At 63.7% G+C, this 55,607-nt stretch carries 59 protein-coding genes (1 of these 59 only partly in view); 17 read left to right on the forward strand and 42 right to left on the reverse strand.

What is annotated here, in order from left to right; all coding sequences use genetic code 11:
* Positions 1 to 276 precede the first annotated feature (276 nt).
* From F6X40_RS18525 to F6X40_RS18545, 5 genes are all read left to right on the forward strand, one after another.
* Positions 277 to 2,028 carry an ABC transporter ATP-binding protein/permease gene (locus F6X40_RS18525; protein ID WP_184070622.1) on the forward strand — a complete coding sequence of 584 codons (1,752 nt, stop codon included), beginning with the start codon at positions 277 to 279 and terminating at the stop codon, positions 2,026 to 2,028.
* A complete protein-coding gene (locus F6X40_RS18530; RefSeq protein ID WP_187628802.1) occupies positions 2,025 to 2,828 on the forward strand; it encodes an SDR family NAD(P)-dependent oxidoreductase in 804 nt (267 codons plus the stop codon). Before F6X40_RS18525 ends, F6X40_RS18530 begins: the two co-directional genes overlap by 4 nt.
* 205 nt (positions 2,829 to 3,033) lie before the next feature.
* The gene (locus F6X40_RS18535) at positions 3,034 to 3,507 is read left to right on the forward strand and encodes a hypothetical protein (RefSeq protein WP_187628803.1); all 474 of its coding nucleotides are present in this window, start codon (positions 3,034 to 3,036) and stop codon (positions 3,505 to 3,507) included.
* Positions 3,508 to 3,571: 64 nt separating this feature from the next.
* Positions 3,572 to 4,240, forward strand: coding sequence for a hypothetical protein (locus F6X40_RS18540; protein WP_187628804.1), 669 nt, complete (start codon positions 3,572 to 3,574; stop codon positions 4,238 to 4,240).
* Between the two features lie 101 nt (positions 4,241 to 4,341).
* A complete protein-coding gene (locus F6X40_RS18545) occupies positions 4,342 to 5,085 on the forward strand; it encodes a response regulator (protein WP_184070628.1) in 744 nt (247 codons plus the stop codon).
* A gap of 94 nt (positions 5,086 to 5,179) precedes the next feature.
* On the opposite strand, the gene F6X40_RS18550 is transcribed toward F6X40_RS18545, so the two are convergent.
* The 3 genes from F6X40_RS18550 to F6X40_RS18560 form a co-directional block, all read right to left on the reverse strand.
* Positions 5,180 to 5,851 carry a flagellar basal body L-ring protein FlgH gene (locus F6X40_RS18550; protein WP_184035706.1) on the reverse strand — a complete coding sequence of 224 codons (672 nt, stop codon included), beginning with the start codon at positions 5,849 to 5,851 and terminating at the stop codon, positions 5,180 to 5,182.
* A 121-nt stretch (positions 5,852 to 5,972) separates the two neighbouring features.
* Positions 5,973 to 6,686 (reverse strand): hypothetical protein, encoded by a 714-nt coding sequence (locus F6X40_RS18555; protein ID WP_187628805.1) that lies wholly within the window; start codon positions 6,684 to 6,686, stop codon positions 5,973 to 5,975.
* 3 nt (positions 6,687 to 6,689) lie between these two features.
* Complete coding sequence (locus F6X40_RS18560) at positions 6,690 to 6,848, reverse strand: DUF6726 family protein (RefSeq protein WP_041734448.1); 159 nt, start codon at positions 6,846 to 6,848, stop codon at positions 6,690 to 6,692.
* A gap of 82 nt (positions 6,849 to 6,930) precedes the next feature.
* Between F6X40_RS18560 and F6X40_RS18565 the strand changes: the two genes are divergently transcribed.
* The 3 genes from F6X40_RS18565 (at position 6,931) to F6X40_RS18575 (ending at position 9,532) form a co-directional block, all read left to right on the forward strand.
* A complete protein-coding gene (locus tag F6X40_RS18565; protein ID WP_187628806.1) occupies positions 6,931 to 7,368 on the forward strand; it encodes a hypothetical protein in 438 nt (145 codons plus the stop codon).
* 119 nt (positions 7,369 to 7,487) lie between these two features.
* On the forward strand, positions 7,488 to 8,228 hold the full coding sequence (locus tag F6X40_RS18570) for a response regulator (RefSeq protein WP_187628807.1): 741 nt from the start codon (positions 7,488 to 7,490) through the stop codon (positions 8,226 to 8,228).
* A complete protein-coding gene (locus F6X40_RS18575; protein ID WP_187628808.1) occupies positions 8,225 to 9,532 on the forward strand; it encodes an ATP-binding protein in 1,308 nt (435 codons plus the stop codon). Before F6X40_RS18570 ends, F6X40_RS18575 begins: the two co-directional genes overlap by 4 nt.
* Before the next feature lie 192 nt (positions 9,533 to 9,724).
* On the opposite strand, the gene F6X40_RS18580 is transcribed toward F6X40_RS18575, so the two are convergent.
* The gene (locus F6X40_RS18580) at positions 9,725 to 10,600 is read right to left on the reverse strand and encodes a tyrosine-protein phosphatase (protein WP_187628809.1); all 876 of its coding nucleotides are present in this window, start codon (positions 10,598 to 10,600) and stop codon (positions 9,725 to 9,727) included.
* A 354-nt stretch (positions 10,601 to 10,954) separates the two neighbouring features.
* Between F6X40_RS18580 and F6X40_RS18585 the strand changes: the two genes are divergently transcribed.
* Together F6X40_RS18585 and F6X40_RS18590 are read left to right on the forward strand one after the other, a co-directional pair.
* Positions 10,955 to 12,214 carry an MFS transporter gene (locus F6X40_RS18585; RefSeq protein WP_187628810.1) on the forward strand — a complete coding sequence of 420 codons (1,260 nt, stop codon included), beginning with the start codon at positions 10,955 to 10,957 and terminating at the stop codon, positions 12,212 to 12,214.
* Positions 12,215 to 12,241: 27 nt separating this feature from the next.
* Positions 12,242 to 13,507, forward strand: coding sequence for a D-amino acid dehydrogenase (locus F6X40_RS18590; protein WP_187628811.1), 1,266 nt, complete (start codon positions 12,242 to 12,244; stop codon positions 13,505 to 13,507).
* A 197-nt stretch (positions 13,508 to 13,704) separates the two neighbouring features.
* On the opposite strand, the gene F6X40_RS18595 is transcribed toward F6X40_RS18590, so the two are convergent.
* The 3 genes from F6X40_RS18595 to F6X40_RS18605 all read right to left on the reverse strand — a co-directional run bounded on the left by F6X40_RS18595 (position 13,705) and on the right by F6X40_RS18605 (position 21,041).
* Entirely contained in the window at positions 13,705 to 15,174 is a 1,470-nt protein-coding gene (locus F6X40_RS18595; RefSeq protein ID WP_184035664.1) for a glutamate synthase subunit beta, read from the reverse strand.
* A 104-nt stretch (positions 15,175 to 15,278) separates the two neighbouring features.
* The gene (locus F6X40_RS18600; protein ID WP_187628812.1) at positions 15,279 to 19,982 is read right to left on the reverse strand and encodes a glutamate synthase-related protein; all 4,704 of its coding nucleotides are present in this window, start codon (positions 19,980 to 19,982) and stop codon (positions 15,279 to 15,281) included.
* Between the two features lie 351 nt (positions 19,983 to 20,333).
* A complete protein-coding gene (locus F6X40_RS18605; RefSeq protein WP_013090727.1) occupies positions 20,334 to 21,041 on the reverse strand; it encodes a transposase in 708 nt (235 codons plus the stop codon).
* A 187-nt stretch (positions 21,042 to 21,228) separates the two neighbouring features.
* Here F6X40_RS18605 and F6X40_RS18610 point away from each other — a divergent pair, with 187 nt between their 5' ends.
* A complete protein-coding gene (locus F6X40_RS18610; protein WP_187628813.1) occupies positions 21,229 to 21,954 on the forward strand; it encodes an OmpW/AlkL family protein in 726 nt (241 codons plus the stop codon).
* 367 nt (positions 21,955 to 22,321) lie between these two features.
* On the forward strand, positions 22,322 to 22,702 hold the full coding sequence (locus tag F6X40_RS18615) for a YqjD family protein (protein ID WP_184070650.1): 381 nt from the start codon (positions 22,322 to 22,324) through the stop codon (positions 22,700 to 22,702).
* Between the two features lie 103 nt (positions 22,703 to 22,805).
* On the opposite strand, the gene F6X40_RS18620 is transcribed toward F6X40_RS18615, so the two are convergent.
* The 7 genes from F6X40_RS18620 to pilM form a co-directional block, all read right to left on the reverse strand.
* Positions 22,806 to 24,023, reverse strand: coding sequence for a deoxyguanosinetriphosphate triphosphohydrolase (locus tag F6X40_RS18620; RefSeq protein WP_187628830.1), 1,218 nt, complete (start codon positions 24,021 to 24,023; stop codon positions 22,806 to 22,808).
* Positions 24,024 to 24,167: 144 nt separating this feature from the next.
* Entirely contained in the window at positions 24,168 to 25,253 is a 1,086-nt protein-coding gene (gene aroB / locus F6X40_RS18625) for a 3-dehydroquinate synthase (RefSeq protein ID WP_187628814.1), read from the reverse strand.
* Entirely contained in the window at positions 25,253 to 25,804 is a 552-nt protein-coding gene (locus tag F6X40_RS18630; RefSeq protein ID WP_184070656.1) for a shikimate kinase, read from the reverse strand. The genes aroB and F6X40_RS18630 overlap by 1 nt, the downstream gene beginning before the upstream one ends.
* Positions 25,805 to 25,918: 114 nt before the next feature.
* Positions 25,919 to 27,637, reverse strand: coding sequence for a type IV pilus secretin PilQ (gene pilQ / locus F6X40_RS18635; protein WP_187628815.1), 1,719 nt, complete (start codon positions 27,635 to 27,637; stop codon positions 25,919 to 25,921).
* Positions 27,634 to 28,566 carry a hypothetical protein gene (locus tag F6X40_RS18640; protein ID WP_187628816.1) on the reverse strand — a complete coding sequence of 311 codons (933 nt, stop codon included), beginning with the start codon at positions 28,564 to 28,566 and terminating at the stop codon, positions 27,634 to 27,636. Before F6X40_RS18640 ends, pilQ begins: the two co-directional genes overlap by 4 nt.
* Positions 28,563 to 29,249, reverse strand: coding sequence for a fimbrial assembly protein (locus F6X40_RS18645; RefSeq protein WP_187628817.1), 687 nt, complete (start codon positions 29,247 to 29,249; stop codon positions 28,563 to 28,565). The genes F6X40_RS18640 and F6X40_RS18645 overlap by 4 nt, the downstream gene beginning before the upstream one ends.
* The gene (gene pilM / locus F6X40_RS18650) at positions 29,246 to 30,235 is read right to left on the reverse strand and encodes a pilus assembly protein PilM (RefSeq protein WP_184052245.1); all 990 of its coding nucleotides are present in this window, start codon (positions 30,233 to 30,235) and stop codon (positions 29,246 to 29,248) included. Before pilM ends, F6X40_RS18645 begins: the two co-directional genes overlap by 4 nt.
* Positions 30,236 to 30,505: 270 nt before the next feature.
* On the opposite strand from pilM, the gene F6X40_RS18655 reads away from it, so the two are divergent.
* The gene (locus F6X40_RS18655; RefSeq protein ID WP_187628818.1) at positions 30,506 to 32,902 is read left to right on the forward strand and encodes a penicillin-binding protein 1A; all 2,397 of its coding nucleotides are present in this window, start codon (positions 30,506 to 30,508) and stop codon (positions 32,900 to 32,902) included.
* A 94-nt stretch (positions 32,903 to 32,996) separates the two neighbouring features.
* Here F6X40_RS18655 and cyaY read toward each other — a convergent pair whose 3' ends face one another.
* Entirely contained in the window at positions 32,997 to 33,317 is a 321-nt protein-coding gene (gene cyaY / locus F6X40_RS18660; protein WP_090802140.1) for an iron donor protein CyaY, read from the reverse strand.
* A gap of 35 nt (positions 33,318 to 33,352) precedes the next feature.
* Between cyaY and lptM the strand changes: the two genes are divergently transcribed.
* Both lptM and lysA read left to right on the forward strand, forming a co-directional pair.
* Positions 33,353 to 33,697 (forward strand): LPS translocon maturation chaperone LptM, encoded by a 345-nt coding sequence (lptM, locus tag F6X40_RS18665; protein WP_090802141.1) that lies wholly within the window; start codon positions 33,353 to 33,355, stop codon positions 33,695 to 33,697.
* A gap of 9 nt (positions 33,698 to 33,706) precedes the next feature.
* The gene (gene lysA, locus F6X40_RS18670; protein ID WP_187628819.1) at positions 33,707 to 34,969 is read left to right on the forward strand and encodes a diaminopimelate decarboxylase; all 1,263 of its coding nucleotides are present in this window, start codon (positions 33,707 to 33,709) and stop codon (positions 34,967 to 34,969) included.
* Positions 34,970 to 35,080: 111 nt separating this feature from the next.
* On the opposite strand, the gene msrQ is transcribed toward lysA, so the two are convergent.
* The 5 genes from msrQ to F6X40_RS18695 all read right to left on the reverse strand — a co-directional run bounded on the left by msrQ (position 35,081) and on the right by F6X40_RS18695 (position 41,194).
* Entirely contained in the window at positions 35,081 to 35,782 is a 702-nt protein-coding gene (gene msrQ, locus F6X40_RS18675) for a protein-methionine-sulfoxide reductase heme-binding subunit MsrQ (RefSeq protein WP_184070673.1), read from the reverse strand.
* 10 nt (positions 35,783 to 35,792) lie between these two features.
* On the reverse strand, positions 35,793 to 36,788 hold the full coding sequence (msrP, locus tag F6X40_RS18680) for a protein-methionine-sulfoxide reductase catalytic subunit MsrP (protein ID WP_187628820.1): 996 nt from the start codon (positions 36,786 to 36,788) through the stop codon (positions 35,793 to 35,795).
* A 207-nt stretch (positions 36,789 to 36,995) separates the two neighbouring features.
* Positions 36,996 to 38,207 (reverse strand): c-type cytochrome biogenesis protein CcsB, encoded by a 1,212-nt coding sequence (gene ccsB, locus F6X40_RS18685; RefSeq protein ID WP_187628821.1) that lies wholly within the window; start codon positions 38,205 to 38,207, stop codon positions 36,996 to 36,998.
* A 4-nt stretch (positions 38,208 to 38,211) separates the two neighbouring features.
* Positions 38,212 to 40,422, reverse strand: a complete 2,211-nt coding sequence (locus F6X40_RS18690; protein WP_187628822.1) for a cytochrome c biogenesis protein ResB — start codon at positions 40,420 to 40,422, stop codon at positions 38,212 to 38,214.
* A gap of 118 nt (positions 40,423 to 40,540) precedes the next feature.
* Positions 40,541 to 41,194, reverse strand: a complete 654-nt coding sequence (locus F6X40_RS18695; protein WP_187628823.1) for a c-type cytochrome — start codon at positions 41,192 to 41,194, stop codon at positions 40,541 to 40,543.
* A gap of 220 nt (positions 41,195 to 41,414) precedes the next feature.
* Here F6X40_RS18695 and yihA point away from each other — a divergent pair, with 220 nt between their 5' ends.
* Together yihA and hemB are read left to right on the forward strand one after the other, a co-directional pair.
* Complete coding sequence (gene yihA, locus F6X40_RS18700; RefSeq protein WP_018420165.1) at positions 41,415 to 42,077, forward strand: ribosome biogenesis GTP-binding protein YihA/YsxC; 663 nt, start codon at positions 41,415 to 41,417, stop codon at positions 42,075 to 42,077.
* A gap of 278 nt (positions 42,078 to 42,355) precedes the next feature.
* On the forward strand, positions 42,356 to 43,354 hold the full coding sequence (hemB, locus tag F6X40_RS18705) for a porphobilinogen synthase (RefSeq protein ID WP_184065475.1): 999 nt from the start codon (positions 42,356 to 42,358) through the stop codon (positions 43,352 to 43,354).
* Between the two features lie 122 nt (positions 43,355 to 43,476).
* On the opposite strand, the gene dsbD is transcribed toward hemB, so the two are convergent.
* From dsbD to rpmC, 22 genes are all read right to left on the reverse strand, one after another.
* Entirely contained in the window at positions 43,477 to 45,357 is a 1,881-nt protein-coding gene (gene dsbD, locus F6X40_RS18710) for a protein-disulfide reductase DsbD (protein WP_187628824.1), read from the reverse strand.
* Positions 45,350 to 45,676, reverse strand: a complete 327-nt coding sequence (gene cutA, locus F6X40_RS18715; protein ID WP_187628825.1) for a divalent-cation tolerance protein CutA — start codon at positions 45,674 to 45,676, stop codon at positions 45,350 to 45,352. Before cutA ends, dsbD begins: the two co-directional genes overlap by 8 nt.
* A gap of 189 nt (positions 45,677 to 45,865) precedes the next feature.
* Positions 45,866 to 46,258 (reverse strand): 50S ribosomal protein L17, encoded by a 393-nt coding sequence (gene rplQ / locus F6X40_RS18720; protein ID WP_013090750.1) that lies wholly within the window; start codon positions 46,256 to 46,258, stop codon positions 45,866 to 45,868.
* Positions 46,259 to 46,453: 195 nt separating this feature from the next.
* A complete protein-coding gene (locus tag F6X40_RS18725) occupies positions 46,454 to 47,431 on the reverse strand; it encodes a DNA-directed RNA polymerase subunit alpha (RefSeq protein WP_007730697.1) in 978 nt (325 codons plus the stop codon).
* Between the two features lie 124 nt (positions 47,432 to 47,555).
* The gene (rpsD, locus tag F6X40_RS18730; protein ID WP_013090752.1) at positions 47,556 to 48,179 is read right to left on the reverse strand and encodes a 30S ribosomal protein S4; all 624 of its coding nucleotides are present in this window, start codon (positions 48,177 to 48,179) and stop codon (positions 47,556 to 47,558) included.
* Positions 48,180 to 48,326: 147 nt separating this feature from the next.
* Entirely contained in the window at positions 48,327 to 48,731 is a 405-nt protein-coding gene (gene rpsK, locus F6X40_RS18735; protein WP_006052224.1) for a 30S ribosomal protein S11, read from the reverse strand.
* 28 nt (positions 48,732 to 48,759) lie between these two features.
* The gene (rpsM, locus tag F6X40_RS18740) at positions 48,760 to 49,125 is read right to left on the reverse strand and encodes a 30S ribosomal protein S13 (RefSeq protein WP_013589830.1); all 366 of its coding nucleotides are present in this window, start codon (positions 49,123 to 49,125) and stop codon (positions 48,760 to 48,762) included.
* Positions 49,126 to 49,166: 41 nt separating this feature from the next.
* Positions 49,167 to 49,283 (reverse strand): 50S ribosomal protein L36, encoded by a 117-nt coding sequence (rpmJ, locus tag F6X40_RS18745; protein ID WP_004199844.1) that lies wholly within the window; start codon positions 49,281 to 49,283, stop codon positions 49,167 to 49,169.
* Between the two features lie 20 nt (positions 49,284 to 49,303).
* Positions 49,304 to 49,522: a translation initiation factor IF-1 gene (gene infA / locus F6X40_RS18750; protein WP_004521905.1), complete on the reverse strand. Its 219-nt coding sequence runs from the start codon at positions 49,520 to 49,522 to the stop codon at positions 49,304 to 49,306.
* Between the two features lie 8 nt (positions 49,523 to 49,530).
* Positions 49,531 to 50,877: a preprotein translocase subunit SecY gene (gene secY / locus F6X40_RS18755; RefSeq protein ID WP_013090753.1), complete on the reverse strand. Its 1,347-nt coding sequence runs from the start codon at positions 50,875 to 50,877 to the stop codon at positions 49,531 to 49,533.
* Positions 50,878 to 50,923: 46 nt separating this feature from the next.
* Positions 50,924 to 51,358 (reverse strand): 50S ribosomal protein L15, encoded by a 435-nt coding sequence (gene rplO, locus F6X40_RS18760; protein ID WP_018420156.1) that lies wholly within the window; start codon positions 51,356 to 51,358, stop codon positions 50,924 to 50,926.
* 29 nt (positions 51,359 to 51,387) lie between these two features.
* Positions 51,388 to 51,570: a 50S ribosomal protein L30 gene (gene rpmD / locus F6X40_RS18765; protein WP_008923335.1), complete on the reverse strand. Its 183-nt coding sequence runs from the start codon at positions 51,568 to 51,570 to the stop codon at positions 51,388 to 51,390.
* A gap of 11 nt (positions 51,571 to 51,581) precedes the next feature.
* Complete coding sequence (gene rpsE / locus F6X40_RS18770; protein ID WP_075303262.1) at positions 51,582 to 52,100, reverse strand: 30S ribosomal protein S5; 519 nt, start codon at positions 52,098 to 52,100, stop codon at positions 51,582 to 51,584.
* Positions 52,101 to 52,114: 14 nt separating this feature from the next.
* Positions 52,115 to 52,480, reverse strand: coding sequence for a 50S ribosomal protein L18 (gene rplR, locus F6X40_RS18775; protein WP_008923336.1), 366 nt, complete (start codon positions 52,478 to 52,480; stop codon positions 52,115 to 52,117).
* 12 nt (positions 52,481 to 52,492) lie between these two features.
* Positions 52,493 to 53,023: a 50S ribosomal protein L6 gene (gene rplF, locus F6X40_RS18780; protein ID WP_187628826.1), complete on the reverse strand. Its 531-nt coding sequence runs from the start codon at positions 53,021 to 53,023 to the stop codon at positions 52,493 to 52,495.
* A gap of 18 nt (positions 53,024 to 53,041) precedes the next feature.
* Positions 53,042 to 53,437, reverse strand: coding sequence for a 30S ribosomal protein S8 (rpsH, locus tag F6X40_RS18785; protein ID WP_006052216.1), 396 nt, complete (start codon positions 53,435 to 53,437; stop codon positions 53,042 to 53,044).
* Positions 53,438 to 53,451: 14 nt separating this feature from the next.
* Entirely contained in the window at positions 53,452 to 53,757 is a 306-nt protein-coding gene (rpsN, locus tag F6X40_RS18790) for a 30S ribosomal protein S14 (RefSeq protein ID WP_090802162.1), read from the reverse strand.
* Between the two features lie 7 nt (positions 53,758 to 53,764).
* On the reverse strand, positions 53,765 to 54,304 hold the full coding sequence (rplE, locus tag F6X40_RS18795; RefSeq protein WP_090802163.1) for a 50S ribosomal protein L5: 540 nt from the start codon (positions 54,302 to 54,304) through the stop codon (positions 53,765 to 53,767).
* Positions 54,305 to 54,320: 16 nt separating this feature from the next.
* Positions 54,321 to 54,629, reverse strand: a complete 309-nt coding sequence (rplX, locus tag F6X40_RS18800) for a 50S ribosomal protein L24 (RefSeq protein WP_184035555.1) — start codon at positions 54,627 to 54,629, stop codon at positions 54,321 to 54,323.
* A gap of 9 nt (positions 54,630 to 54,638) precedes the next feature.
* A complete protein-coding gene (rplN, locus tag F6X40_RS18805) occupies positions 54,639 to 55,007 on the reverse strand; it encodes a 50S ribosomal protein L14 (RefSeq protein ID WP_006998478.1) in 369 nt (122 codons plus the stop codon).
* 290 nt (positions 55,008 to 55,297) lie between these two features.
* A complete protein-coding gene (gene rpsQ, locus F6X40_RS18810) occupies positions 55,298 to 55,570 on the reverse strand; it encodes a 30S ribosomal protein S17 (RefSeq protein WP_184052225.1) in 273 nt (90 codons plus the stop codon).
* Positions 55,567 to 55,607 carry the 3' portion of a 50S ribosomal protein L29 gene (gene rpmC, locus F6X40_RS18815; RefSeq protein ID WP_007180130.1) on the reverse strand. It continues 154 nt past the right edge of the window, so the window shows 41 of its 195 coding nt (coding positions 155–195); its start codon lies off the right edge, out of view — the gene reads right to left on this strand; the stop codon is at positions 55,567 to 55,569. Before rpmC ends, rpsQ begins: the two co-directional genes overlap by 4 nt.

Below are 55,607 nucleotides of genomic sequence, written 5' to 3' on the forward strand. Positions count from 1 at the left end.
GCGGCGCTCGTGGCCGCATGCGTGGCGGCGGCACCCCAGCGGATGCCGGCCCCGAAAATTAATTTTCGCTTAAGGGCGTCACGCCAGAATCGGGCGCCAGTCCGGACTCGCGTTCATCGAGCGTGATGGCGCGATGCCCGGCCAGGTATCGCAGACCCGCGGCAGCCACGCCCTCGCAAAGGGGCCCGCAGTTCGCGGGATCGCCCGACATGGGTCAACCAGATTGGACCCGTACGCCGGAATGGCACTTCGGGTCAGCACTTCATCAGGACGCTCATGACACCACATACTTCCGCCAGCCCTGCGCTGCCGCCCGACGAAAAGGTCTCCGCGTGGACCCTGATCAAGCCCTACTGGGTTTCCGAGGAACGAGGCATCGCGTGGGGGCTGCTCGTCACGATCATCGTGATGAACCTGCTCGTCGTCTGGATCAACGTGCGCCTGAATAGCTGGAGCAGGGACTTCTACAACGCGCTGCAGGCGAAGAACGTCCACGACTTCCCGCACCTGCTGATGATCTTTACCGGACTCGCGTTCGGTTTCATCATCCTCGCCGTGTATGGACGCTATCTGCGCCAGATGCTCGGCTTCCGCTGGCGCCAGTGGCTGACCACCCGCTACCTGAACGAGTGGCTCGACGACAGCGCGTTCTACCGCATCGAGCGCGACCGCCTCGCCGACAACCCCGACCAGCGGATCAGCGACGACCTGCAGTCGTTCGCGACCACCACGCTGTCGCTGACGCTCGATCTGCTGTCGACCGTCGTCACGCTCGTGTCGTTCATCACGATCCTGTGGTCGCTCGCGGGCGCGTTGAGCATCTCGCTCGGCGGCATGCCGCTGCAGATCCCCGGCTACATGGTGTGGGCCGCCGCGCTGTATGCGGTGGTCGGCTCGCTCATCACGCAGAAGGTCGGCCATCCGCTCGTGTCGATCAACTATCAGGCGCAGAAAGTCGAGGCCGATTTCCGTTTCGGCTTGATCCGGCTGCGTGAGAATGCCGAGCAGATCGCGTTCTACAACGGCATGGAAACCGAGAAGACGAACGCGCGCACGCTGTTCGGCCGCATCCGCGACAACTGGTGGCAGGTGATGAAGTACACGAAGCGCCTGACCTTCGTGCTGAGCTTCTACGGTCAGATCGCGATCATTTTCCCGATCGTCGTCGCCTCGCCGCGCTACTTCGCGGGCGCGTTCACGTTCGGCGTGCTGATGCAGATTTCGAGCGCGTTCGGCACGGTCAGCGATTCGTTCTCGTGGTTCATCAACAGTTATACGAGCCTCGTCGAATGGCGCGCGACCGTGAACCGGTTGCGCGAATTCAAGCGCGTCGTGCATTCGCCGCGTCTGAAGGAATCGGTGTCGCCGGCCACGGAACATGGCGGCATCAATCTGCATTTCGTCGACAGCAACACGCTTACCACCGACAGCCTCCAGCTCGCGCTGCCCAATGGCAACCCACTGTCGCGCATCCGCGATATCGCGATCCGGCCGGGCTCGCGCTGGCTCGTGCGCGGTCCGTCGGGCGCCGGCAAGAGCACGCTGATGCGCGCGCTCGCGGGCCTGTGGCCGTTCGGCGACGGCTCGATCGACGCACCGGTCAACGCGCGCATGATGTTCATCCCGCAGGTCAGCTACATGCCGATCGGCACGCTGAAGGCGGCGCTCGCGTATCCGTCGGCGGCGGACACATATAGCGACGACGAATGTCGCGACGCGCTCATCACCTGCCATCTGTCGGAATACGCGGACCGTCTGCAGGAAGCGGCGCACTGGACTCGCGTGCTGTCGCCGGGTGAGCAGCAGCGCTTCGCCGCCGCGCGCGTGCTGCTGCACAAGCCGGACTACCTGTTCCTCGACGAAGCGACCAGCGCGCTCGACGCGGAAAACGAGTCGCGGCTCTATCGGCTGTTCACCGAGCGGTTGCCGAAGGCTGCGATCGTCAGCGTCGCGCATCGCGAATCGCTCGCAGCGTTCCATGACGAAACGCTCGACGTCGAGCGTTCTGTCGAAGCGGTAGCGGCGTGAGCGACGCGAGCGGCGCTCACGTCAGCGAAGCGCACGGCACCGCCGCTCGCATCGTGCTGATCACCGGCGCCGGTTCCGGCATCGGCGCGGCGCTCGCACGGCGCCTCGCGGCGCCGCATACGTCGTTGATGCTGCACGCGCGCGGCGCAGACGACGCCTCCCGTCGACGGCTCGTGCAGGTTGCCGCCGACTGCACGGCAAGCGGCGCACGCTGCGCGACCGTGTTCGGCGACCTCGCCGAGCGCGGCGCGGCGGAGCACGTGATCCATCAGACGCTCGCGAGCTTCGGCGCGCTCGATCAACTGGTCGCGAACGCCGGCCATGCGCAGCGCCAAACGCTGGCCGCGCTCGATCCCGACACCTTCGGCGCCGCCTTCGCCGCGATGCCAGCCGCCTTCGCCGCGCTCGTGCGGCGCGCGATGCCCGCGCTCGAAACATCGAAGCGCGGTCGCGTGGTCGCCTTGAGTTCGTTCGTCGCGCATCGCTATCGCGCGGATGCGCCATTCGCCGCGACGGCGGCCGCGAAAGCGGCACTCGAAGCGCTTGCGAAAACGGCGGCCGCGGAGCTCGCGCCGCTCGGCGTGACCGTCAATTGCGTGGCGCCGGGCTACACGCGCAAGGATCGCGGCCCAAGCGCGGACAACGCGGCCGTGTGGGCGCACGCCGCCGAAGCCACGCCGCTCGGTCACGTCGCCGAACCGGACGACGTCGCCGCGCTGATCGCATTCCTGCTGTCCGACGCGGCACGCCACATCACCGGCCAGGTGATTCACATCGATGGCGGCTTGACGCTCGGTTAAGCCTCGCCTGCGCGCCGGCACCTCCGGGCGCAACATCCGGAAAGACACGAGAAGAGTTCGGAAGCATTTGCGGAGCGCGCAAGCTGTTCCGCGCTTTGAAAATGCCTGCGAGCAGCGACGATAGTCGTACGGGCCGCGCCATGCGCCGGCCGTCGTTGATGTCAGTCACGTCTTTCATCGCAACCGCTCTTCGGACTCCTCGCCCATGTCATTCGCTCGCCGTGTTTCACCTTTGCTCCCGTCTTTGCTCCCGCGCATCGCGCTCGCCTGCGGCGCGGCGCTGCTGCTCACGAACGCCGTCGATGCTGCGCAAACGACCGGGCCGAACCAACCCGCCGATATCTGCGCGGCGCTCACGCACATCGTCGATGCGAGCGATTTCCGGCGACTGCCGGGCGAGGCCGCCGCGCAACTGCCGGGCGTCTCCCATCCCGACGATTGCCGCGCCAGCACGCACGCGTACGACTGCCACTGGCGCGCGCACTGGCAAGCCGACGGCGTCATCAACGATCCGCTCGAAGAACTCGGCGCCGACATCGCCGCCTGCTTTCCGCGCGTCGTGCACGACGTCAACACACCCGTGCGCCAGCATTTCGTCGTGACCACCGACGCCCGCCGCATGAACGTCACCGCGAGCGTGCAAGGTCAGAACGAACTGCGACTGCGCGTGACGCGCTGAGCGCGCGGCCGTCGCTGCTTTTGATGCTCCATCGCATTTCGTGACCGGAATCGGGCGCTGCCTCATGACCTCGTCGCCGACCGTGCGCGCGCCAGCGGCAACCAAGCATTCGCGCCTGTGTCTGGTCGCCTCGCTGATATGCCGGCGTCGTTGCGCCCTCGCCGCCTTCGCCGCGACGCTGACGCTCGCGCTCGACGGCTGCGCCTGGACGCTGATCCAGGCCGCCGACGCCACCGGCTCCGTCATCCAGGCCGGCTACGCGATCGCGTCGAACTACTCGTCGCCGACCTTCGTCAACGGCCGGCCCGCGGATTTGCAGCAGGTCTGCATCGAAGTGAACCCGACAGTGTCGGTCGGCGATTTCGTGCCGGCGCTGCAGCTCGCGCTCGAGCGGCGCGGTATTCGTTCGGACGTCTACAATCCGGGCACCTCGCCGGCCGGCTGCGAAGCGCGGCTCGTCTACAACGCCGCGATCGACTATGGCCGCCGCTCGTTCAGCGACGAATCGATCCAGTACCTGTCGATCATCGATCTGACGCTGATCCAGAGTGGCCGCATTCTGGTCACCGCGCGCTATCAGACCGGCGGCCTGAACGCCGACCGTTTTTCGTCGGCCTCGGTCAAGCTCGGCGGACTGATCGAGCGGATGGTGGTCGATCGGACCGATTTCCCGCGTCAAGCGCAGCAACAGCAGACCCTGCAAACCTCGCAGGCCTTCCCGCCGCCCCACTGAGTGCTCGCGGCCTTGCTTTCGCTTGCAGCGCCTTACACGGGAAAGGATTGGAAAGCGGTATACGCTTTGCGCGGCCCGTGCGCATCACTAAGATGACCTGAATGAACCAGACCATCCTGATCGTCGATGACGATCCCGTCGTACGCGAGCTCGTCAGCGAATATCTGCACGGCCGCGGCTTCAAGGTCGCCATGCTGGAAAATGGCTTGGCGTTGCAGCGCAGATTGCAACAGGAGCGTCCCGCGCTCGTCGTGCTCGACATCATGATGCCGGAGCTCGACGGCATCAGCGCGCTGCGCGCCTTGCGTGTCGCCGGCGACGACATTCCCGTGATCCTGCTGACCGCGCGCGCCGATCCGATCGATCGCGTGATCGGCCTCGAACTCGGCGCCGACGACTATCTCGGCAAGCCTTTCGAACCGAGCGAGCTCGTCGCGCGGATTCGCACCGTGCTGCGGCGTCGCGGCTCGATCGCGCCGGGCGCGCCCGAACAGCGCGCGCCCTATCATTTCGGCCGCTTCGAAGTGAACTTCCCCGCGCGCGAACTGCGCCGCGACGGCGAACGCATCACGCTGCGTTCGAGCGAATTCGCGATGCTGAAGGTGTTCGTCACGCATGCGATGACCGTGCTCACGCGCGCGCAACTGCTCGAAAAACTGCACGGCAATAGCGAAGCGCATCGCAACCGCAGTCTCGACGTTTCGATCTGGCGCTTGCGTCGATTGATCGAAGTGGACCCGTCGGAACCGCGCTACGTGCAGACGGTGTGGGGACGCGGCTACGTGTTCGTGCCGGACGGCGAGATCGGCGCGGCCGAACGCGGGCTTGCGCCGCCGCTCGGTTAGCGGCGCCTGATGGTCGAAGCCGGTTGATGCGGCCCACGCGTCGCACGTAACGCGCAGCGCGGTGTCGCGCGCACCGCGCTGACCCGGCTGACGGTCAAAACGTCAGCACACTCAGAAACATCCTCTGCAGCCAGCCCATCGTCGTCGCATCGTTGACCATGCCGAGGCCCGCCTGCTCGATGCGCGCGTTCGCGACCTTGCTCGACGCGACGTAATTGCCTGCTTCGATGTCCTTGGGATTGACGATGCCCGAGAGTCGAAGACGGTCGCGGGTCCCGCTCATCGCGATCACCTTCTCGCCTGACACGACGAGATTGCCGCCCGACACCGTGCCGATCACGGTCACGGCTAGCGTGCCCGTCATGTCGCTGATGTCGCTCAGATTGCCTTGCCCTTTGTAGTCGGTGCTGGCAGAGCCGATGTTGAACAGTTTGGCGAGTCGCGCGGCGGCATTCGTCGATTGATCCGCGGCAGTCGCGGTGATGCTGCTCGTGCGGTTCGCCGACGCGCTTGCGCTGTTGTTGCCGCTATATGATTCCGACAGCCGGATCGTCAGCACGTCGCCGACGTGCTGCGCGCGCGGCGTCTCATACAGCAGCAGCGGCGCGCCGGCCTGATAGATCGCGCCTTGCGTGTTGACGTTCAACGGCGCGGACGCGAGCGGCGGCGCCATCGGCGTTTCGACGATCGACCTGGTCTGCGCGCTCGAACAGGCCGCGAGACAGCTCGCGGCGCCGAGCACGAGGGTGAGACGTAGCGCGGTCATGCTGGCTCCGTGGCGGAAAGGATGAAAGGAGTCGAAGTGAGGCGGCCTATCCGGACACCGCCCGGTTTCGGCGTTGGGATCGCACCGGTAATCAGGGTTGCCTGGCAATCGTCAGCCCACGTCAGCCCGCATCGGCGCCGCTCGCCTGCCATTGCCGCACGAGCGCTTTCATCCACGCATCCGAGCCCTTCAGCAGATACGTGAGCGTGCCGTTGCGGCTGCCGGGCAGAAAGCACAGCGTGATCGAACTCACCGCGTTCTCCCATACGTACATCGGCATCGCCCCCGGCGCCGCCGCGTTGCGCGTCGCGAGACGCGGCGGCCCGTAACGATCCTCGAGCGCGTCGCGCAGATCCTCCGCGGTCAGCTCGTCGATCACGAACGACATCTCGTAGAGACGCAGCGCGCCCTGCCCGTCGATGCGCGCGAAGCGCATCACGTGTTCGAGCGCCGGCGCACCATCGACCACGGCCTGCGACACCGCCCAGCGTTCATCATCGCGATGCGCCCAGCGGCACGCGACGCTCAGGCTATCGTGCGACTTCAGCCGCATGCCGAGCGCTCCGGCCTGCACGTCCGTCTCGCAGATCGGCACGCTGCCGACCGGCGTCGCGCGCACGGTCGAGCCCGCGCGGAATTCGTCGATCGTGATGCCGAGCGCGACGCCGCGAAACGAAAACGGCGCGTCCGGCGAGCGCCGCCGCGTGTCGGTGACGACGCTATTCGATGCCGCGCTGGCCGCCTTCGCACTGCGCGCGACGAGCTGTGCATGCGCGGCGCACGACAGCACGCCGCCGAGCAGCATCAGTGCACCAACCACCCGGGTAAGCGTCATGATTCAATCGATCGCGGAAGCGCACATGTCGAACGGCGTCGCCGCCGCATGGCCGACCACCGGCAGCACTTTCAGGGTCGCCGCCGTGACCCGGCACGGCAGCGCCGCGGCGCCGCAGCCGCCGAGCGGCAACAGCAGCGCGCCGGCAACGAGCCACGCCACGGCGCGCCGCCGCTGCTCAGTAGTTCTGGATAACGGCACGCGGACCTCGCCGATTCACGCAGTCGTGTTGACCAGATGGCCGATGAGCCCCGTGCCCGGCGCAGGCAGTGCAGGCTGCCCGAGCCCGGCGCTCTGCTGCGATTTCGCCGCTGCGCCCGTGGAGCTTGAACTGGCGGACTTCTCCGTGGCCGGCTTATTTGCCAGCGAGGAGAAAGGCGTGGAACCGAGCGTATTTTGGATCGTCATGATGGACCTCGCGAAGGCGCGCATTGCGCACCGGTATCGGTTGAACGCCGCGCGCCGTCGTCCGAGGCAGCGGGCCTCGTTCGGCGTGCGGCGCGACTTGCTGCGGAACGAATCATCGCGCCGCGCGGGTGCCGACGATGGGCGAAGCAAAGCACGCTTTCGCGCTGTTGTTACGATCCGTTCCGTGGGCTTGCGAGAGCTTTCGAGTGCTTGCCAACTGTTGTCATCGCGTGCCTGTCGTCGCGCAGAGCCGGATCAGGCAGTGCTAAAGTAAGCGCTGCACCTTCGCTGATCCGCCCCCGGCGCGAGCCCGCCAGCACCGAGCGGCGCACAGTAAGCGTTGGTAAGGAAATGCCCGGTCGCGCGTCGGGCGGGCCAGTCTAGAATTTCGCCATGAATCCACAGGTCCTTATCGTCGACGACGATCCGGTCGTACGCGATCTGCTTTGCAAGTTTCTGCAGTCGAACGGCTTCGATGCGTCCGTGCTGCATGACGGCACCCATTTGCAGCGTCGTCTCGAGCGTGAGCGGCCGTCGGTCGTCGTGCTCGACATCATGATGCCGAACACCGACGGCCTGCGCGCGCTCACCGCGTTGCGCACCGCCGGCGACGACATCCCGGTGATCTTCGTGACCGCGCGCGGCACGGTGGCCGACCGCATCGTCGGCCTGTCGCTCGGCGCGGACGACTATCTGATCAAGCCGTTCGATCCGCGCGAACTGCTCGTGCGGATCCAGACCGTGTTGCGCCGGCGCGGGCCGTCCACCACGAGCGCGCCCGAAGCACGCAAGCGCTATCGCTTCGGTCCATTCGAACTGGACTTCGCCACGCGCTCGCTGACCCGCGACGACGCCAAGCTGCCGCTGCGCGACAGCGAATTCGCGCTGCTGAAGATCTTCGTCAACAATCCGTACAAGGTGCTGTCGCGCGTGCTGATTCACGATCTCGTGCATCGCGACAACCTCGCGTTCCGCGACCGTAGCCTCGACGTACCGATCTGGCGCCTGCGCCGCGTGATCGAGGACGACCCGTCGAACCCGTGCTACGTGCAAACGGTGCGCGGCAAGGGCTACGTGTTCGTGCCCGACGCCAACGGCACACCCTTCGAGGACGGGGCCGCCCCGAGCGCATGAGAAATCCGCTGAACACGCTGTTCGGCAGAATGGCGTTGCTGTCGGCGGCGGTGCTGTTCGCGATTCAGGCGAGCTGGTTCGTGCTGGTGACGATGCAGCCGCCGCGCCACGAAATCGACGGCTTCGCGCGCGGCATTCTGCTCGTGCTGCAGGCGATCAACGGCGAGCCGATCAAGGGCGCCGCGCTCGCGCCGGCGATGCGCGTGCATCTGGTGCCCACCTGGAACATGCCGACCAGCGTGCATCTGCGCGAGCCGCACGAGCATATGGTGGTCGAACTGAGCCGGCACCTGCGTGAGAACCTGCCGGCCGGCACGCAGATCGCCGTCGACGATCTGCGTCCGCCGCAACTGTGGGTGCTGGTCCCGGGCAAGTCGAACTGGGTCGTCGTGCCGGTCGACCTGCCGCCGCCGCCGCGCTTTCTGATCGAATCGGTGTCGATGCTGGTCGCCGGGCTGATCCTGTCGTTGTTCGCGGTGTGGCAGATGCAACGGCCGTTGTCGCGCGTGGCCGATGCGTCGCGCGCGTTCGGCTCGGGCGGCCGGCCCCAACCCGTGCCGGTGCAGGGACCGCGCGAGCTGCGTGAGCTGATCGGCTCATTCAACGACATGATGCGGCGCCTGAACGAAGCCGGCGACGACCAGGCGGTGATGCTCGCCGGCGTCGCGCACGATCTGAAGGCGCCGCTCACGCGCCTGAAGCTGCGCGCAAGCGTGCTGGTCGACGAAAACGAGCGCGCGGGCCTGATCCGCGACGTCGATTCCCTGACCAACATCGTCCAGCAGTTCCTCGAATTCGCGGGCCAATCGGCGGACGCCGGACCGCCCGTGGAAGTCGACGAGTTCTTGCGCGAGCAGTTTTCCTCGGGCGATTACGCGGAGGCCGCTGAAACCGCCGAAGCGGCGGACCCCGCCGAAACCCCGCTGTTCGCGCTCGATCTGCGCGCCGGCCCCTCGTTCACGCTGCCGCGCACGCTGCTCGACCGGCTCGTGACGAACCTCGTCGACAACGCGCTCGAACACGGCATGCCGCCGGTGGAAATCTCGACCGCGTACAGCGACCGTCATTGGACGATCAGCGTGCGCGACCACGGCGCCGGCATTCCCGACGACCGCATTGCCGCGGCGATGAAGCCGTTCGTGCGGCTCGACGCCGCGCGCGGCGGCGAAGGCCATTGCGGGCTCGGTCTCGCGATCGTCGCGCGGCTCGCGCACGATCGCGGTGGACGCTGCCTCGTGCGAAATCACGCGCAGGGTGGGCTCGAAGTACGGATCGAATTGCCGGTGGACCCGGCGCTGTCGTAAGGATGCTCGCAGGCAAACGCGGCGCGCACCGGACACTTACCTGCCCTTACCGCATCGACTGTCGCGCGGGGTGCGGCCTTATAGTCACCCCCGGCAACCTCGATGCAGCCCTTCCCGGTCCGCCCGCACCTCTGCGGCGGACTTTTTTTTTGCGCTGTAAGGAAGGCCACCAAAGCGCGCCAGCGAAGCGCGTCAATGCACGAGCCGATTGCGCAGCGCGTCGACCGTCGCCGTGGAAAGACCGAGGCCTTGCGTCAGGTAGCTCGCCATCGTGCCGTAGCTCGCCTGCACCTGGTCGAAGCCCGCCTGCAGATAATTCTCGTCGACGCCGAGCAATGGCGCTCTCGCCGTCGCGATGGCCGCGCCTTCCTGCGCGCGCAGCGTGGTGGTTTGCGCGGCGATCGATGGCGCGAGATAGACGTTGCTGAGCAGGTAGTCCTGCATGATCACGTCGAGCGGAACGTTGGCGATGCTGAGCAGCAGCGCCGCGACCCAGCCCGCGCGATCCTTGCCCGCGTTCGAGTGGAATAGCTGCGCGCCCGTGCCGTCGGCGAGCGCGCCGAGCAGCGCGCCATAGGCGGCTCGCTGCGGGCCGCCCGTCACATACGCGCGCGCCTGCGCCTGCATGAACGCGACGGCGTCGACGGGAGAATCGACCGGGGGCGCGACGAAGTCGTTCGTGCCGAGCACGTTCAGCGTCGAGGATGTCGCGCCGCTCGGCAGCACGTCGGCGGTGCGTGCGATTTCGGCGGGCGTGCGCAGGTCGTAGACCGACACGATACCGAGCTTGTCGACGGTCGCCGTGTCGGTGCCGCTCAGCGTCAGCGCGTTCGCGCGATAGAACACGCCGCGCCGCATCTGTTTACCGTCGACGGTCAGATAGCCGGCACCCGCGCCGCCGACATCGCGGAAGTTGCTGACCGACACGAGCCGCGGCGTAGCCGGCTGATCGGCTTCGAGACTACCGCCGCAGGCGGACAGCAGCGTGCTGCCGAAACCCGCGGCCAGCATCGCACCGGCCGAGCCCCTCAGAAAGCGTCGCCGCGCCGCCGACGCTTCGCCGGGCATGCCGCGCTCCACGGGCACGGTCGTGCTCGCAAGGGCGCGGAAAGGCGAACGGTTTTTCGCGGTAACGGACATCGGGGGCGACAGGTGTATAGGAGGATTGCGTGGGGCAGCCGGGGCTGCAGACGCAGTTTAACGTTGACCAGGAAGTTTTGCGTTACATCGTAGGGGTTAGTAAGAAAAAAGAGGGACGGTTGGCCCACTGATTTCCGTTCCCTTGCGGTGCCTTATCGGCCGTTACCGCGCGCACGCCCTTTTTGACCCCAACTGGCCTCACGACGCCGCATCCCCGTAGAATACGGACACCCTCCCATCCGGCCCCCGCAGGCACAAGAAACCTGGAGACCACAACAAAACATGTCTTCTCTCCAATGGTTCACCGAGCTGACCCCGCGCGAGCGTCGCACGCTATTCGCCGGTTTCGGCGGATACGCGATCGACGCGTTCGACTTCATGATCTACTCGTTCCTCATTCCGACGCTGATCGCGACGTGGGGCATGAGCAAAAGCGAAGCAGGCATGATCGCCACCAGCTCGCTGATTTCGTCGGCGATCGGCGGCTGGCTCGCCGGCATTCTTGCCGATCGCCACGGCCGCATCCGTGTATTGCAATGGACGATCGCCACCTTCGCGATCTTCACGTTCCTGTCCGGCTTCACGCAGTCGTTCTGGCAGTTGCTCGCCACGCGTACGCTGCAGGGCATCGGCTTCGGCGGTGAGTGGTCGGTCGTGACGATCATGATGGCCGAGACGATCCGCTCGCCACAGCATCGCGCAAAGGCGGTCGGCACCGTGCAGAGCAGCTGGTCGTTCGGCTGGGCGGCCGCGGCGATCGTCTACTGGGCGGCGTTCGCGCTGCTGCCGGAACAGTACGCGTGGCGCGCGTGCTTCTGGGTTGGCCTGCTGCCCGCCGCATGGATCATCTATATCCGCCGCAACGTCAGCGACCCCGACATCTTTCTCGCGACGCGTCGCGCGCGCGAAAGCGGCATCAACACGTCGCACTTCATGCAGATCTTCTCAGCCGCGCATCTGAAGACAACTGTGCTCGGCAGCGCGCTGTGCACCGGCATGCTCGGCGGCTACTACGCGATCACGACGTGGCTGCCCACCTATCTGAAGACGGAGCGCCATCTGTCGGTGTTCAATACAAGCGGCTATCTGATCGTGCTGATCGTCGGTTCGTTCGCCGGCTATATCGTCGGCGCGATTCTGTGCGACAGGATCGGCCGGCGCGCGTCGTTCGTGCTGTTCGCGGTCGGCTCGTTCGTGCTCGGCATGGTCTACACGATGCTGCCGATCACCGACACGATGATGCTCGCGCTCGGCTTCCCGCTCGGCATCGTCGTGCAGGGGATTTTCGCGGGCATCGGCGCGTATCTGTCGGAGCTGTATCCGAACGAAATCCGCGGCTCGGGGCAAGGCTTCTGCTACAACCTCGGGCGCGGGCTCGGCTCGTTCTTTCCGATACTCGTCGGCACCTTCGCGCAGACGCTGACGCTCGTGAAGGCGATGGGCATCGTCGCGGGCTCGGGGTATCTGCTCGTGATCGTCGCCGCGTTGTGCCTGCCGGAAACGAAGGGCAAGGTGCTGGGGGCGGCCGGCTCCGCCGCTTGAGATCGTCTGACACCGCAGTTCCCAATCATGAAAACGATCGTACTCGGCGGCGGCGTCATCGGCGTCGCCACTGCTTTTTATCTGTGCCAGCAAGGCTGCGACGTGACGGTGATCGAGCGCGAACCCGACGTCGCCCTGTCCACGAGTTTCGGCAACGCCGGCGTGATCGCGCCGGGCTACGTGACGCCATGGGCCGCGCCCGGCATGCCGGCGAAAATCCTCAAGTACCTGTTCAAGCCGGCCTCGCCGCTGATCTTCCGGCCGACGCTCGATCCGGCCCAATGGCGCTGGATCGCGCGCTGGCTGCGCGAGTGCGACCTCGACCGCTTTCGCGTGAACAAGCAGCGTATGCAGCGCATCGCGTACTACAGCCGCGCTTGCCTGCACGAATTCCGCGGCCGTCATCCGTTCGACTACGGCCGCAGCCAGGGCTATCTGCAACTGTTTCGCAGCGAGTACGACGTCGAACTCGCGCAGCCGGCGCTCGCGGTGCTGCGCGATGCGGGCATCGTGCATCGGGAGGTCAGCGCCGCGCAGTGCGCGGAGATCGAGCCGGGTCTGCACTGGGCGCGTCAGGCGCCGTTCTCGGGCCTCTATCTGCCCGACGACGAAGCCGGCGACTGCGCGCGCTTCACCCGCGAACTGCGCGCGATCTGCGAACGCAATGGCGTGAGCTTTCGCTTCGACACGCGCGTCACGTCGCTCGATGTCGAGGGAGCGACGGTGCGCGGCGTGCGTATTCAAAGCGAGCAGGGCGCGCAGACGCTGCCGGCCGACGCGGTGGTCGTCGCGCTCGGCGTTGATAGCGCGGCGCTGCTCGCGCCGCTCGGCGTGAAGGTGCCGCTCTATCCGGTGAAGGGCTATTCGGCCACGCTGCCTGTGACCGACGAGGAAAAAGCGCCACGGGCGGCACTGATGGACGAATCGCTGAAGACGGCGATCACGCGCTTCGGCAACAACTTGCGCATCGCGGGTACGGCGGAGCTCGGCAATCGCCAGACGACGTTGCGCGAGCAGGCGCTGCAAACGCTGCTCACGGTGCTGCGCGACTGGTTTCCGCACGCGGCCAATCCGACTTCCGCTCACTTCTGGGTCGGCCGCCGGCCGATGACGCCCGATGGCGCGCCGCTGCTCGGCCCGTGCAACATCGACAACTTATGGCTGAACCTCGGGCACGGCTCGACGGGCTGGGCGATGTCGATGGGCTCGGCGCGCGTGGTCGCGGATCTGATCGCGCAGCGCAAACCGGAGATCGATCTCGACGGTCTGACGCTCGCGCGCTATCGCCAATGAGGCGGACATAACGCACCGCGACGAGGCAAAAGAAAACCGGGCTCCCCCTTTCAGGCGAGCCCGGTTTCTTTTTTACTGCATTGCTTTCCCGCTACAGGTGCCCTTCATGGGGCGCCTTGTCGTCTCCACGTCTTCCTGCAAATCGTGGCCGGCGCGCGCGGCCTGGAACGCCAGGCACGTACACCGGCTGAAGACGCTTAACGCGGCAGTTCCGAATGCCCCATCAGGAACGCATCGACCGAACGTGCGCACTGACGGCCTTCGCGAATCGCCCACACCACGAGCGACTGGCCACGGCGCATGTCGCCTGCCGTGAACACCTTGTTCACCGACGTGTAGTACGCCTTGTCGCCCTCGGTCGTGGCGCGCACGTTGCCGCGCGCATCCTTGTCGACGCCGAACGCTTCGAGCACCGGCGACACCGGCTGCGTGAAGCCCATCGCGAGCAGCACGAGGTCGGCCTTCATTTCGAATTCGGAGTTCGGCACTTCGACCATTTTGCCGTCCTTCCATTCGACGCGCGCGGCGATCAGCTTCTCGACCTTGCCGTTCTTGCCTTCGAGACGCTTGGTCGCGACCGCCCAGTCGCGCTCGCAGCCTTCCTCATGCGACGACGACGTGCGCAGCTTGATCGGCCAGTACGGCCATACGAGCGGCTTGTTCTCTTCTTCCGGCGGCTGCGGCAGCAGTTCGAACTGCGTGACGCTCTTCGCGCCGTGACGGTTCGACGTGCCCACGCAGTCGGAACCGGTATCGCCGCCGCCGATCACGACGACGTGCTTGCCCTTCGCGACGAGCTGGTTCGGCACTTTGTCGCCGGCGTTGACCTTGTTCTGCTGCGGCAGGAATTCCATCGCGTAATACACGCCTTCGAGCTCGCGGCCCGGCACCGGCAGATCGCGCGGCGTTTCGGAACCACCGGCGATCACGACCGCGTCGAACTGTTCGTTCAGTTCGGCCGGCGTGATGGTTTCCTTCGCCGTGTTGCCGATGTGCGCCGGCAGCGAGTCCGGCTTGCCGATGAACACGTTGGTGCGGAACGTCACGCCTTCGCCTTCCATCTGGCGCATGCGGCGGTCGATCTGCCACTTCTCCAGTTTGAAGTCGGGGATGCCATAACGCAGCAGGCCGCCGATCCGGTCGTTCTTCTCGAACACGGTCACGTCATGACCGGCGCGCGCGAGCTGCTGCGCGGCCGCGAGACCCGCGGGGCCCGAGCCGACCACGGCGACCTTCTTGCCGGTCTTGTGCTTCGGCGTTTGCGGCGCGACCCAGCCTTCGGTCCAGGCTTTGTCGATGATCGCGTGCTCGATCGACTTGATGCCGACCGGGTCGTCGTTGATGCCGAGCGTGCACGCAGCTTCGCACGGTGCCGGGCAGATGCGGCCCGTGAACTCGGGGAAGTTGTTGGTCGAATGCAGCACTTCGATCGCGTTCTTCCAGTCCTGACGGAACACCAGGTCGTTGAAGTCCGGGATGATGTTGTTGACCGGGCAGCCGCTGTTGCAGAACGGAATGCCGCAGTCCATGCAACGCGCGCCTTGAATCTTCGCTTCGTCGTCGGTCAGTGCCGCGACGAATTCCTTGTAGTGCTTCACACGCGTGAGCGGAGCCTCGTACGTCTCGTGGCGACGTTCGAACTCGAGAAAACCGGTTGCCTTGCCCATGTGGTTCTCTTCTCTATCTGTATCTAGGGGTAATCTGGACCCGCCGCGCGTCGATTGGTCGGAACGCGGCGGGTACGTCTAAAGTTGACTTCCGTGAAGGCAGCTCAGGCGGCGAGCACTTCGCTGTTCGCCTTCTTCGCGGCGAGTTCGCCGAGCGCGCGCTTGTATTCGGTCGGGAACACCTTCACGAACTGACGGCGTGCCGCGTCCCAGTTTTCGAGCAGCGCCTTCGCGCGCGGAGAGCCCGTGAACTGGAAGTGACGCTCGATGAGCCCCTTGAGCAGCGCTTCGTCGGTCGTGCCGCGATGCCACACGCCCTGATCGACCGTGCGCTCCTGTTCGGCCTGTTGCAGCACCGGTTCGAGCGCGACCATCGACTTGTTGCACTTGCTCGCGAACATGCCGTCCGGATCGAACACGTACGCGATGCCGCCCGACATACCGGCCGCGAAGTTACGGCCCGTCTCGCCGAGCACGACGACCGTGCCGCCCGTCATGTATTCGCAACCGTGGTCGCCCGTGCCTTCGACGACCGCCGTCGCGCCCGAGTTACGCACGCAGAATCGCTCGCCGGCCACGCCGCGGAAGAAGGCTTCGCCTTCGATCGCGCCGTACATCACCGTGTTGCCGCAGATGATGTTCTCTTCCGACTTGCCGCGGAAATCGTTGGTCGGACGGATGATGATGCGGCCGCCCGACAGGCCCTTGCCCACGTAGTCGTTGCCGTCGCCGACCAGATCCAGCGTGATGCCCTTCGCGAGGAACGCGCCGAAGCTCTGACCCGCGGTGCCCTTCAACTGGATGTGGATCGCGTCGTCCGCGAGTCCTTCGTGGCCGTACTTCTTCGCGATCGTGCCCGACAGCATCGCGCCGACCGTGCGGTTCACGTTGCGCACCGGCTGGATGAACGACACGTGCTCGCCTTTCTCGATCGCGGCCTTCGCCTTCTCGATCAGCGTGTGGTCGAGCGCGCGGTCGAGGCCGTGATCCTGCACGTCGACGTGCTTGCGCGCGACTTCCGCAGGCACTTGCGGCTGGTAGAACACACGCGAGAAGTCGAGGCCTTTCGCCTTCCAGTGCTCGATACCCTTCTTCGTGTCGAGCAGTTCCGCGCGACCGATCAGGTCGTCGAACTTGCGGATACCGAGTTGCGCCATGATTTCGCGCGCCTCTTCCGCAATGAAGAAGAAGAAGTTCACGACGTGTTCCGGCTGGCCCTGGAACTTCGCGCGCAGCACCGGATCTTGCGTCGCGACGCCGACCGGGCACGTGTTCAGATGGCACTTGCGCATCATGATGCAGCCTTCGACGACGAGCGGCGCCGTCGCGAAGCCGAACTCGTCAGCGCCGAGCAGCGCGCCGATCACGACGTCGCGGCCGGTCTTCATCTGACCGTCGGCCTGCACGCGGATACGGCCGCGCAGCCGGTTCAGCACCAGCGTCTGCTGCGTTTCGGCGAGACCCAGTTCCCACGGCGTGCCCGCATGCTTGATCGACGACAGCGGCGATGCCCCCGTGCCGCCGTCATGACCGGCGATCACGACGTGGTCGGCCTTCGCCTTCGCGACACCCGCGGCAACCGTACCGACGCCCGACTCCGACACGAGCTTCACCGAGATGCTCGACGACGCGTTCACGTTCTTCAGATCGTGAATCAGCTGCGCCAGATCTTCGATCGAGTAGATGTCGTGGTGCGGCGGCGGCGAAATCAGGCCGACGCCCGGCACCGAGTACCGCAGCTTGCCGATGTAGTCCGACACCTTGTGACCCGGCAGCTGACCGCCTTCGCCCGGCTTCGCGCCCTGCGCCATCTTGATCTGGATCTGGTCGGCCGACGCGAGGTACTCCGCCGTCACGCCGAAGCGGCCCGACGCGACCTGCTTGATGCGCGAGCGCAGCGAATCGCCTTCCTTCAACGGAATGTCGACGACCACTTCGTCGCCGATCACGGACTTCATCGTGTCGCCGTTCTTGATCGGAATGCCGCGCAGTTCGTTGCGATAACGGTTCGCGTCTTCACCGCCTTCACCGGTGTTCGACTTGCCGCCGATGCGGTTCATCGCGACGGCGAGCGTGGCGTGCGCTTCGGTGCTGATCGAGCCCATCGACATTGCGCCGGTCGCGAAACGCTTGACGATTTCCTTCGCCGGTTCGACTTCGTCGAGCGGGATCGCCTTGGTCGGATCGAGCTTGAATTCGAACAGGCCGCGGAAGGTCATGTGGCGCTTGGTCTGATCGTTGATCAGATGCGCGTATTCCTTGTACGTCTGGTACGAGTTGCTGCGCGCCGAGTGCTGCAGCTTGGCGATCGCATCCGGCGTCCACATGTGTTCTTCGCCGCGCACGCGGTACGCGTACTCGCCGCCCGCGTCGAGCATGTTCGCGAGGACCGGGTTGTCGCCGAATGCTTCGCGATGCAGTCGGATCGCTTCTTCCGCGACGTCGAACAGACCAATGCCGCCGACTTTCGACGACGTGCCGTGGAAGTACTTCGACACCAGATCTGCGGCGAGACCGACCGCTTCGAAAATCTGCGCGCCGGTGTACGACATGTAGGTCGAAATACCCATCTTCGACATGACCTTCTGCAGGCCCTTGCCGACTGCCTTCGTGAAGTTGTAGACCGCCTTCTCCGCCGACAGGTCGCCCTTCAGGCCGGCCGCGAGCTGGCTCAGCGTTTCCATCGCGAGGTACGGGTGCACGGCTTCCGCGCCATAGCCCGCGAGCAGCGCGAAGTGGTGCGTTTCACGCGCCGAACCGGTTTCGACGACGAGACCCGTACTCGTGCGCAGACCCTGCTGCACGAGGTGCGTGTGGATCGCGGCCGTAGCGAGCAGCGCCGGAATCGCGACGTTGTCGCGGTCGGTCTTGCGGTCCGACACGATCAGCATGTTGTAGCCGGACTTGACCGCATCGACGGCTTCCGCGCACAGCGACGCAAGGCGTGCCTCGATGCCTTCCTTGCCCCAGGCGACCGGATAGCAGATGTTCAGTTCGTACGAGCTGAACTTGCCGCCCGTGTACTGATCGATCGCGCGGATCTTCGCGATGTCCTTGAAGTCGAGCACCGGCTGCGACACTTCGAGACGCATCGGCGGGTTGATATTGTTCGTGTCGAGCAGGTTCGGCTTCGGGCCGATGAACGACACGAGCGACATCACCATGTTTTCACGGATCGGGTCGATCGGCGGGTTCGTGACCTGCGCGAACAGCTGCTTGAAGTAGTGATAGAGCGTCTTGTTCTTGTTGGACATGACCGCGAGCGGCGAGTCGTTGCCCATCGAGCCGACGGCTTCCTCGCCCGCTTGCGCCATCGGCGCCATCAGGAACTTCAGGTCTTCCTGGGTGTAGCCGAACGCCTGCTGGCGATCCAGCAGCGCAGCAGCTTCGCGGCGTTCCGTCACGACGTCTTCGGCCTTCGCCTCGATCTCGTCGAGCTTGATGCGCACGGCGTCGATCCAGCTCTTGTACGGCTTGGCGTTCGCGAGGTTGTCCTTCAGTTCCTTGTCGTCGATGATGCGGCCGTGCTCCATGTCGATCAGGAACATCTTGCCCGGCTGCAGACGCCACTTCTTGACGATTTTCGACTCGGAAATAGGCAACGTGCCGGCTTCCGACGCCATGATGACGAGGTCGTCGTCGGTGACGATGTAGCGCGCCGGGCGCAGACCGTTACGGTCGAGCGTCGCGCCGATCTGGCGGCCGTCGGTGAACGCGATGGCGGCGGGGCCGTCCCACGGCTCCATCATGGCGGCGTGGTATTCGTAGAACGCGCGGCGATTTTCGTCCATCAGCGTGTGCTGTTCCCAGGCTTCCGGAATCATCATCATCATCGCGTGGACGAGCGGGTAGCCGGCCATCACCAGCAGTTCGAGACAGTTGTCGAACGATGCCGTATCCGATTGGCCCGGATAGATCAGCGGCCACAGCTTCGGCAGATCGTCGCCGAGTACGTGCGAGGCGATCGCGCCGGTACGCGCGTTCAGCCAGTTGACGTTGCCCTTCACCGTGTTGATTTCGCCGTTGTGGGCGATCATGCGGTACGGGTGAGCCAGTTCCCACGCCGGGAACGTGTTGGTCGAGAAGCGCTGGTGCACGAGTGCGAGCGCCGAGATGGTGCGGTCGTCCTGCAGGTCGCGGTAGTACACGCCGACCTGGCCCGCCAGCAGCAGACCCTTGTAGACGACCGTGCGCGCCGACATCGACGGCACGAAGTATTCCTTGCCGTGCTTGAGCTTCAGCGCCTGGATGCGATGGCTCGCGGTCTTGCGGATGATGTACAGCTTCCGCTCGAGCGCGTCGGTCACCATGATGTCCTTGCCGCGGCCGATAAAGATCTGGCGGATCAGCGGCTCGCTCGCCTTCACGGTCGGCGAGATCGGCATGGCGTGGTCGACCGGCACGTCGCGCCAGCCGAGCACGACCTGACCCTCGGCCTTCACCGTGCGCTCGAGCTCCTGTTCGCAGGCGATGCGCGACGCGTGCTCCTTCGGCAGGAAAATCATGCCGACGCCGTATTCGCCAGCCGGCGGCAGCGTCACGCCCTGCCGGGCCATCTCTTCGCGATAGAAGCCGTCCGGAATCTGGATCAGGATGCCCGCGCCGTCGCCCATCAGCGGATCGGCGCCGACGGCGCCCCGGTGATCGAGGTTCTCGAGAATCTTCAGGCCCTGCTGGATGATTTCGTGACTCTTGTGGCCCTTGATATGGGCGACGAAGCCGACGCCGCAGGCATCATGCTCGTTTTGCGGGTCGTACAGACCTTGGGCGGCGGGAACCGGGTGAATCGGTTGCTGGTGATCGTTCATGGGGACACCGTCTGTGAGGAGGCCGGACAGGCCGTTAAACCATTGTGCTTTTGCCGCAGTGCGCTTCGCGACCACGACGGCGCTCTTCTCGCAGCAAGACTGCGCGGGACGAAAAGCGTCGGAAATCGGAATATACGCGACGAATCAAGGAAATAGCAAATAAAACCTACTGATCAGCCCCCGATTATCAAATTGGTGCAGTGCAGTTATTTTTTATTGGTGCCACATCTATTTGAGGCAAAAGAAAACGGCATACGACATGCCGTCTTCATGCAGTCCCTTGATGCAAAACACTTTAATCAGATTTAAAGCGGCTCTATCGGCGCCCCCGGGGTATCGCCTGCCGCCGCCTCACTGCGTATGCGGCGTCTCGCGCACCTTGCGTGGCCGGCCACGCGGTAGGGGTGACACACGTCGGTTGGCGGCGCGCGCCGCCCATTCGCGGTACGTGTCGCTGCCGAGCACCCAGCCCTTCAACGTGGCTTGCTGGAGCTGGCTTGCCTCGCGCTCGTCGAGCGGCTGCTCGCACAGTTCGCGATAAGCACGCTGTCGCTCGAACGGCGTATTGCCGAGCGACCAGTAAAGGGGGTGATCCGTGATCAGACTGTCGAGGGTGAGGCCGATGTGATGACGGTAGCTCGACCAGCGATAATCCTCGGCCGCGTTGACCAGCTGCAAGCGCACCGGACACATTTCCACGACCCGGCTCGCAAGCAGGAAGTAGCGCTCACCCTCGATCACGGTGGCCCGGTAACGGCCTTCCCACAAGGTGCCGCGACGCGCATAACGCCGGTTGAAGTGCGCGACATAGCGCCGCCCGACGGCCTGCATCGCCTTGGGCAGGCTCGACTCCTCGGTGGGCGTGACGAGCAGTTGCACGGCGCCCGGCATCAAGGCGTAAGCGTGGATCGAAAGGTGATGGTCCCGGGAGGCCGCCTTCAGACAGTCGATGAAAAGCTCGTAGTCCTGGTCGTCGACGAAGGCGGGCTGCTGGTCGAGCCCGCGGAGGATGACGTGCTGCGGCTGGTCGGGGACATAAAGACGTGCAAGCCGTGCCATGCTGGAGTGTCCAATAGTCGCGTTGGTATATACCCGAAGGTCCGAAGAGCCGCATGGGCGCAAGGTTCGGCGTCATGCGGCCAAGCCAGAAACCACGTGGTGCTTAGGGAGAAAACTCTAACCGCCGCGTATGGTTTGTTTCAAACGTTGTAGTCATAATGAGCGGGCCTTTTTTGGAGGAGCACATATGAAATTAAAACAGGCCGTAACGGGGATGGCAGTGCTAGCCGGCATGAGCACGGCAGCGCACGCACAATCGGCCGGCACCATTTACTTCTCGACGGGCTGGTTCCATCTTGCGCCCCAATCGAGCAGCGACCCACTGACCGTGACCAGCATTGGCGGTAGCCCAACCAACATCACCGAAGCCAACACCGGCGCCTCGCTGAGTTCGGCCGATACCATCGGTTTCACCGCCGGCTACTTCGTCACCGACCATATCGCAACCGAATTCGTCATTGGCGTCCCCCCTACTTTCGATCTGTTCGGCACGGGCAGCTTCGCGCAGTTCGGCAAGCTCGGGCAGGCCAAACAGTGGAGCCCGACGCTGCTGTTCAAGTACTACTTCAACGCGCCGACTGCTTCGTTCCGCCCGTATCTCGGTCTCGGTGTGAGCCGCATCTGGTTCACCGACGAACACATTTCCAACAGCGCATTCGAAGCCAACGTTCTGCATGGTCCGACCAGTGTGTCGACGGATAGTTCGTGGGAACCTGTGTTTAATGCGGGCTTCACGTACGCCTTCAATCAGCATTGGTTCGCCGGCGTGTCGATCTCGTACCTGCCGCTCAGCACGACCGCAAAGCTCACTTCGGCATCGGCCACGCCGGTCGGCACGCTGACCGTGCAATCGCAAACCAAGATCAAGCTGAACCCGATCGTCACTTACGTCAACGTCGGTTACCGTTTCTAACGCTTCGCTAGAGCGGGTAGCTTGAATTAGGGTAGTCGAATTTTCGCGACCTGGGGAACGCCGTCATCGAACCGATCACGGCGTTTGCATTTGGCGTCTCTGTTGCATCGGGATGGCAGCGTCATCCGGCATCAGCGTTTGTAAATTTGACGCGAATTCGGCGCGTCCATGTGCAAAATCCGGCGACGATACGGGCACGCCCCATCCTGTCGCGAGCCGCACGCGTGCAGCGGTGCCGGCAATGCAGCGCTTGGCATCGAAGTTGCGTTTAGATGGCGTTTCCTATGCGACGACGTGATACTGCGTCTGCGCATTGCGTGTCCGCGCGACGATGCGCGGGGCCTTTCAACTCATCGACGGAGCGACCATGACAGCACTTCCAAATACGCGAGACGCCCTCGGCGAATCCTGGACCAGCGCGAGTCGCCGCGCGCGGCGCATCGCTCGCCACAGCCGCCACGCGGCCGAAGATATCGCGGTCGAGTTGCGCACCCTGCTGTCGGAACTCGAATCGACCTTGGCCGACGGCACGCAGGCCGACGCCGTGGCCTTGCGCGGCAGGCTGCGCAAACAGTTGGACGCCGCGCGCGAGCGGCTGAACGACACGCGCGACGCGATGCGCGATCGTGCGGGCGTGGCGATCTCGGACGCCGATCACTACGTGCGTGAAAATCCGTGGCAGACGATTGCGATCGTCGGCGGGCTTGCGCTGGTGGCGGGGGCGCTGTTCGCGTCCCGTTCGCGATGAAGCTGGCTTGCGCGGTTTGACGGTGCTGGCAAGGGGGCGCGACGGCCGCTTCGATGCGGCAACGCTGAACGTTACGCCCCTTGCCGCGTCCAGCCGCCAGCGGCTAGTTATCGTCGATCACGAACAGCCGCCGATACTCCTTCAGCGCGTAACGATCGGTCATCCCCGCGATGTAATGCGCGATCAAACGCGGCTGACGCGTCGCATCGGCCGACTGATAGTCCGGCGGCAGCAGCCGCGGGTCGTCGGTGAACGCGTCGAACAGGCCGACCACGACGCGGCGTGCCTTGTTGGCCATGCGCATCACGCGATAGTGACGGTACATGTTTCTGAACAGGAAGCGCTTGAGCGCCGCGGCCTGCGCGGCAATCGCATCACTGTGCGCGACGAGCGGGGGCGCCGCGCGCACGTCGTCGAGTGACGCCGGCGCGTAGCGCGCGAGATTGGCCCGCGTCGTTTCGATCAGATCGACGATCAGCGTATTGATCACGCGCCGCACCGTCTCGTGAATCAGCCGACGCCCCTCGATCTGCGGATAGTCGCCGCGCGCCGCCTCGCAGTGCGTCTGCCAGAGTTCCACTTCGGCGAGCTGCTCGAGCGACAGCAGACCGGAGCGCAGCCCGTCGTCGACGTCGTGATTGTTGTACGCGATTTCGTCGGCGAGGTTGGCGATCTGCGCTTCGAGCGACGGTTGCCGCCCTTCGAGAAAGCGCTCGCCCAATGTCCCGAGCCGGCGCGCGTTGTCGCGTGAGCAGTGCTTGAGAATGCCCTCGCGCGTCTCGAAGCACAGGTTCAACCCATTGAACGCTCCGTAGTGCTCTTCAAGTTCGTCGACGACCGTGAGGCTCTGCAGGTTGTGCTCGAAGCCGCCATGCTCGCGCATGCATTCGTTCAACGCATCCTGGCCGGCATGGCCGAACGGCGTATGGCCGAGATCGTGCGCCAGCGAAATCGCTTCGACGAGATCTTCATTGACGCGCAGATTGCGCGCAACCGAGCGCGCGATCTGCGCAACTTCGAGGCTATGGGTGAGGCGCGTGCGAAACAGGTCGCCCTCGTGGTTGACGAATACCTGAGTCTTGTATTCGAGCCGCCGGAATGCGGTCGAGTGGACGATGCGGTCGCGGTCGCGCTGAAACTCGGTACGCGCGCTCGGCGCGGTTTCCGCATAGCGACGCCCACGCGACTGGCTCGAATGCGCCGCGTACGGCGCGAGATGCGCTTCGAGCGCCTGCTGGGTCGGCGCGGGGACGGCGGGTGTGGCAACGGCGGGTGTGGCAACCGCGGCAGCGGCATCCGCGGTGCTGACCGTGGCGGCGATGACGCCGTTCCCGGCGCCTGGGCGCGCGCTCGTCGTGTCATGCTGGATATCGTCGCTGCGCCTGTCAGTCACCGGGTCCTCCGAAACATGGGCGGCGCCTCGTGACGCGGGTGCGTGAAGCGTGGCTGCAGGGCCGTGTTGAATCTAGACGGCGGCGGCCAGCGTCGCATGCACGTCGGCGTCGGGCGCGCGGGTGATCAGTGTCTCACCGAAACGCTTCAGCAGAATGAACTTGATCGCGCCGGCTTCCGCCTTCTTGTCGATCTGCATTAGCTCGACGTAACGATCCGCGCCGAGCGCGGGAGCACGCGTGGGCAGATGCGCGGCAAGCACGACGTCGACGAGCCGCTTGCGCGACGCTTCATCGAGATGGCCGAGCCTCACCGACAGATCCGCCGCCATCACCATTCCGCAGCCGACCGCCTCGCCGTGCAGCCACTCGCCATAGCCGAGTCCGGCTTCGATCGCGTGGCCGAACGTGTGACCGAAGTTGAGGATCGCGCGCAGACCAGTTTCGCGCTCGTCCTGCGCCACCACCGACGCCTTGATCTCGCACGAGCGTTTGACTGCCTCGGTCAACGCCTCCGGTTCGCAGCGGTTCAAAGCCTCGATATTGGCCTCGATCCAGCTGAAGAATCCGGCGTCGGCGATTGCGCCGGTCTTGATGACCTCGGCGATGCCCGCCGCGAGTTCGCGTTCGGGCAACGTACGCAATGCGCCGATGTCAGCGATCACCGCCCGAGGCTGGTAGAACGCGCCGATCATATTCTTGCCCAGCGGATGATTGATACCGGTCTTGCCGCCGACCGACGAATCCACCTGCGACAGCAACGTGGTCGGCACCTGGATGAAAGGCACGCCGCGCATGTAGCAGGCGGCGGCAAACCCGGTCATGTCGCCGATCACACCGCCACCGAGCGCGATCAGCGTGGTCTTGCGGTCGGCGCGCGAGCCGAGCAGCGCGTCGAAGATCAGGTTCAGCGTCTGCAGATTCTTGTGTGCTTCGCCGTCCGGCAAAACCACCGTGGACACCTGCTTGTTCAGCGGCGCAAGCGCTGCGCGCAGCTTGTCGCCGTAGAGCGGATCGACGGTGCTATTGGTGACGATCGTGACCGAGTTGCCGGCGATATGCGGCGCGAACAGCGCGGTCTGGCCGATCAGGCCGGCACCGATATGGATGGGGTAGGCGCGCTCGCCCAGTTCGACGTTGACGGTAATCATACGGTCCATTATGACGCAGGATGTTTGGCGACGCCGGCCATCTCGAGCTGCATCAGAACCATGTTGACGAGTCCGTTGACCGAGGGCCGGCCGGTTTCGATCACGAAGTGCGCGCATTCGCGGTACAGCGGGTCGCGCACTTCATAGAGCGCTTCGAGTCGCGCCTTGGGGTCTTCCGTTTGCAGCAGCGGGCGATTCTTGTCGCGCCGCGTGCGCAGCCACAGGTCATGCGGATTGGCGCGCAGATAGATCACGAGGCCACGGCTTTTCAACGCTTCGCGGTTTTCCGGCCGCAGGACTGCACCGCCGCCGGTCGCGAGCACGATATTGTCGCGCCCGGTCAGCTCGGAGATCACGTTCGCTTCGCGATCGCGAAAGCCCGCTTCGCCCTCGAGCTCGAAGATCACGGGAATGCGCGCGCCCGTGCGCGCCTCGATTTCATGGTCGGAATCGAAGAACGGGCGCTCGAGACGGCGCGCAACCGCCCGACCCACAGTGGTTTTTCCTGCCCCCATGAGCCCTACGAAAAAAACATTGGCGTGTGCGTCCCGCGCTTGCAACGGTGTCCTCTGGCTAATCCGGTGTAGTTCGTGCCGCAGCTTACTGGCAAAGCGGCTGCCTTGTCGAGCCTGCGCGCCGCCGGCGGATGGCGGTGCATGCGTGCCCTATATGCCCTAATTTTCCCGCACCACGCGCGGCGTGATGAAAACCGCCAGTTCGCTACGCGTGTCGCGATGAGTCCGATGGCGGAACAATGCGCCCAGAACCGGTATTTTGCCGAGGAGGGGCACCCGCTCGACGTCGTCACGGTCGTCGGTCTCGTAAATTCCGCCGATCGACACCGTACCACCATCCTCGACCTCGACGCGCGTTTGCACGTGCTTGGTGTTGATCGCGGGCCCGGCGTCGGTCTGCTCGCCGACGCTGTCCTTCGCGACGTCGAGATCGAGCACCACGCGGCCATCCGGCATGATCTGCGGCTCGACCTCCAGTTTGAGCGTCGCCCGGCGAAACTGCACGCCCGATACGCCCTGGCCGACCTTCGCCTGATACGGCAGCTCGGTGCCCTGCTCGACGATCGCCTTCATCCGGTCCGCGGTGACGACCCGTGGGCTCGACACGATTTTCCCATGCCCTTCGGACTCGAGCGCCGAGAGTTCGATATTCAGCAGCCGGGTCGCGTGAGCCGCGAACAGCGTGAGGCCGGCGGTCGCGGCATCGAATCCGGAGATCGGTCGGGCCGACAGATCGTACACGGAGCCGTCCGTTCCACCCGTCAGCCCTCTCGACGTACCGTCCGCGCTGGTGCCGGCGAGCGACAGCCGCACCCCGAGATTGCGCGAAAAGCCCTGGTCGCCTTCGACGATCTGAGCCTCGATCAGCACCTGGCGAGTCGGCCGGTCGACGGAAGCGATCAGCGCCGCGATCTGCTCGAGCCGCCCCGCGAGATCGGTGACGAACAGCAGGTTGGTGCGCGGATCAGCGGTGACGGCGCCACGTTTGGACAGCACGCGCTGGGTGCCGGAACCGGTCAGCAGGCGACGCACGTCCTCGGCGTGCGCGTAGTGCAGCTCGAAGGTGCGGCTCGCGAGCGGCTCGAGGTCCGCGGCGCGCGCGTGGGCTTCGAAGCGCTGACGTTCGCGCGCGGCGAGCTCGGCGGCAGGCGCGACCCAGATTACGTTGCCGTGGCGCTCCATCGCCAGATTGTTGACGTCGAGCAAGGTGTCGAACGCGGTGCGCCACGGCACCTTGTCGAGACGTATCGACACGGCGCCGCGCACTTTGTCGCTGGCGACGATGTTCAGGCCGGTGAACTCGGCGAACGCTTTCAGAACCGCGCCAAGTTGCGCACGCTGAAAGTTCAGCGAGATCGGCTCGTTGCCCGCGGGAAGGCCCGAGTCCGCACTCGCCGATGCGTCGGCGAGGCGCGGCCGCGGCGGCAGCGGGACCGGCGGGCCTTCGAGACCAGGCGTGCCGGCACTGTCGTCGCGAGCCGGGGTGGTGGGTTGTCCTGGCGAAGGCGGCGGCATCGGGCCGTTGGCGACGTCGTCCGGGGAGGCGTCGGGCGCTATCGCGGAGCGCCCGGCCGGCTGGAGCGTGTCCGGCTCCTGGGCCGCGCCTGGCGTGGAAACGTCGCCGAACGGATTCGCCGCCTGGCCGATGCCGCCGCTCGGCAGCGGCGCCGTCTCGTAGGCGGTGTTGGCCGATACGGCCGGATCGTCGAGCGCCGCGTAAGTCGGCAACGGCGGCAGCAGCAGTGGCGTCGCTGCCTGTGCGACGCCGGCACCCAGCGTCGCGGCGACGTAGAGCCCGAAACACCGTCCAGAGACGACGCGGACCTCGCGTCCGACACCCAGCGTCGCGACGCTCCATCGCTTGAGCGTGCGCATCATGACGCCTCCGTCAGCGTCAGCGTGCGCGTCGCGCCGCCGTTCGCGAGCGTAATGCCAAGCGCGTCGAGCTGTGTGACCCGCTCGACGCCCAGTCGTTGCCCGGCCGCGACCGTCGTCGTGCCGTCTGGCGTGTCGAGCAGCGCGAGCCCGCGGGTACGATCGCGCAGCAAACCGACAAGGCGCAACTCAGAAGCATCACCCAGCTCGCCGCTCGCGGAGATCTGCGACTTCGCAAACGGATCGAAGAACACGAGGCCTTCGTCGTCATCGTCGGCAGCCTCGTCGGCGTCAGGGCTCGCCTCGGCGCTCGCAGCCGGGGTGTCGGGCACCGGTCGCAGCGCGGCGTACACCTGCAGCGTCGCGGCCACCGCGAGCCCTTTGCCGTCCTGCTTGACGGTCACGTCGACGGGAACGATCAGCACCGGCAGTTGCGCGAGCCCGTGGAAAAACGCCATCAGGTGAACGAAGTCGGTGCGCGCGGTGAGCTGCAGCACGCGCATCCGCTCGACGCCCTCGCCGCTCGCCGCGCCCGGTTCCACCGCAAGCAGCGCGACGCCGCTTTGCGTGGCCAGCTCGGAGACGATGCGCACGTCGTCGGCGGAGTTCCACGACACGGCGCTCGACGCCGTGGCCGGCATCGCCGCGGCTGCACGGCGCAGCGACGGCAGCTGTGCGAGCGTGTGCCGCGCGTCCGCGAGACGCTGCGTGCTGAGCGCGAGCGCCGCGCGGCTCGCTTCCAGTCCGGCGAGATCAGCCGCGTTCCAGCCGTACGCGCCGACACCGAACACGAGCGCGGCAAGCGTCGCCGCGACGAGCCAGCGACGGCGCCGGCTCCACGCCTCGAGCGGCATACGCGCCCGCTTGACCCAGCGCGAAAAACCCGCGGACCCATGCGCCGCACCACGCGCCTCGAAAAAGGTCGTGCTCATCGCGCACCTCCCGTTGGTGCGGCCTTCAGGGCGCGCGTCGCTTTGTGCGGCGGATCGCCCCAGCGCAGGCGCGCATCGAACTCCACGGGTCCGCCTATCGCCTGTTCCGTCGACGCGCCGCCCTTCCCCGTCGGCCGATGCAGATCGCGCATCTCCGCGCCCTGCACGCCGTGGATCGCGCCGAGCCGCTTGAGCCACTCAGCCGACGCGATATGGCCACTCGAAGTCGCCAGCAATTCAGTCTCGTACTCGCGCTGGCGCAACTGCCGCAACACGACGCGATCGCCGGGTTCGAAGCTCAGCGCGTCGAGCAGGTCGCGCAGATGTGCGAGCGGCCTTGCGAGACTCGCGGCGCGCGCCGCGGCTTCGCGCTCGTCCTGTTCGGCCCGTGACAGCGTCGCGTGCTCCGCGAGCGACACGGCGAGCGGAGTCAGCGCCTGCCCGGCCGCCGCGCGCCGCGCATCGAGCCGCGCTGCGGCGAAGCTCTGCCAACCGGCGACGAGCAACACACCCGCGGCACCGACACAAGCGGCCACAGCCCAGTCGCGCATACAGCGGCGCCGCGCGAGTCGCGCGTTGCGTTGGCGATACGGCAGCAGATTGAAGCCGCCCAGCCACGGTACAGCGGCGCGCTGATCGGCATTCGCGGCGACGCCAGACGAAAACGACAGAACGGCCTTCATTCCAGCACCCCGCGCAACGCGAGCCCAAACGCGACCGCGCCAGCCGGCTCGTGCAGCAAGGCGTCGTCGAGCGGCCGCGCGTGGCTGCCGAGCAGCGCGCATTCGAACGGCAGCGCCGAGCAGCCGAGCACGTCGCCAATATCGGCGAGTGAAAAGCCGACGCCGTCGAGCAGATCGATTTCGCCGCCAATCAGCGCGCAGTCGAACTCCGGCCCGTGCGTGAGATCGCGCAACGCGTCGGCGAGATCGGCATGCTCGGGCGCCGGGTAGCGCATCTCGCCGACGCTCGCGCCATCGACGACGCTCCAGCCGTACACGCCGTCCGTACCGACCCACACCGCCGCGTACGGCTCGTTCGGGTCGAGCTCGCGACTGGCCGCGTGGCGCAGCGCGCGCAATGCCGCGTGCGGTTCGCCATCGATCGCGGACAGCGAAATCCCTGCGGTCGCGGCGCATTCGATCCGCGCTTCGAGATGCTGACGCGCGGTCGCGGCGATCTTCACCGAGCGCACCGGCGACGGCGTCTCGTCGACGTACCAGTCGACCGCGAGCGCATGACGCTCGAGGCCGGCGATGCGCTCCGCCTCTCCCATCACCGCGGGCGCAAGTCCGGCGAGCGCAACGCCGCCGTCCTCCGCCTCGCAGTCGCTCTGAGCGGCGAGCCGCGCGAGCGGCACTGTCGTCGTCAGCGTGGCCGACGAAGGCACGGCCATCGCGCAGCGCAGCGCGTGCGTCGCGCATACGCGCGGCAAACCGGCGAACGCATCGCGCAACGCCCGCGCGACGGCCTGCCGATCGACGATCTCGGCGCCCGCCATGGTGCCGGCCGCGAGCGGCACCGTGCTCATATGTTCGAGATGCAGCGCGCCCCGGGCGCGTTGACTCACCACGACGAGACGCACGTTTTGCGAACCGACATCGATGCCGGCGGCGAAACGCTGCCGGCCCTCCCGCACCGCCTGAAGCCACGAATTTTTATAGGCCATACCGCCCTCCCTCTGACTCACGCGACGAACCATTCGAACGCGAGTAACGAGGGATCATTGTCGGCAGACGCACGTCCTAACGACATTCAGCCGAATGGCTAACGCGGATGCGAAGCCGCCCCGAGCGACATCAAAGCGACTACAGTTGGGACTACGGCGAAGTCATTCCCGCGCCGCCTGGCGTGTGCCGATTGCGCGTTATTCGTAAGCTTGTCGAAAGCAGAAAAACCCTGGCGGCTATAATCGCGGGACTGTTTTTCCGGTACTCCTATGCAAGCCACGTCTCCTGCGTCCCCACCGCCCGCGCCGAAAAAGCGCAAACGTCCGTTATGGCTGAAGCTGATCCTTGGCTTTGTCGGGTTGATCGTGGCGGGCATCGTCTGCGTGGCGCTGGTGCTCGGCTATGCGCTCGTCGTCGCGACGCCGAACCTGCCGTCACTCGATGCATTGACCGACTATCAGCCCAAAGTGCCGCTGCGAATCTATACGGCCGATCACGTGCTGATCGGCGAATTCGGCGCGGAGCGGCGCGACATCGTGCACATCCAGGACGTGCCCGACAGCCTGAAGAAAGCGATCCTCGCGATCGAGGACGCGCGCTTCTATGAGCACGGTGGCGTCGACCTCACCGGCATCGCGCGAGCCGGCTTCGTCGCGCTGACCAACGGTCATGCGACCCAAGGCGCGAGCACGATCACGATGCAGGTCGCGCGCAACTTCTTTCTGTCCAGCGAGAAGACGTACACGCGCAAGATCTACGAGATGCTGCTCGCGTACAAGATCGAGTCGAAGCTGAGCAAGGATCAGATTCTCGAGGTGTACATGAATCAGATCTATCTCGGTCAGCGCGCGTATGGTTTCGCGAGTGCCGCGCGCGTGTACTTCGGCAAGGATCTGAAGGACCTGACGCTCGCCGAATCGGCGATGCTCGCCGGTCTGCCGAAGGCGCCCTCCGCGTATAACCCGGTCGTCAATCCGAAGCGTGCGAAGGTGCGCCAGGAGTACATCCTGCAGCGCATGTACGAATTGCACTACATCACTCAGGAACAGTACGACGAGGCGAGCCGGCAGCGGCTCGTCGTGAAGGGCATGGGCAAGGAGTACAGCGTACACGCGGAATACGTCGCGGAAATGGTGCGGCAGATGATGTACGCGCAGTATCGCGAGGAAGCCTACACGCGCGGCCTGAACGTCGTGACCACGATCGACTCGGCCGATCAGGACGTCGCCTACCACGCGGTGCGCAAAGGCTTGATGGACTACGAGCGCCGTCACGGCTATCGCGGCCCGGAGGCGTTCATCGATCTGCCGGCCGACGCCGACGAGCGCGAGCAGGCCATCGACGACGCGCTGCTCGAACATCCCGACAATGGCGAAATCATCGCGGCCGTCGTCACGGCGGCGAGCCCGAAGCAGGTCCAGGCGGCGTTCATCGACGGCAATGTCGCGACCATTCAGGGCGACGGCCTGCGCTATGCGCAGTTCGCGCTCGGCCCGCGCGCGCAGCCGAATCAGCGCATCCGGCCCGGCGCGATCGTGCGGCTCGTGAAGAACGACGAGGGCGACTGGTCGATCACGCAATTGCCCCAGGTGGAAGGCGCGTTCATCTCGCTGGTGCCGCAGGACGGTGCGATCCGCTCGCTGGTCGGCGGCTTCGACTTCAACAAGAACAAGTTCAATCACGTGACGCAGGCGTGGCGTCAGCCGGGCTCCAGCTTCAAGCCGTTCATCTATTCGGCGTCGCTCGAAAAGGGCCTCGGGCCCGCCACGATCATCAACGACGCGCCGCTCTTCTTCAGCGCCGCCGAAACCGGCGGCCAGGCGTGGGAGCCGAAAAACTACGGCGGCGGCTTCGACGGTCCGATGACGATGCGCACCGCGCTGCAGAAATCGAAGAACCTCGTGTCGATCCGCATCCTGAACCAGATCGGCCCGAAGTACGCGCAGCAATACATCACACGGTTTGGCTTCGACGCGGACCGCCATCCCGCCTATCTGCCGATGGCGCTCGGCGCGGGTCTCGTGACGCCGCTGCAAATGGCCGGCGCGTTCTCGGTGTTCGCCAACGGCGGCTACCGGATCAATCCGTATCTGATCGCGGAGGTCACCGATCAGCGCGGCGTCGTCGTCGCGCACGCGCAGCCGCTCGTGGCCGGGCAAAGCGCGCCGTTCGCGATCCAACCGCGCAACGCCTACGTGATGAACAGCCTGCTGCAAAGCGTCGCGCAGCACGGCACCGGGGCGAAGAGCAACGTGCTCAAGCGCACCGATCTCGCCGGCAAGACCGGCACGACCAACGATTCCCGTGACGCGTGGTTCGCCGGCTATCAGCACACGCTCACCGCGATCGCGTGGATCGGCTACGACAACCCGCGCAGCCTCGGCGACAAGGAAACCGGCGGCGGCCTGGCGCTGCCGGTGTGGATCGAGTACATGGGACGCGCGATGAAGGGGGTGCCCGAGTACAAGATGCCACGCCCCGACGACGTCAGCGAAATCGGCTCGGAGCTTTATTTCGACGAGTTCACGCCGGGCCACGGTTTCATCGCGACGGTCGGCGTCAGTCAGGCGACGCTCGATGCGGAGGCGAGCGCGGCAGCCGCCGCTCCGGAACAGGTTGGCGAACAGGAAAAGCAGGACATCATGAATCTGTTCCGCGGGCACTGAGGCTGCGTCGATGTCCCGCTAGAAATGAAAAAACCGCCGCGTTCGTTACGCGGCGGTTTTGTTTTGAGAGCGTCTCGCGCTTATTACACCGCGCTCATAGCGCGGCGATCCGCACCGGCTCGCCAGCCTGCTGCGTCGCATACTGCGACAGCGCCGCGAAAAACTCCGCGCCGCTGCGCGTGTCGCGCCATTCACCGTCGACGAAACGGAAGTGGAAACCGCCGGCCTTCGCCGCGATCCAGATCTCGCTCATCGGCGGCTGAAGGTTGACGATGATCTTCGTGCGGTTCTCGAATTCGAGCGTCAAAACGTTGCCGCTGCGCTCGAGCTCGATGTCGGCGTCGATGTCGTCGAGCGCGCTCTCGATGGCGGCCAGCACGGCTTCCGCACGGGTCAGGTAATCACTATCGGACATGCTAAACTCCATCGATTATTCATTCAGGGACAGTCATGCGAGTCGTAACTCGGATGCGCGCGGCAGCGCCCGGCCGCGCGATTGTAGCGGTTTTAGTCATTCTCGCAGGTTGTGCGCTTACCGGCTGCGGCCAACGCGGCTCACTCTATCTGCCGACCGTACCGCCGATGCCTGCCCCGCCGGCTCACCGCACGCAAACGCCATCGACCGATCGAACGCAACCGGCTAGCGGCAGCGCGGCCGACACGGGTTCGATCCCGGACACCTCGGGCACGCCGCTCACGCTCGCCCCCGAAGACCAGCTCGCGGCGCCGCCCGCTTCGGCGGCATCGGCTCCCGCAGTGCCGCTGCCCGCCTCTGCCGTCCCTTCCGTTCAATAAGACTTTCGCATGACTCGATCCGCATTTGACTACGTCGACGGCGTATTGCACGCCGAAGGCGTGTCCGCCGTTTCCCTCGCCGAGCAGTTCGGCACGCCGCTCTACGTCTATTCACGCGCCGCGCTCACCGCTGCCTGGAACGCCTATGCGGGCGCCTGCGCGGGGCGTCGCGCGAGCGTGCACGTGGCCGTCAAGGCCAACAGCAATCTCGCGGTGCTGAACGTGTTCGCGCGCCTCGGCGCGGGCTTCGACATCGTGTCGGGCGGCGAGCTCGCGCGCGTGCTCGCGGCCGGCGGAAAAGCGGAAAACACCGTGTTTTCGGGCGTTGGCAAGCAGGCAAGCGAAATGCGCGACGCGCTCGCGGCGGGCGTCAAATGCTTCAACGTCGAATCGATTCCCGAACTCGCCCGCCTCAACGCGGTGGCGGGCGAGATGGGCAAGAAAGCGCCGGTGTCGCTGCGCGTGAATCCCGATGTCGATGCGAAAACGCATCCGTACATTTCCACCGGACTCAAGACCAACAAGTTCGGCGTCGCGTTCGAAGATGCGCGTGCCACCTACCAGGCGGCCGCGGCGATGTCGAATCTCGAGGTGATCGGCATCGACTGCCATATTGGCTCGCAGATCACCGAAGTCGCGCCCTATCTCGACGCGATCGACAAGGTGCTGGAACTCGTCGAGCAGATCGAGGAGGACGGCGTGTCGATTCGCCATATCGACGTCGGCGGCGGTCTGGGCATCACCTACGACGACGAAACGCCGCCGGAAATCGGTGAGTTCGTGCGCACGGTGCTCGATCGCATCGAAGCGCGCGGCCACGGTCACCGCGAAGTCTATTTCGAGCCGGGCCGCTCGCTGGTCGGCAATGCGGGCGTGCTGCTCACACGTCTCGAGTTTCTGAAGCCGGGCGAGGACAAGAACTTCGCGATCGTCGACGCGGCGATGACCGATCTCGCGCGCCCCGCGATGTACGACGCCTATCATGCCATCGAGCCGGTCGTGAAGCGCGACGTCCCCGCGCATGTGTACGACGTGGTCGGCCCGGTCTGCGAAAGCGGCGACTGGCTCGGCCGCGAGCGGCTGCTCGCGGTCGAACCCGGCGATCTGCTCGCGATCCGCTCGGCCGGCGCGTACGGCTTCGTGATGAGCTCGAACTACAACACCCGTGCGCGCGCCGCCGAGGTGATGGTGGATGGTACACAGGCGCATGTGGTTCGCGCGCGCGAAGAGGTCAAGCAGCTGTTTGCGGATGAAACGATACTGCCGGCGTAAACGTCAGTACCTGCGACAGAGCGCGAAGGTCGAGCGCAGCAACGAAAATGGCGATGCCACGGTGGCATCGCCATTTTTATTTGAAACAGCGTGACGCCAATAAACTCGCCATCATCGTCGGCGCGTTCCCATCCTCCGCTCACGTATCCACACCACCAGCCGCCATCCCAGCAACGCGATCATCACCGCGCCGTAGATCTTCGGCAGCAGCAGGTCGTGCTTGCCCGCCTTCATCCACCAGAAATGCAGGATCGCGAGCACGCCGATCGCATAGATCGCGCGATGCAGCGTCTGCCAGCGACGTCCGAGCTTGCGCACCATCGCGCGCGGCGACGTGACCGCAAGCGCGATCAGCAGCACGAACGCGGTGAAGCCCACCGTGATGAACGGCCGCTTGCCGATGTCCTTCAGAATCTCCGCAACATCGAACCACTTATCGAACCACAGGTACGTGGTGAAATGCAGCGTCGCGTAGAAGAACGTGTAGAGCCCGAGCATGCGGCGGAAACGCACGAACGCGGCGACGCCGGTCAGACGGCGTAGCGGCGTCACCGCGAGCGTGATGCACAGGAACACGAGCGTCCACAGGCCGGTCGAGCGCGTGATGAATTCAATCGGATTCGCGCCGAGCCGGTCGGTCAGGCCGAACAGCACGAGGCGCGCGAGAGGATAGAGCGCCGCGATGAAGACTGCGACTTTGGTGGGCACGACCCAGCGCGCGCCGCCGGTGGAACGCGGCTTCACCGCCGACGCCGACGACGTCCGCCGCGTCGCAGGCTCGGTGCGGGTGACAGTTTGCGTATCGGAAACCATCGCGCTCGCCCTAGAAGTTCTTCTTCAGGTCCATGCCCTGATAGAGCGACGCGACCTGATCGCCGTAACCGTTGAACATCAGCGTCTTGCGTTTCGGCGTGAAAAAGCCGTCTTCGCCGATGCGCCGTTCAGTGGCTTGACTCCAGCGCGGATGATCGACATTCGGATTCACGTTCGAATAAAACCCATATTCGTTCGACGCGTACGTGTTCCAGCTCGTCGGCGGCTGCTTCTCGACGAAGCGGATTTTCACGAGCGACTTCGCGCTCTTGAAGCCGTACTTCCACGGCACCACGACGCGCACCGGCGCGCCGTTCTGATTCGGCAGTACCTGGCCATAGAGGCCCATCGTCAGTAGCGTCAGCGGATGCATCGCCTCGTCCATCCGCAGGCCTTCGGAGTACGGCCAATCGAGTATGGGTGCCGACAACCCTGGCATCTGCGACGGATCGGCGAGCGTGATGAACTGCACGTACTTTGCATTGCCGCTCGGTTCGACGCGTTTGATCAGCTCCGACAGCGAGACGCCGATCCACGGCACCACGATCGACCAACCTTCGACGCAGCGATGCCGGTACACACGCTCCTCGAGCGGCGCGAGCTTCAGCAGATCGTCGATGTCGTACACCTTCGGATTCTTGATCTCGCCCTCGACGCTCACCTTCCACGGATGCGGCCGCAACGTGCCCGCGCGCTGCGAGGGGTCGGATTTATCGGTGCCGAACTCGTAGAAATTGTTGTAGGTTGTGATGTCCTTGTACGGCGTGATCTTGTCGAGCGCGACGAACCTAGTGTTGGTTTTCGCCGCGAGCTTCTGCGCCTTCGGATCGGGCGACGAGTAGGTCGCGAGCGCCTCGCCGCTCACGCCGATCAGGCCACCGAGCGCCATCGCGCCCGCCGCCTGCAGGATGCGTCGCCGGTTTTCGAACACGTGCCGCGGCGCGATTTCGCTGCGCGCGATGTCATCGCCGGTCAGTTGAATTCTGTCGCTTCGCTTGATCCACATCGTGCTACTCCTTGCCGGCCCGCCGCGTCGCGCGCGTTGCGGAGCCTTATTGATGATCGCCCCTTTGGGGGCGTCTGTCATCCATGGGTAGTTGCTCCAGGTGCTCGACTGGCGAACACCGGGGCGCAACGAATATTCCATCGGCCATAAAAAAACCGCCGGTGCGAAAGCACGCGGCGGTTCTTAGTCGGTTCAGCGCGGCGGATCTTACAGCTTGCCGTAGCTATGCAAGCCCGACAGGAACATGTTCACGCCGAGGAACGCGAAGCTCGTGACCAGCAGCCCGGTCAGCGCCCACCACGCGGCGAGCGCGCCCCGCAGGCCCTTCATCATACGCATGTGCAGCCAGGCCGCGTAGTTCAGCCACACGATCAGCGCCCACGTCTCCTTCGGGTCCCAGCTCCAGTAGCCGCCCCAGGCTTGGGCGGCCCACAGCGCGCCGAGAATCGTCGCGATCGTGAAGAACGCGAAGCCGACCGCGATCGACTTGTACATCACGTCGTCGAGCACGTCGAGCGCCGGCAGACGATCCGCGAGCACGCCGCGTTCCTTCGCCAGATATGCGACGCCGACCATCGCCGACAGCGCGAAGCTGCCATAGCCGATGAAGTTCGCCGGCACGTGAATCTTCATCCACCAGCTTTGCAGCGCCGGCACGAGCGGCTGGATCTGCTGCGCGTCGCGCGCGACCGAGTACCACATCAGAAAGCCGACGGCTGCGCTGATCACGAGCAACACGAACGCGCCGAGCGCGCGCGTGTTGTAGTGCTGCTCGTAGTACAGATAGAACAGCGCGGTGATCAGGCTGAACAGCACGAACACTTCATAGAGGTTCGAAATCGGAATATGGCCGACGTCCGCGCCGATCAGATACGACTCGTACCAGCGCACCATCATGCCGACGAAGCCCATCAGCACCGCCGCCCACGTCATCTTCGAGCCGATCGCGGCGCCGGTCGGCGAGCGCGACAGCAGCGCGATCCAGTAGAACCCGGTCGCGAATACGAAGAGCGCGCTCATCCACAGGATCGCGGACTGGCTCGACAGGAAATACTTGAGGAAGAAAGCGTTGTCGGCGCGGCTCAGATCGCCGTGGTAGATCTGGATTGCGAGCAGCGACAGCGCGGCGATTCCCACCATCAGCGGACGCACCGGCTTCCAGCGCCAGCCGAGCACGACGAAAACCGGCACCGAGCACATCAGCACCAGTTTGTCGTAGTAGTTCATGAACGGGTGATAGCGCGACAGCGCGAACCCGGCGCCCCCGACAAGCGCGAGCGCGAACAGCCAGTCGACGATACCCAGGCGTTTCAGGAACGGCCGTTCGTCGAAGTTCGGGAGTTCGGGCGTGCTGCTCGCAAACGCCTTGTCGGCGCGTGAAGCAGAAGAAGAGGAGGAGGAAACCTGAGTCAAGTCCATGATCTTACCGGGTCGAATCCTGTGAGCTTGCCGACGCAGCGGCGGCCTGACCGGCCGGGCTGGCATCGGCTGCTTCGATGAGTTTCGCGCCCAGTGCGGCGCTCACGGCGGCCCGCGTCTGGACGAACTCTTTCTCGAAGTCTAGCGTCTTACGCGCGCTCGACATCGCCATTACGACGCTCGTGCCGTGGTCCGTGTCCTTGAGCCAGAACCACAGACGCCGTTCGCGAACGTAGAACATCGAGAAGATGCCCAATACGAGAAGCAGGCTGCCAAGATACACGACTTTTTTGCCCGGCGCGCGCGTCAACTGAAATACCGAAGCTTGCACCTGCTTGAATGAGTCAAGCTGCAAATAGACCGGCGATCCATACAGAAAGCTGTCGGAAATCGCATTAAGCGAGCTCTGGATGAAGCGGCTCGTGTCCGCATCGGCCGGCGCGGCGGGCTCGCCGAGCCGCTGGCGCGACAGTTGCCACAAGTCCCACGTCACGCCTTCGAGCATGCGAAGCAGCAGGCCCGCGGCCTTTTCCTGCTCGCCCTTCGGTACCGAGCGGTCGATAAACCCAGCGACCGCCTGGAAGCCGCCGAGCGTTTCGCCATTCGGCATCTTCATGCTGCTGTCGGCGCCCGCAAAAAGGGTCAGCACCCGCAAGGCGCTTTCCTCCAGATGTTGCTGCAACTCCGCATTTGAACCCGGCACCGAACGCTGCGCGAATTGATGAGCGGCGATGGCCCGTTGGTTAGGGTCTTCCAGCGTGGCGCGCAGATTCATCCATTCCTTGAGCGTGCCGCCGCTATCGGCGGGAATTCGCAGATAGCGGAACGGGTCGTCGGGATTCAAGCGCATGCCGGCGAGGAACATTTTCTCGCCGTTCACGTCGACGGGCAGCATGTAGTTGTTGTATTCGCGCGCCTGGCCATCCTTGCCGCGAATCTTGTACTGCACCGACGGGCCGACGTTGTGCAGATCGAGCGGCTTCGACGTTTTCGCGCCGGAGCCGAGGCGCTCGTCGAACGCTTCCTTCAGCGAGTGCTGCGCGACAACCCCGCGCGCATCGTTCTGCCCGTTGCCGTTCGAGATGTTTTCGACGTTGATCGCGCGGAAGTCGGTGAATTCGACGCTCTGGCCATCGGCCAGCGGCGTGGCCGAGCTCAACGGCGCGCTGCCGCCGATCGTGCCGCCAAACGGCGCGGGCTTTGCACTCGGGCCGGACATCGGGAAGGCAGTCATCTGCATCTGCGAGCCGCCGTCCTGGAAGCTCGATTGATAAATCGACACGCCGTCGTATTCGAACGGCTTGTTGACCTCGACGCGCGCCGGCACGCGCGCGCCGGTCTTGTGATCGATCACGACGATGTCGCTCGCGAACAGCTTCGGCATGCCGGTCGAGTAGTAATCGACGATGAACTTGTTGAGCTCGATCGAAAACGGCAGGTCCTGGATCAGCGAACCATTGGGCTGATTCAGGATCGCGGTCGACACGTGCTGCCCTTCGGGTACCCACGCGTAGCCGCGGAACGTCGGGTTCGATTGCGACAGCCGATGCTCGGGCGAAATCTCGTTGATCACCGTGTTTGAGTTGATCGGCGACTTGTCGAACAGCCACATTTGCAGCTTGATCGGCAGATTGCTGTCGAGCAGGCCGCCGAGGCAGATCACGACGATTGCGAGGTGCGCGAAGATGTAGCCGAACTTCGTCAGCGCGCCACGCTTCGCGGCGATCAACGTCGCGCCGTCCGACTCGCGCGTGACGAACTTGTAGCCGAGCTTCGCCGACAACCTTGCGAGCACCGCTGCCGACTGCGCGCGCGTGCCGTGCACCACGAACTCACCCTTGTGATGGAACGCGCGCAGGCTGCCTTCTCGAACCTTGTCCTTCCAGCTCTTCACGTCGGCGACCATCTTCGGCGCATTTCGGATCACGCAGAGCGACACAGACACCATCAGGAAGCCGAGAATCAGCATGAACCACCACGAGCTGTACACCGTGTAGAGGCTCAGCGCGCGGAAGATGTCCGCCCAGAACGGACCGAACTGGTTGACGTAGTTGGGATACGGATCGTCCTGCGTGAGGACGGTACCGATGATGCTGGCGATCGACAGAATGACGAGCAGCGCAATGGCGAAACGCATCGAGCTCAGGAGCTCGATGGCGCTGCGCATGACGCGATTGCCCGACTTCGACTGCAGACCCGACGTGGTGACGCTCATTCAAACTCCGACTGAACAGCAAAAAAGGGTGACGGGCTGTCGTAGCGACGACACCCTCACCCTTTTCTTGTTTTTCACCGGCCTCGCCGGGCCGGTTGGATTTGCGCGGACGAAGCGCTTAATGCAGGCCCGCGATGTAGTCGGCAACCGCTTTGATTTCGTTGTCCGACAGACGCGATGCTATCGCATGCATCGCGTCGTTGTTATTACGAGCGCCCGGACCTTGCGTGAACGCGGTCAATTGCGTCACCGAGTACTCGGCCCACTGCCCCGACAGGCGTGGATACTGGATCGGAATGCCCTGCCCCGTGGGCCCGTGACAGGCCGCGCAGGCCGGCACCCCGCGGTCGGCAATCCCACCGCGATAGATCTGCTGCCCCACCGCGACGGTCTTCTTGTTGTGCGCATAGCCTGGCTTGGGCGTCTGCGTCGAGAAGTAAGCCGCGACGTTGATCATGTCCTGATCGGAAAGCGCGGCGGCCATGCCCGCCATGATCGCATTGTTGCGCGCGGCCTGTTTGGCGCCCGGCTGCACCTTGAAATCTCTGAGCTGCTTGACGAGGTACTCAGGATGCTGGCCCGCCAGTTTCGGGTATGCGCCGCCGGCACTGTTGCCGTCTGCGCCGTGACATGACGCGCATACCTGTACCGCGATTGCCTGCCCCCGATTGATGTCCGGCTTTGCCGGATCTGCTGCTCGTGCCTGAATTGCCAAACCTGAAAGACCTGCCGTTACATGAAGCACCATCAGAGTCTTGCACAGTCGATTCATTCGCACACCCTGTCTCGTCTTGTGGGATTTTAGATGTTCTGCAAAGTACGACGACGGCGACCGAGTGACCGCCAGGAGCCGCCAAGGCACGTGGGGCGGCCTCCTAAGGTTTTCAGTAAACCATCGTATTGTACAATAACTCGCTAATCGCTTAGACGCCAGTCGGGCTTGACCCCGTTCCCGCTGCGGGCTCCGCAGCTTCTCCAATCTGGCTTCCACCATGCCCTTCCTGCTCCACGAATCCCGCTTCTATACCACCGTCAATCATCTGCGCGACCTGCCGGCCACCGCGCAGCCCGAGATCGCTTTCGCGGGACGCTCGAACGCGGGCAAATCGACCGCGATCAACGTGCTCTGCAATCAGAAGCGACTTGCATTCGCAAGTAAGACGCCTGGCCGCACGCAGCACATCAATTATTTTTCGGTTGGCAAGGCGGATGAGCCGACCGCCTATCTGGTCGACCTGCCGGGCTACGGTTATGCGGAAGTGCCGGGTGCGGCGAAGGCGCACTGGGAAGCGCTGCTGTCCACGTATCTGCAATCACGCTCGCAACTGCGCGGCATGATCCTCATGATGGATTCGCGCCGCCCTCTGACGGATCTCGATCGGCGCATGATCGAGTGGTTCGCGCCGACCGGCAAGCCGATCCACACGCTGCTCACCAAATGCGACAAATTGACGCGCCAGGAAAGCACGAACGCGTTGCGCACCGCGCAGAAGGGACTGGCCGAATATCGGGCTGCGGGCTATCGCGGCGAACTCACCGCGCAACTGTTTTCGGCGCTCAAGCGAACGGGGCTCGATGAAGCGCATGAGCTGATCGAGAGCTGGCTGATCCCGGAGGCAGCGGGCGAAACAGGCGAAACGCCGGCCGCGGGCTGAACGCATATCAATGCAGGAATCCCGCGGCACGCGTGATATGCCTGTAAAACCCGCGTCAGAGCGCGTTTGCGGCCGCGCATAAAAAAACCCGCCGCTTGAACGGCGGGTCAAACAGCCTAATCGAAAAACGACAGGCACCCGCTCAGGGAGGAGAAGCGGGGAGGTCAGCGCTAGGCGCCTTGCTCGATCGGTATGATATACCATTGTCTCGAAAAGTTTCCGGGAGCGGAGTCAGGTGCTATTTGTCCACTCCACCTATCCACGATCTTCGATTCGATATGAGCTTCTACCCGCACTACCGTCCGCGCCGCATGCGCCGTGACGACTTCTCGCGTCGCATGATGCGCGAAAACATCCTCACGACCAACGATCTGATTTACCCCGTGTTCATCGTCGAGGGAACCAACGTGCGGCAAGCCGTGCCGTCGATGCCGGGCGTCGAACGTGTGTCGGTCGATCTGCTGATGGGCGTCGCCGGGCAGTGCGTCGAACTGGGCGTGCCGGTGTTGTCTCTGTTTCCCGCGATCGAGCCCTCGCTGAAAACACCCGAAGGCCGTGAAGCGGCCAACCCGGCGGGCCTGATCCCGCGCGCGGTGCGTGAGTTGAAGAAGAATTTTCCGGAGCTCGGCGTGCTCACCGACGTGGCGCTCGATCCGTATACGAGCCATGGTCAGGACGGCGTGCTCGACGAAGCCGGCTACGTGATCAACGACGAAACCGTCGAGATCCTCGTCGAGCAGGCTCGTGCGCAGGCGGAAGCCGGCGTCGACATCGTCGCGCCGTCGGACATGATGGACGGACGCATTGGTGCGATCCGCGAAATGCTCGAGAGCGAGGACCACATCCACACGCGCATCATGGCGTACGCGGCGAAGTACGCTTCGGCGTTCTACGGCCCGTTCCGCGATGCCGTCGGTTCCGCGACGAACCTCGGCAAGAGCAACAAGATGACCTACCAGATGGACCCGGCAAATTCCAACGAGGCGCTGCGCGAAGTGCAGGCCGACATCAACGAAGGCGCGGACATGGTGATGGTCAAGCCGGGCATGCCGTATCTGGACATCGTGCGTCGCGTGAAGGACGAGTTCCAGTTCCCCACCTACGTGTACCAGGTAAGCGGCGAATACGCCATGCTGAAGGCCGCCGCGCAGAATGGCTGGCTCGATCACGACAAGGTGATGATGGAATCGCTGCTCGCGTTCAAGCGTGCAGGCGCGGACGGCGTGCTGACGTATTTCGCGCTGGATGCCGCGAAGATCCTGCGTTCGCAGAAGTAAGCCAGGCGCGGTTTAGCGCGCGGCCATCGAGAAAAAAACGGAGGCGAACCTTAGGGTTTCGCCTCCGTTTTTTGTGCTGCCGTTTGCGAAGCGGCGGTCTTGCAACGCCCCGCGGCCTTCGATTACACCCCCGATGCACTCGCCCGATCCAGTGTGCGCAGGAATTTATCCGCCGATTCGTAGCCGACCTCCCGCAACACTTCCTTGCCACCCTGATCGAAAAAAATAATCCCCGGCGGCCCGAACAGATTGAAGCGCTTGAGCAGCGCCTGGTCGTCGGTATTGTTCGCAGTGACGTCGGCGCGCAGCAGATTCATCTGCTTCAGCTTCGCCTGAACGCGCGGGTCTCTGAAGGTGAATTTCTCCATCTCCTTGCAGCTCACGCACCAGTCCGCGTAAAAATCGAGCATGGCTGGCTGCGCCGCCGTTTTGACGGCCTGGTCGAGCTGATCCGATGAACGTACCGGCGCGAACGTCAAATCGCTTTGCGGCGCCGGCGCGGCCGCGCTGGAGCCATCCTTCGCGATGCTCGCCTGATTGCCGACGCGAGCCGCGAGCACCGCCAGCGGTCGCAGCGGATCCAACGATCCCGCCGCGAGGCCAACTAGAAGCGCGGCTGCCCAAACCGCCATCACGACGCCGACCGCCCGCCCAAGCCGGTGCCATATCGAGGCGCCTGCAACCGACTTGGAAAACAGGCCGAGCGCAACCGCGGCGATCAGCAGCCAGAGGGCGCTCAACAGCATCGACGCCGCCCCGCCGAGCACCGGCCAAACAATCCACAGCGCCGCGGCCAGCAGAACGACGCCAAAGAACACTTTTACGCTGTCCATCCACTTGCCCGCGCGCGGCAGCAGTGTACCCGCGCCGAGGCCAATGATCAGCAGCGGCAGCCCGAGCCCGATGCCCATCGAGAACAGTGCCGCGCCACCGAGCACGGCGTTGCCGGTATGCGCGATGAACGCGAGCACCGCAAAAAGCGGCGCGGTCATGCAGGCGCCGACCACCAGCGCCGACAGCGCGCCCATTACGGCGACCGCGGTAAATTTGCCACCCGAGCGTCCCGCTGACGCGCTCGACATGCGATCGCGCCAGCGCGGCGGCAGTTCGAGATCCACACCGGCGATCAGCAGCAGCGCGAAAATCGTCAGAAGGCCGCCGAACGCGCCGAGCACCCACGGGTTCTGCAGCCATGCGCCGAGACTCTGCCCGACGAGTGCCGCCACGACACCCAGCACCGTGTACACGAGCGCCATCCCGACTACATACGCGAGCGACAGCGCGAAGCCACGCCTGCGCGTGACGCGCGCTCCCTCACCGATGATGATCGCCGACAGAATCGGAATCATCGGATACGAGCACGGCAGCAAGCTCAGAATGGCGCCGGCAACGAAATAAAGCCCGACGATCGCAAAAAAACCGCCACGCTGCAGCAGCGACTGCGCGTAATCGGCGCTGGTGGCGCGTTCGTACCAAGGTTCGTCGTCAGTGGCGGCGGATTGTTGCGCGGTTGGGGTCGCCGCCCCGCTGCCAGCCAGCTGCAGCGCCTCGCTGCTCACGTGGTACACGCGCTCCATCGGGGGGTAGCAGATGCCCGCGTCGGCACAGCCCTGCGACGTCACCGCAAGATCGAACGGTCCGGCAGCCTGCTTGACCGGAATACGAATCGTCAGCTCGTTGCGATACGTCTCGACATTCTTGTTGAATGTCTGATCGAACTTCACATGACCGCCTGGCAGTTCAGGCTCGCCAAGCGTCGCCGTGCCGTTGCGGGTCGCGAACGCGAAGCGCTCGCGGTACATGTAGTACCCGTCCGCAATCTTGTAGGTGACGACGACTTGGCCGGGGGCCTCGGTCGCGCTGAACCGGAACGCGACGGACGGGTCGAGGAAGTCGTCCGCGGCGCGCGCGAGCGTGGCGACTTGCGCGAGGAACACGCAGCCGAGTAGAAAGAATGCGGTGCGCAGCGCAGCGCGCGCGCGCCGGTCGAGACCGTTAAACATGAACAGGGCGTTGGGTTTCAGCAGTGATCCACTGGCCGTAGGCGGCGGAGGCCGTCGCTTGCCATGAGAGGATTTCCGGCGTGCCGTAGGGATGGTGAGCCTGAATGTATTGCTCCAGTTCGAGCGCGCGAGCGGCGCTGGTCTTGAACAGCAGCTGGATTTCCTGCGCGGTTTCGATCGCGCCCTGCCAGTGATAGCTCGACTGCACGCTGCATAGCTGGGTGACGCACGCGCAAAGGCGAGCGGCGAGCGCGTCGGCTGCGAGCTTTTGAGCGCCGGCCGCATCCGGCACCGTTGTCAGCACCAAGGTCACATTCACACCAAGCTCCGGCGGCGCAGGATTTCGATCCCGATATCGTATCACCTGGCCCTGTCGCCCTGCAGGGCACCACGCGGTGCGGCCGCGACATTTGGTCACTGCGAAGCGGCTTTCGCTATCAATGAAAAATCCGCCGCAGAAAACAAAAAAGCCAGGCGATGCGCCTGGCTTTTTGTCGAAGCAGAAAGCTTACTCAGCTTCTTGCACTTCCGTTTCTTCAACTTCCGGACGGTCGAGCAGTTCGACCAGTGCCATCGGCGCATTGTCACCAACGCGGAAGCCGAACTTCAGCACGCGCAGGTAGCCGCCCGGACGGTTTGCGTAGCGCGGGCCGAGCACGTCGAACAGCTTCGTGACCGAGTCACGATCGCGCAGGCGGTTGAACGCCAGACGACGGTTTGCGAGCGACGGCTTCTTGCCGAGCGTGATCAGCGGCTCGACGACTTTACGAAGTTCCTTGGCCTTCGGCAGCGTGGTCTTGATGACTTCGTGCTCGATCAGCGAGTTGGACATGTTACGGAGCATTGCCAAACGGTGGCTGCTCGTGCGGTTCAGTTTCCGCAGACCATGACGGTGACGCATGTTAATTCCTTCAGTTCAAAGTTTTGGTCCAGCTCTTCTATCGCACTCGTTCTGCAGCATCGACTACAAACAGTGAGCGCACGGGCCGGTAGTGACAAAAGACAAGACGCGGATTTTAAAGGAAAATCCGCGCCTTTGCCAGTACAGTACAGTACAGCGGTGCAATTCGCGGTCACACCCGACCGAGTTGTCCGCTTACTTGTCGAGACCAGCCGGCGGCCAGTTTTCGAGCTTCATGCCGAGCGTCAGCCCACGCGATGCCAGAACTTCCTTGATCTCGTTCAGCGACTTGCGGCCCAGATTCGGAGTCTTGAGCAGTTCGTTCTCGGTACGCTGGATCAGGTCGCCGATGTAGTAGATGTTCTCGGCCTTCAGGCAGTTCGCGGAACGAACCGTCAGTTCGAGATCATCGACCGGACGCAACAGGATCGGATCGATCTGCGGTGCGCGCGACGGCGCTTCCGCCGCTGCTTCGGTACCTTCCAGCGCCGCGAACACCGACAACTGATCGACCAGAATGCGCGCCGATTGTCGGATCGCTTCTTCCGGCGAAATCACACCGTTGGTCTCGATGTTCATCACGAGCTTGTCGAGGTCGGTGCGCTGCTCGACGCGAGCGCTTTCGACCGCGTAGCTCACGCGACGAACCGGCGAAAACGAGGCGTCCAGCACGATCCGGCCGATGATCTTGGCCGACTCTTCACCGTAACGACGCACATTGCCCGGCACATAGCCGCGGCCCTTTTCGACCTTGATCTGCACGTCGAGCTTGCCGCCCTTCGACAGATGCGCAATCACGTGATCGGGATTGATGACTTCGCAATCGTGTGCGAGTTCGATATCGCCGGCCGTGACCACGCCTTCGCCTTCCTTCCGCAGCGTAACCGTCACTTCGTCACGATTATGCAGCTTGAAGACGACGCCCTTCAGGTTCAACAACAGGTTGACCACATCCTCTTGCACACCGTCGAGCGTCGAATACTCGTGCACGACGCCTGCAATCGTCACCTCGGTCGGGGCATAGCCCACCATCGACGACAACAGCACGCGCCGAAGCGCGTTGCCCAAGGTGTGGCCATAACCGCGTTCAAACGGCTCCATGACCACTTTCGCGTGGCTTTCGCCAAGCGATTCAACTGCAATAATCTTGGGCTTCAACAAACTGGTTTGCATAGGTTTTCCTTTTCAATACCCTCGGCTCGTTACACCGATAAGGCTGACCGGTAACAACCTGAAAATAAACAGCCGAGACGCCCCCTTGCGCAACGCAATCAGGGCGCCCCGGCCGTCAATCCGATTACCGCGAATACAATTCGACGATCAGGCTTTCGTTGATGTCGCCAGCGATGTCGCTGCGTTCCGGCTTCTGCTTGAAGGTACCTTCGAACTTCTTCGCGTCGACCGCGACCCAGCTCGGCATGCCGCCTTGCTCAGCGAGCGACAGCGCCTCAATGATGCGAGCCTGCTTGCGCTTCTGTTCGCGCACGGCGACGACGTCCCCCGCCTTCACTTGCATCGACGGGATGTTCGTCACGACGCCGTTCACCGTGATTGCCTTGTGGCCAACGAGCTGACGTGCTTCAGCACGCGTCGAGCCAAAGCCCATGCGATACACGACGTTGTCCAGACGCGATTCGAGCAGTTGCAGCAGGTTCTCACCCGTGTTGCCCTTCAGGCGGTCTGCTTCAGCGAAGTAGCGACGGAACTGGCGCTCGAGGACACCGTAGATACGCTTTACTTTTTGCTTCTCGCGCAGCTGAGTGCCATAGTCGGACGTACGTGCGCCCGAGGTACGGCCGTGCTGGCCGGGCTTGCTGTCAAGCTTGCACTTGTCAGCGAGCGAACGGCGCGCGCTCTTCAGGAAGAGGTCAGTGCCTTCACGGCGAGACAGCTTGGCCTTGGGGCCGATATAACGTGCCACGTTGATTCCTTCTGTGATTTGTCACGCGAATGCTTCCACTCGCGCTAGTCCGAACCCTTTGAGTCGAACGGTGGGCTTAGTCAATTCAATAACGCGCGCAGCCCGCCACCGCGCAAGGCGGCAACAGGCGCTCGAAATACCAGCGTCTTAGATACGACGACGCTTCGGCGGACGGCAGCCGTTGTGCGGGACCGGCGTCACGTCGGAGATCGCGGTGATCTTGATGCCAAGACCATGCAGCGCGCGCACCGCCGATTCCCGGCCAGGACCGGGGCCCTTGATCCGCACTTCGAGGTTCTTCACGCCGTATTCCATCGCCACGCGGCCAGCTGATTCAGCTGCGACCTGAGCTGCAAACGGAGTCGACTTACGCGAACCCTTGAAGCCCTGACCGCCCGACGTTGCCCAGGCAAGCGCGTTGCCTTGACGGTCGGTGATCGTGATGATGGTGTTGTTGAACGACGCGTGAACGTGAACCACGCCCTCGGCGACGTTCTTCTTGACCTTCTTGCGAACGCGTTGCGCCGCGGAGTTGTTCGAAGCCTTAGCCATTACGTTTTCCTGTAACTGTCAGTTCCGCTTACTTCTTCAGCGATTGCGCTGCACGACGCGGACCCTTGCGCGTACGGGCATTCGTACGCGTACGCTGGCCGCGCAGGGGCAGACCCTTACGATGCCGCACGCCACGATAGCAGCCGAGATCCATCAGGCGCTTGATGTTCATCGTCGTTTCACGGCGCAGATCGCCTTCAACGATGAACTTGCCGACTTCTTCACGCAGCTTTTCGAGGTCTGCGTCAGTCAGGTCTTTGACCTTCTTCGAAAATGCCACACCAGCAGCGACGCAAATGTCGCGCGAGCGCGTGCGACCGACACCGTAAATAGCCGTCAGGCCGATTTCAGTATGCTGGTGATTCGGGATGTTAACCCCTGCGATACGAGCCATTGTTTTTCCTCAAACAAAAAGCGCAAGCAAAAGCGCGGCGTTCAGCCTTGACGCTGTTTGTGGCGCGGATCAGAACTGCAAATCACGCGCACAACGCCTTTGCGCTTGATGATCTTGCAATTGCGGCAAATGCGCTTAACCGATGCCATCACTTTCATGATATTACCCTTTTTTCAAATCACTTCGCCCGGAACACGATCCGCGCACGCGACAGATCGTAAGGCGTCAATTCAACCGTCACCTTGTCGCCCGGCAAGATCCGGATGTAGTGCATCCGCATTTTGCCGGATATGTGTCCCAACACGACATGGCCGTTTTCCAGCTTCACCCTGAAGGTAGCATTAGGCAGGTTCTCGATTACTTCGCCCTGCATCTGGATAACATCGTCTTTGGCCATAAGTCCTTTCAACGCATCGGGACGCCGCCGCCTTTGAAATTAGCTTTCTTCAGCAGCGATTCATACTGTTGCGACATAACGTACGACTGCACCTGCGCCATGAAATCCATTGTGACGACGACAATGATCAGCAGCGACGTTCCACCAAAATAAAACGGCACGTTCCAGCGTAGCACCAGAAATTCAGGCAGCAGGCAAACGAACACGATGTAGATCGCACCGGCAAGCGTCAAACGCGTGAGGATGCGGTCGATATATCGCGCCGTCTGATCGCCCGGGCGGATACCTGGGACGAAAGCGCCGCTCTTTTTCAGGTTGTCGGCCGTTTCCCTGCTGTTAAACACCAGTGCAGTGTAGAAGAAGCAGAAGAAGACGATCGCCAGCGCGTACAGCAACACGTACACCGGTTGACCGGGCTTCAGGGCTTCGGCAACGTTGTGCAACGTGTCTGCGAACCAGCTGGTACGCGAACCCGAACTGAACCAGTTCAGGATAGTTGCCGGGAAGAGAATGATCGACGATGCGAAGATCGGCGGAATCACGCCCGACATATTCAGCTTCAGCGGCAAATGCGAAGACTGGCCGCCGTAAATCTTGTTGCCCACCTGCCGCTTCGCATAATTCACAAGTATCTTGCGCTGGCCGCGTTCGATGAACACCACCAGATAGGTCACAGCAGCAATCAGCGCGACGACGATAATCGCCGAGATGATGCTCATCGAGCCGGTTCGCACCAGTTCAAAGAGACCACCGATTGCGTTCGGGAAACCCGCCGCAATACCGCCGAATATGATGATCGAGATACCGTTGCCAAGCCCGCGCTCCGTGATCTGCTCACCCAGCCACATCAGGAACATCGTGCCGGTCACCAGCGTCACGACCGTCGTCAAGCGGAAAACCATCCCCGGATCGATCACGAGGCCCGGCTGATTTTCCAGAGCGACGGCAATACCGAACGCCTGGAACGTCGCCAGCACAACCGTGAAGATCCGCGTGTACTGCGTAATCTTTCGCTGACCTGCCTGCCCTTCCTTTTTCAGCGCTTCGAGCTGCGGCGAAACAATCGCCAGCAACTGCATGATGATCGACGCCGAAATGTACGGCATGATCCCCAGCGCGAAAATCGTGAACCGCGAAAGTGCGCCACCCGAGAACATGTTAAACATGCCAAGGATGCCGCCCGACTGGCTTTGGAACAGTTTCGCCAGTTGGTCCGGGTCGATACCCGGCACCGGAATATGCGCGCCGATACGGTAGACGACTAGCGCCAGCAGCAGGAACACTGCTCGCCGGCGCAGATCGCCAAACTTCGCCGCGCTGCGACCGGGTTTTGCGAGACTCGGGCTGTTAGCCAAGTACCTTCTCCGATGCAAGTGCTAGTGACGGCAATTAACTTGCGCGTTACTCGGCAAAAGAGCCACCGGCTGCCTCGATAGCAGCACGTGCGCTCTTCGTCGCACCCAGACCCTTCACAACGACCTTGCGCTTGAGCTCGCCCGTTGCAATGATCTTGGCGCTACGGATCAGCTCGCCGACGAGGCCGGCTTGCTTGAGAGCCAGCAGATCGATTTCGTCGACCGGCAGCTTCTCCAGATCCGAGAGACGTACTTCACCGACGAATTCCTTCGTCAGCGAGGTGAAGCCACGCTTCGGCAGGCGACGTTGCAGCGGCATTTGACCGCCTTCAAAGCCAACCTTGTGAAAGCCGCCCGAACGCGACTTCTGACCCTTGTGACCACGGCCAGCGGTCTTGCCGAGGCCGGAGCCGATGCCGCGACCAACGCGGCGCTTTGCGTGCTTCGCGCCTTCGGCCGGCTTCAGGTTATTCAATTCCATTATCAACTCCTTGAGTCCTGGTCAGCCGCTTAGCTGATGACCTTAACGAGGTACGAAACCTTGTTGATCATGCCGCGCACAGCCGGCGTATCCTGCAACTCGCTAACCGAGTTGAGTCGGCGCAGGCCCAGGCCACGCACCGTTGCACGGTGCGATTCACGGGTGCCGATCAGGCTCTTGACGAGCTGGACCTTGACAGTTTTATCAGACATGGTGTCCACCTTTAGCCCAGAATTTCTTCGACGGACTTGCCACGCTTCGCAGCGATGTCGGCCGGCGTGGACTGCTTGCGCAGGCCATCGAGCGTCGCACGAACGAGGTTGTACGGGTTCGTCGAGCCGTGGCTCTTGGCCACAACGTTCTGCACGCCCATCACGTCGAACACGGCGCGCATCGGGCCGCCCGCGATCACGCCGGTACCGTCCTTCGCCGGAGCGAGGAGGACCGTCGATGCGCCGTGCTTACCGTGCACTTCGTGTTGCAAGGTACCGTTCTTCAAAGGCACCTTGAACATGTTGCGGCGAGCCTGTTCCATCGCCTTCTGGACAGCGACCGGCACTTCCTTCGCCTTGCCCTTGCCCATACCGACGCGGCCATCACCGTCGCCAACCACGGTCAGTGCAGCGAAGCCGAGAATACGGCCCCCCTTCACGACCTTGGTCACGCGGTTAACCGCGATCATTTTTTCACGAAGGCCGTCGTCGCGTTCGTCAGCCTGAACTTTAGCTTGCATCTTTGCCATGACGAATTCTTCCCTTAGAACTTGAGTCCGGCTTCGCGCGCCGCGTCAGCCAGCGCTTTCACGCGGCCGTGGTAACGGAAACCCGAACGGTCGAAGGCGACGGATTCGATGCCGGCAGCCTTAGCCTTTTCTGCAATGCGCTTGCCGATCAGGGTGGCAGCAGCAACGTTGCCGCCCTTTCCCGATTGATCGGCCAGTTGCGCACGCACTTCGGCTTCGAGCGTCGACGCGCTAGCGAGCACCTTGGTGCCGCACGGCGAGAACACTTGCGCATAGATGTGCGTGTTCGTGCGATGCACGGCGAGACGCGCGACCTGCAGCTCAGCGATCTTGATACGCGTCTGACGAGCGCGGCGCAGGCGAGATTGAGTCTTATCCATGATTGCGCACCCTTACTTCTTCTTCGTTTCTTTGAGGATCACAACCTCATCGGCGTAACGCACGCCCTTGCCCTTGTAGGGCTCCGGCGGACGGTAGCCGCGCACTTCTGCAGCGACTTGACCGACTTGTTGCTTGTTGATCCCCTTGATCACGATTTCGGTTTGCGACGGGGTTTCTGCCTTGACGCCAGCCGGCATCTGGTGCACCACCGGGTGCGAGAAACCCAGCGACAGGTTCAGCTTGTCGCCTTGCGCTTGTGCGCGGTAACCGACGCCAACCAGCGTCAGCTTGCGCTCGAAACCCTTCGTCACGCCGTACACCATGTTCGCAACCAGCGCGCGCATCGTGCCCGACATCGCATTCGCCTCGCGGCTTTCATCGACCGGCTCGAACTTCAGCGTGCCGCTGTCGTTCACTACCTTCACGAGGCTGTTGGCAGCCTGCGAAATCGTACCCAGCGGACCCTTGACAGTAATGCTGTCGGCGCTCAGGGCCACTTCCGCGCCTTGCAGCGCGATTGGGCTCTTACCTACTCGAGACATGTTTCTCTCCTTTCGGCCTTAAGCGACATAGCAGATGACTTCGCCGCCAACGCCCGTTGCACGTGCCTTGCGGTCCGTCATCACGCCCTTCGGCGTCGACACGATTGCCACGCCCAGGCCATTCATGACCACGGGGATGTCGTTACGGCCGCGGTACACACGCAGACCAGGCTTCGAGACGCGTTCAATGCGCTCGATGACCGGACGGCCAGCGTAATACTTCAACACGATGTTCAATTCCGACTTCGCACCTTCGGACTTCACTGCGAAATCGTCGATATAACCTTCGTCCTTCAGGACCTGCGCAATCGCAACCTTGACTTTCGACGAGGGCATAGTCACCGAAACCTTCTCGACCATCTGCGCATTGCGGATGCGAGTCAGCATATCGGCGATAGGATCACTCATGCTCATTTATGTTTCTCCTATTACCAGCTCGCCTTGGTCAGGCCAGGGATCTCGCCGCGGAACGCGATTTCGCGAATCTTATTACGCGCCAGCCCGAATTTACGGAACGTGCCGCGCGGACGACCGGTAATTGCGCAACGGTTGCGCTTACGGGTCGGGTTAGAGTTTCGCGGCAGTTGCTGCAGTTCCAGGCGTGCTGCGTAATGCTCTTCTTCCGACTTGCTCGTATCGCCAATGATTGCCTTCAATGCTGCACGCTTGGGAGCGTACTTGGCGGCGAGGCGAGCACGCTTCTTTTCACGTTCGATCAGTGCCAGTTTAGCCACGGTAACCTCAGTTTCTGAACGGGAACTTGAAGCTGGCGAGCAGAGCCTTTGCTTCGTCGTCAGTCTTCGCAGTCGTCGTGATGCTGATGTTCAGCCCACGCAGTGCGTCGATCTTGTCGTAGTCGATTTCGGGGAAAATGATCTGCTCTTTCACACCGACGTTGTAGTTGCCGCGACCATCGAACGCCTTGCCCGACACGCCACGGAAGTCGCGCACACGGGGGAGCGCAACCGTCACGAAACGGTCCAGGAATTCGTACATTGCCTGGCCACGCAGCGTGACCATTGCACCGATCGGATAGCCCTGACGGATCTTGAAGCCAGCGATTGCCTTGCGTGCCTTCGTGATCACCGGCTTCTGGCCCGCGATCTTCGTCAGATCGCCAACGGCGTTTTCGATGATCTTCTTGTCAGCGACGGCTTCGCCAAGGCCCATGTTCAGGGTGATCTTGGTGATGCGCGGCACTTCCATCACGGACTTGTAACCGAACTTCTCGATGAGGCCGGGTACAACCTTCTCTTTGTAAAACTCTTGCAAACGAGCCATTTTTTACTCCGCAGCGTCAGGCGCTCAGTACGGCACCGGTCGTCTTCAGGAAACGGACCTTCTTGCCCCCTTCGACCTTGATGCCTACACGCGATGGCTTGCCATTCGCGTCCACCAATGCGACGTTCGAAATTTGCAGCGGCATCGTCTTGGCTTCCACGCCGCCCGTCGTACCCTTCATCGGGTTCGGCTTGACGTGCTTCTTGACGAGGTTGATGCCCTCGACAGTGACGGTCTCGCCGTGAACGGCCAGCACCACGCCACGCTTGCCCTTATCTTTGCCGGTGATGACGATAACTTCGTCACTCTTGCGAATCTTGTTCATCGCGACTCCTTACAGCACTTCAGGCGCCAGCGAAACGATCTTCATGAATCGTTCGCTACGCAACTCGCGCGTGACAGGCCCAAAAATACGGGTACCGATCGGTTCGAGCTTGGTGTTGAGCAACACAGCCGCGTTGCCGTCGAACTTAATCAGCGAGCCGTCCTGACGACGCACGCCCTTGGCGGTGCGAACCACCACGGCGTTGTAGATTTCGCCTTTCTTCACGCGCCCGCGCGGCGTTGCCTCTTTGACAGTCACCTTGATGATGTCGCCAATGCTGGCATAACGACGCTTCGAGCCGCCGAGCACCTTGATGCACATGACTTCACGTGCACCCGTGTTGTCGGCCACTTCAAGCCGAGTTTCGGTCTGGATCATGGTTTATCTTTCCCAACTTAATCCGGTCACACCACCATGGCGCTTCCCGGTCAGTCTTGGTCCCGTCAGCCGATCGGCTGCTTGGGTTAGAACAGCAGCGACGGCAAACGAAACCCGCCATCGCAATCCGGTGAATCCTTCGGTCTAGGCTGGCGCCCGAACCGCTTCCCCCACCAACTTCGCCCGCGACGGGGCTCCCACAAAGAGGGAAGACCGAGAGTATATCAAATAATCTCGGTCTTGCAAGCGAAACTTACTGCGATTTCAACTACTTCTACAGCTTTGCGACATTAGATGACGCGAGCAGCCTCGACCAGGCGAGCCACAACCCAAGCCTTCGTCTTCGAAATCGGACGAGTTTCCTGGATTTCAACGAGGTCGCCCTCGTTGTACGTGTTCGCGTCGTCATGCGCGTGGTACTTCTTCGACCGCACGACGTACTTGCCGTAGATCGGGTGCTTCACGCGGTGCTCGACCAGCACGGTAACCGTCTTGTCCATCTTGTTGCTGACGACCTTGCCGACCAGCGTCCGCTTGAGCGAGTTTTTTACGCTATCGTTCATTTCTGGTTCGCCTTCTCAGTCAGGACGGTCCGCACAC

Source organism: Paraburkholderia sp. UCT31 (assembly GCF_014397655.1).
In the GTDB taxonomy this organism is placed as follows: domain Bacteria; phylum Pseudomonadota; class Gammaproteobacteria; order Burkholderiales; family Burkholderiaceae; genus Paraburkholderia; species Paraburkholderia tuberum.

Excerpts from the sequence above, each read along its gene's own strand:
- F6X40_RS18535 (WP_187628803.1), top strand. The coding sequence starts at position 3,034 with ATGTCATTCGCTCGCCGTGTTTCACCTTTGCTCCCGTCTTTGCTCCCG.
- rplF (WP_187628826.1), bottom strand. The coding sequence starts at position 53,023 with ATGTCTCGAGTAGGTAAGAGCCCAATCGCGCTGCAAGGCGCGGAAGTG.
- rplR (WP_008923336.1), bottom strand. The coding sequence starts at position 52,480 with ATGGATAAGACTCAATCTCGCCTGCGCCGCGCTCGTCAGACGCGTATC.
- F6X40_RS18555 (WP_187628805.1), bottom strand. The coding sequence starts at position 6,686 with ATGACGCTTACCCGGGTGGTTGGTGCACTGATGCTGCTCGGCGGCGTG.
- F6X40_RS18570 (WP_187628807.1), top strand. The coding sequence starts at position 7,488 with ATGAATCCACAGGTCCTTATCGTCGACGACGATCCGGTCGTACGCGAT.
- F6X40_RS18585 (WP_187628810.1), top strand. The coding sequence starts at position 10,955 with ATGTCTTCTCTCCAATGGTTCACCGAGCTGACCCCGCGCGAGCGTCGC.
- lysA (WP_187628819.1), top strand. The coding sequence starts at position 33,707 with ATGACTCGATCCGCATTTGACTACGTCGACGGCGTATTGCACGCCGAA.
- rplN (WP_006998478.1), bottom strand. The coding sequence starts at position 55,007 with ATGATCCAGACCGAAACTCGGCTTGAAGTGGCCGACAACACGGGTGCA.
- rplO (WP_018420156.1), bottom strand. The coding sequence starts at position 51,358 with ATGGAATTGAATAACCTGAAGCCGGCCGAAGGCGCGAAGCACGCAAAG.
- F6X40_RS18690 (WP_187628822.1), bottom strand. The coding sequence starts at position 40,422 with ATGAGCGTCACCACGTCGGGTCTGCAGTCGAAGTCGGGCAATCGCGTC.
- F6X40_RS18725 (WP_007730697.1), bottom strand. The coding sequence starts at position 47,431 with ATGCAAACCAGTTTGTTGAAGCCCAAGATTATTGCAGTTGAATCGCTT.
- rpsQ (WP_184052225.1), bottom strand. The coding sequence starts at position 55,570 with ATGAACGATAGCGTAAAAAACTCGCTCAAGCGGACGCTGGTCGGCAAG.
- F6X40_RS18640 (WP_187628816.1), bottom strand. The coding sequence starts at position 28,566 with ATGAGCACGACCTTTTTCGAGGCGCGTGGTGCGGCGCATGGGTCCGCG.
- rpsK (WP_006052224.1), bottom strand. The coding sequence starts at position 48,731 with ATGGCTAAGGCTTCGAACAACTCCGCGGCGCAACGCGTTCGCAAGAAG.
- rpmD (WP_008923335.1), bottom strand. The coding sequence starts at position 51,570 with ATGTCTGATAAAACTGTCAAGGTCCAGCTCGTCAAGAGCCTGATCGGC.
- rpsH (WP_006052216.1), bottom strand. The coding sequence starts at position 53,437 with ATGAGCATGAGTGATCCTATCGCCGATATGCTGACTCGCATCCGCAAT.
- F6X40_RS18595 (WP_184035664.1), bottom strand. The coding sequence starts at position 15,174 with ATGGGCAAGGCAACCGGTTTTCTCGAGTTCGAACGTCGCCACGAGACG.
- pilM (WP_184052245.1), bottom strand. The coding sequence starts at position 30,235 with ATGGCCTATAAAAATTCGTGGCTTCAGGCGGTGCGGGAGGGCCGGCAG.
- infA (WP_004521905.1), bottom strand. The coding sequence starts at position 49,522 with ATGGCCAAAGACGATGTTATCCAGATGCAGGGCGAAGTAATCGAGAAC.
- F6X40_RS18610 (WP_187628813.1), top strand. The coding sequence starts at position 21,229 with ATGAAATTAAAACAGGCCGTAACGGGGATGGCAGTGCTAGCCGGCATG.
- hemB (WP_184065475.1), top strand. The coding sequence starts at position 42,356 with ATGAGCTTCTACCCGCACTACCGTCCGCGCCGCATGCGCCGTGACGAC.
- F6X40_RS18695 (WP_187628823.1), bottom strand. The coding sequence starts at position 41,194 with ATGAATCGACTGTGCAAGACTCTGATGGTGCTTCATGTAACGGCAGGT.
- F6X40_RS18525 (WP_184070622.1), top strand. The coding sequence starts at position 277 with ATGACACCACATACTTCCGCCAGCCCTGCGCTGCCGCCCGACGAAAAG.
- F6X40_RS18550 (WP_184035706.1), bottom strand. The coding sequence starts at position 5,851 with ATGACCGCGCTACGTCTCACCCTCGTGCTCGGCGCCGCGAGCTGTCTC.
- F6X40_RS18565 (WP_187628806.1), top strand. The coding sequence starts at position 6,931 with ATGAGCCCCGTGCCCGGCGCAGGCAGTGCAGGCTGCCCGAGCCCGGCG.
- pilQ (WP_187628815.1), bottom strand. The coding sequence starts at position 27,637 with ATGATGCGCACGCTCAAGCGATGGAGCGTCGCGACGCTGGGTGTCGGA.
- lptM (WP_090802141.1), top strand. The coding sequence starts at position 33,353 with ATGCGAGTCGTAACTCGGATGCGCGCGGCAGCGCCCGGCCGCGCGATT.
- F6X40_RS18545 (WP_184070628.1), top strand. The coding sequence starts at position 4,342 with ATGAACCAGACCATCCTGATCGTCGATGACGATCCCGTCGTACGCGAG.
- cyaY (WP_090802140.1), bottom strand. The coding sequence starts at position 33,317 with ATGTCCGATAGTGATTACCTGACCCGTGCGGAAGCCGTGCTGGCCGCC.
- rplX (WP_184035555.1), bottom strand. The coding sequence starts at position 54,629 with ATGAACAAGATTCGCAAGAGTGACGAAGTTATCGTCATCACCGGCAAA.
- yihA (WP_018420165.1), top strand. The coding sequence starts at position 41,415 with ATGCCCTTCCTGCTCCACGAATCCCGCTTCTATACCACCGTCAATCAT.
- msrQ (WP_184070673.1), bottom strand. The coding sequence starts at position 35,782 with ATGGTTTCCGATACGCAAACTGTCACCCGCACCGAGCCTGCGACGCGG.
- msrP (WP_187628820.1), bottom strand. The coding sequence starts at position 36,788 with ATGTGGATCAAGCGAAGCGACAGAATTCAACTGACCGGCGATGACATC.
- F6X40_RS18600 (WP_187628812.1), bottom strand. The coding sequence starts at position 19,982 with ATGAACGATCACCAGCAACCGATTCACCCGGTTCCCGCCGCCCAAGGT.
- F6X40_RS18655 (WP_187628818.1), top strand. The coding sequence starts at position 30,506 with ATGCAAGCCACGTCTCCTGCGTCCCCACCGCCCGCGCCGAAAAAGCGC.
- F6X40_RS18540 (WP_187628804.1), top strand. The coding sequence starts at position 3,572 with ATGACCTCGTCGCCGACCGTGCGCGCGCCAGCGGCAACCAAGCATTCG.
- F6X40_RS18580 (WP_187628809.1), bottom strand. The coding sequence starts at position 10,600 with ATGCCCGGCGAAGCGTCGGCGGCGCGGCGACGCTTTCTGAGGGGCTCG.
- ccsB (WP_187628821.1), bottom strand. The coding sequence starts at position 38,207 with ATGGACTTGACTCAGGTTTCCTCCTCCTCTTCTTCTGCTTCACGCGCC.
- F6X40_RS18605 (WP_013090727.1), bottom strand. The coding sequence starts at position 21,041 with ATGGCACGGCTTGCACGTCTTTATGTCCCCGACCAGCCGCAGCACGTC.
- F6X40_RS18645 (WP_187628817.1), bottom strand. The coding sequence starts at position 29,249 with ATGAAGGCCGTTCTGTCGTTTTCGTCTGGCGTCGCCGCGAATGCCGAT.
- rpmJ (WP_004199844.1), bottom strand. The coding sequence starts at position 49,283 with ATGAAAGTGATGGCATCGGTTAAGCGCATTTGCCGCAATTGCAAGATC.
- F6X40_RS18590 (WP_187628811.1), top strand. The coding sequence starts at position 12,242 with ATGAAAACGATCGTACTCGGCGGCGGCGTCATCGGCGTCGCCACTGCT.
- rpsE (WP_075303262.1), bottom strand. The coding sequence starts at position 52,100 with ATGGCAAAGATGCAAGCTAAAGTTCAGGCTGACGAACGCGACGACGGC.
- rpsM (WP_013589830.1), bottom strand. The coding sequence starts at position 49,125 with ATGGCTCGTATCGCAGGGGTTAACATCCCGAATCACCAGCATACTGAA.
- F6X40_RS18575 (WP_187628808.1), top strand. The coding sequence starts at position 8,225 with ATGAGAAATCCGCTGAACACGCTGTTCGGCAGAATGGCGTTGCTGTCG.
- F6X40_RS18615 (WP_184070650.1), top strand. The coding sequence starts at position 22,322 with ATGACAGCACTTCCAAATACGCGAGACGCCCTCGGCGAATCCTGGACC.
- dsbD (WP_187628824.1), bottom strand. The coding sequence starts at position 45,357 with ATGTTTAACGGTCTCGACCGGCGCGCGCGCGCTGCGCTGCGCACCGCA.
- rplE (WP_090802163.1), bottom strand. The coding sequence starts at position 54,304 with ATGGCTCGTTTGCAAGAGTTTTACAAAGAGAAGGTTGTACCCGGCCTC.
- aroB (WP_187628814.1), bottom strand. The coding sequence starts at position 25,253 with ATGGACCGTATGATTACCGTCAACGTCGAACTGGGCGAGCGCGCCTAC.
- rplQ (WP_013090750.1), bottom strand. The coding sequence starts at position 46,258 with ATGCGTCACCGTCATGGTCTGCGGAAACTGAACCGCACGAGCAGCCAC.